The organism is Microbacterium sp. NPDC056736 (genome assembly GCF_042790415.1).
GTDB lineage: Bacteria > Actinomycetota > Actinomycetes > Actinomycetales > Microbacteriaceae > Microbacterium.
The window spans coordinates 142,906-200,576 of the sequence record NZ_JBHTZE010000001.1 but is presented as its reverse complement, the minus strand read 5'-3'; the positions used below and the strand labels follow the sequence as shown (position 1 = coordinate 200,576).

49 protein-coding genes (2 of these 49 only partly in view) are annotated in these 57,671 nt (G+C 71.3%); 38 read left to right on the top strand and 11 right to left on the bottom strand.

The window, feature by feature from the left end; translation table 11 throughout:
* From ACFRAL_RS00890 to ACFRAL_RS00835, 12 genes are all read left to right on the top strand, one after another.
* Positions 1 to 614: the 3' portion of an IclR family transcriptional regulator gene (locus ACFRAL_RS00890; protein WP_378878771.1), read on the top strand. The gene continues 145 nt to the left of window position 1, outside the view; 614 of the gene's 759 nt are visible here — the last part of the coding sequence; the start codon falls outside the window, past its left edge; its stop codon occupies positions 612 to 614.
* Positions 615 to 867: 253 nt separating this feature from the next.
* Complete coding sequence (pcaH, locus tag ACFRAL_RS00885) at positions 868 to 1,737, top strand: protocatechuate 3,4-dioxygenase subunit beta (protein ID WP_336394284.1); 870 nt, start codon at positions 868 to 870, stop codon at positions 1,735 to 1,737.
* On the top strand, positions 1,737 to 2,315 hold the full coding sequence (pcaG, locus tag ACFRAL_RS00880) for a protocatechuate 3,4-dioxygenase subunit alpha (RefSeq protein WP_378878768.1): 579 nt from the start codon (positions 1,737 to 1,739) through the stop codon (positions 2,313 to 2,315). Before pcaH ends, pcaG begins: the two co-directional genes overlap by 1 nt.
* Positions 2,305 to 3,696, top strand: a complete 1,392-nt coding sequence (locus tag ACFRAL_RS00875) for a lyase family protein (RefSeq protein ID WP_378878766.1) — start codon at positions 2,305 to 2,307, stop codon at positions 3,694 to 3,696. Before pcaG ends, ACFRAL_RS00875 begins: the two co-directional genes overlap by 11 nt.
* Positions 3,693 to 4,472, top strand: coding sequence for an alpha/beta fold hydrolase (locus ACFRAL_RS00870; RefSeq protein WP_378878764.1), 780 nt, complete (start codon positions 3,693 to 3,695; stop codon positions 4,470 to 4,472). Before ACFRAL_RS00875 ends, ACFRAL_RS00870 begins: the two co-directional genes overlap by 4 nt.
* On the top strand, positions 4,469 to 4,870 hold the full coding sequence (gene pcaC, locus ACFRAL_RS00865) for a 4-carboxymuconolactone decarboxylase (protein ID WP_336394288.1): 402 nt from the start codon (positions 4,469 to 4,471) through the stop codon (positions 4,868 to 4,870). Before ACFRAL_RS00870 ends, pcaC begins: the two co-directional genes overlap by 4 nt.
* 39 nt (positions 4,871 to 4,909) lie before the next feature.
* Positions 4,910 to 5,356 (top strand): MarR family transcriptional regulator, encoded by a 447-nt coding sequence (locus ACFRAL_RS00860; RefSeq protein WP_336394289.1) that lies wholly within the window; start codon positions 4,910 to 4,912, stop codon positions 5,354 to 5,356.
* Between the two features lie 80 nt (positions 5,357 to 5,436).
* The gene (locus ACFRAL_RS00855) at positions 5,437 to 6,807 is read left to right on the top strand and encodes an alpha/beta hydrolase family protein (RefSeq protein ID WP_378878762.1); all 1,371 of its coding nucleotides are present in this window, start codon (positions 5,437 to 5,439) and stop codon (positions 6,805 to 6,807) included.
* A 141-nt stretch (positions 6,808 to 6,948) separates the two neighbouring features.
* The gene (locus ACFRAL_RS00850; protein WP_378878760.1) at positions 6,949 to 7,710 is read left to right on the top strand and encodes a 3-oxoacid CoA-transferase subunit A; all 762 of its coding nucleotides are present in this window, start codon (positions 6,949 to 6,951) and stop codon (positions 7,708 to 7,710) included.
* Positions 7,707 to 8,399 (top strand): 3-oxoacid CoA-transferase subunit B, encoded by a 693-nt coding sequence (locus ACFRAL_RS00845; protein ID WP_378878758.1) that lies wholly within the window; start codon positions 7,707 to 7,709, stop codon positions 8,397 to 8,399. The genes ACFRAL_RS00850 and ACFRAL_RS00845 overlap by 4 nt, the downstream gene beginning before the upstream one ends.
* 1 nt (position 8,400) lies before the next feature.
* On the top strand, positions 8,401 to 9,573 hold the full coding sequence (locus ACFRAL_RS00840) for a thiolase family protein (RefSeq protein WP_378878756.1): 1,173 nt from the start codon (positions 8,401 to 8,403) through the stop codon (positions 9,571 to 9,573).
* Between the two features lie 30 nt (positions 9,574 to 9,603).
* Positions 9,604 to 10,395, top strand: coding sequence for an IclR family transcriptional regulator C-terminal domain-containing protein (locus ACFRAL_RS00835; RefSeq protein WP_336394294.1), 792 nt, complete (start codon positions 9,604 to 9,606; stop codon positions 10,393 to 10,395).
* Positions 10,396 to 10,427: 32 nt separating this feature from the next.
* Here ACFRAL_RS00835 and purU read toward each other — a convergent pair whose 3' ends face one another.
* Complete coding sequence (gene purU / locus ACFRAL_RS00830; RefSeq protein WP_378878754.1) at positions 10,428 to 11,306, bottom strand: formyltetrahydrofolate deformylase; 879 nt, start codon at positions 11,304 to 11,306, stop codon at positions 10,428 to 10,430.
* A 55-nt stretch (positions 11,307 to 11,361) separates the two neighbouring features.
* Positions 11,362 to 13,011 carry an ABC1 kinase family protein gene (locus ACFRAL_RS00825; RefSeq protein ID WP_378878752.1) on the bottom strand — a complete coding sequence of 550 codons (1,650 nt, stop codon included), beginning with the start codon at positions 13,009 to 13,011 and terminating at the stop codon, positions 11,362 to 11,364.
* 170 nt (positions 13,012 to 13,181) lie between these two features.
* On the opposite strand from ACFRAL_RS00825, the gene ACFRAL_RS00820 reads away from it, so the two are divergent.
* Genes ACFRAL_RS00820 through ACFRAL_RS00810 form a run of 3 tightly spaced genes read left to right on the top strand, consistent with a single transcriptional unit; the run spans position 13,182 to position 17,850 of the window.
* On the top strand, positions 13,182 to 14,204 hold the full coding sequence (locus ACFRAL_RS00820; protein WP_378878750.1) for a 3-oxoacyl-ACP synthase III: 1,023 nt from the start codon (positions 13,182 to 13,184) through the stop codon (positions 14,202 to 14,204).
* A complete protein-coding gene (locus tag ACFRAL_RS00815; RefSeq protein WP_378880200.1) occupies positions 14,198 to 16,891 on the top strand; it encodes an alpha/beta fold hydrolase in 2,694 nt (897 codons plus the stop codon). The genes ACFRAL_RS00820 and ACFRAL_RS00815 overlap by 7 nt, the downstream gene beginning before the upstream one ends.
* Positions 16,888 to 17,850 (top strand): NAD-dependent epimerase/dehydratase family protein, encoded by a 963-nt coding sequence (locus tag ACFRAL_RS00810; protein ID WP_378878748.1) that lies wholly within the window; start codon positions 16,888 to 16,890, stop codon positions 17,848 to 17,850. Before ACFRAL_RS00815 ends, ACFRAL_RS00810 begins: the two co-directional genes overlap by 4 nt.
* Before the next feature lie 51 nt (positions 17,851 to 17,901).
* On the opposite strand, the gene ACFRAL_RS00805 is transcribed toward ACFRAL_RS00810, so the two are convergent.
* Positions 17,902 to 18,858, bottom strand: a complete 957-nt coding sequence (locus ACFRAL_RS00805) for a LysR family transcriptional regulator (RefSeq protein ID WP_378878746.1) — start codon at positions 18,856 to 18,858, stop codon at positions 17,902 to 17,904.
* A 207-nt stretch (positions 18,859 to 19,065) separates the two neighbouring features.
* On the opposite strand from ACFRAL_RS00805, the gene ACFRAL_RS00800 reads away from it, so the two are divergent.
* The 4 genes from ACFRAL_RS00800 to ACFRAL_RS00785 are packed head-to-tail and all read left to right on the top strand — an operon-like array spanning position 19,066 to position 24,995.
* Entirely contained in the window at positions 19,066 to 20,370 is a 1,305-nt protein-coding gene (locus ACFRAL_RS00800) for a DUF6379 domain-containing protein (protein ID WP_378878744.1), read from the top strand.
* A gap of 14 nt (positions 20,371 to 20,384) precedes the next feature.
* Complete coding sequence (locus ACFRAL_RS00795; protein ID WP_378878742.1) at positions 20,385 to 21,866, top strand: DUF6379 domain-containing protein; 1,482 nt, start codon at positions 20,385 to 20,387, stop codon at positions 21,864 to 21,866.
* On the top strand, positions 21,859 to 23,520 hold the full coding sequence (locus tag ACFRAL_RS00790) for a DUF5597 domain-containing protein (protein WP_378878740.1): 1,662 nt from the start codon (positions 21,859 to 21,861) through the stop codon (positions 23,518 to 23,520). The genes ACFRAL_RS00795 and ACFRAL_RS00790 overlap by 8 nt, the downstream gene beginning before the upstream one ends.
* The gene (locus tag ACFRAL_RS00785; RefSeq protein WP_378878738.1) at positions 23,517 to 24,995 is read left to right on the top strand and encodes a family 43 glycosylhydrolase; all 1,479 of its coding nucleotides are present in this window, start codon (positions 23,517 to 23,519) and stop codon (positions 24,993 to 24,995) included. The genes ACFRAL_RS00790 and ACFRAL_RS00785 overlap by 4 nt, the downstream gene beginning before the upstream one ends.
* On the opposite strand, the gene ACFRAL_RS00780 is transcribed toward ACFRAL_RS00785, so the two are convergent.
* The 3 genes from ACFRAL_RS00780 to ACFRAL_RS00770 form a co-directional block, all read right to left on the bottom strand.
* A complete protein-coding gene (locus tag ACFRAL_RS00780; RefSeq protein WP_378878736.1) occupies positions 24,988 to 27,132 on the bottom strand; it encodes a glycoside hydrolase family 3 N-terminal domain-containing protein in 2,145 nt (714 codons plus the stop codon). The genes ACFRAL_RS00785 and ACFRAL_RS00780 overlap by 8 nt on opposite strands.
* Positions 27,133 to 27,234: 102 nt before the next feature.
* Positions 27,235 to 28,539, bottom strand: a complete 1,305-nt coding sequence (locus tag ACFRAL_RS00775; RefSeq protein WP_378878734.1) for an ABC transporter substrate-binding protein — start codon at positions 28,537 to 28,539, stop codon at positions 27,235 to 27,237.
* A gap of 149 nt (positions 28,540 to 28,688) precedes the next feature.
* On the bottom strand, positions 28,689 to 31,886 hold the full coding sequence (locus ACFRAL_RS00770; RefSeq protein ID WP_378878733.1) for a glycosyl hydrolase: 3,198 nt from the start codon (positions 31,884 to 31,886) through the stop codon (positions 28,689 to 28,691).
* A gap of 152 nt (positions 31,887 to 32,038) precedes the next feature.
* Here ACFRAL_RS00770 and ACFRAL_RS00765 point away from each other — a divergent pair, with 152 nt between their 5' ends.
* From ACFRAL_RS00765 to ACFRAL_RS00705, 13 genes are all read left to right on the top strand, one after another.
* On the top strand, positions 32,039 to 33,001 hold the full coding sequence (locus ACFRAL_RS00765) for a sugar ABC transporter permease (protein ID WP_336394307.1): 963 nt from the start codon (positions 32,039 to 32,041) through the stop codon (positions 32,999 to 33,001).
* A gap of 1 nt (position 33,002) precedes the next feature.
* On the top strand, positions 33,003 to 33,839 hold the full coding sequence (locus ACFRAL_RS00760) for a carbohydrate ABC transporter permease (protein WP_336394308.1): 837 nt from the start codon (positions 33,003 to 33,005) through the stop codon (positions 33,837 to 33,839).
* Positions 33,840 to 33,936: 97 nt separating this feature from the next.
* Positions 33,937 to 34,731: a TIM barrel protein gene (locus ACFRAL_RS00755; protein ID WP_378878730.1), complete on the top strand. Its 795-nt coding sequence runs from the start codon at positions 33,937 to 33,939 to the stop codon at positions 34,729 to 34,731.
* Positions 34,728 to 36,242, top strand: coding sequence for a GMC oxidoreductase (locus ACFRAL_RS00750; RefSeq protein ID WP_336394310.1), 1,515 nt, complete (start codon positions 34,728 to 34,730; stop codon positions 36,240 to 36,242). Before ACFRAL_RS00755 ends, ACFRAL_RS00750 begins: the two co-directional genes overlap by 4 nt.
* Positions 36,243 to 36,292: 50 nt before the next feature.
* Complete coding sequence (locus tag ACFRAL_RS00745) at positions 36,293 to 36,697, top strand: DUF6379 domain-containing protein (protein WP_336394311.1); 405 nt, start codon at positions 36,293 to 36,295, stop codon at positions 36,695 to 36,697.
* Positions 36,694 to 37,824, top strand: coding sequence for a sugar phosphate isomerase/epimerase (locus ACFRAL_RS00740; RefSeq protein ID WP_336394312.1), 1,131 nt, complete (start codon positions 36,694 to 36,696; stop codon positions 37,822 to 37,824). The genes ACFRAL_RS00745 and ACFRAL_RS00740 overlap by 4 nt, the downstream gene beginning before the upstream one ends.
* Positions 37,821 to 38,891 carry a sugar phosphate isomerase/epimerase family protein gene (locus ACFRAL_RS00735; RefSeq protein WP_378878727.1) on the top strand — a complete coding sequence of 357 codons (1,071 nt, stop codon included), beginning with the start codon at positions 37,821 to 37,823 and terminating at the stop codon, positions 38,889 to 38,891. Before ACFRAL_RS00740 ends, ACFRAL_RS00735 begins: the two co-directional genes overlap by 4 nt.
* Positions 38,884 to 39,669 carry a nuclear transport factor 2 family protein gene (locus ACFRAL_RS00730; protein WP_378878725.1) on the top strand — a complete coding sequence of 262 codons (786 nt, stop codon included), beginning with the start codon at positions 38,884 to 38,886 and terminating at the stop codon, positions 39,667 to 39,669. The genes ACFRAL_RS00735 and ACFRAL_RS00730 overlap by 8 nt, the downstream gene beginning before the upstream one ends.
* 9 nt (positions 39,670 to 39,678) lie before the next feature.
* Positions 39,679 to 40,095: a DUF6379 domain-containing protein gene (locus ACFRAL_RS00725; RefSeq protein ID WP_336394315.1), complete on the top strand. Its 417-nt coding sequence runs from the start codon at positions 39,679 to 39,681 to the stop codon at positions 40,093 to 40,095.
* Entirely contained in the window at positions 40,092 to 41,306 is a 1,215-nt protein-coding gene (locus tag ACFRAL_RS00720) for a Gfo/Idh/MocA family protein (RefSeq protein ID WP_378878723.1), read from the top strand. The genes ACFRAL_RS00725 and ACFRAL_RS00720 overlap by 4 nt, the downstream gene beginning before the upstream one ends.
* A 61-nt stretch (positions 41,307 to 41,367) precedes the next feature.
* The gene (locus ACFRAL_RS00715; RefSeq protein WP_378878721.1) at positions 41,368 to 42,375 is read left to right on the top strand and encodes a sugar phosphate isomerase/epimerase family protein; all 1,008 of its coding nucleotides are present in this window, start codon (positions 41,368 to 41,370) and stop codon (positions 42,373 to 42,375) included.
* A 68-nt stretch (positions 42,376 to 42,443) separates the two neighbouring features.
* Entirely contained in the window at positions 42,444 to 43,313 is an 870-nt protein-coding gene (locus tag ACFRAL_RS00710; RefSeq protein ID WP_378878719.1) for a ThuA domain-containing protein, read from the top strand.
* Positions 43,314 to 43,317: 4 nt separating this feature from the next.
* Positions 43,318 to 44,310: a Gfo/Idh/MocA family protein gene (locus ACFRAL_RS00705; protein WP_378878717.1), complete on the top strand. Its 993-nt coding sequence runs from the start codon at positions 43,318 to 43,320 to the stop codon at positions 44,308 to 44,310.
* A gap of 7 nt (positions 44,311 to 44,317) precedes the next feature.
* Here the strand turns inward: ACFRAL_RS00705 and ACFRAL_RS00700 are convergent, their stop codons facing one another.
* The 3 genes from ACFRAL_RS00700 to ACFRAL_RS00690 form a co-directional block, all read right to left on the bottom strand.
* Positions 44,318 to 45,457 carry an ROK family transcriptional regulator gene (locus ACFRAL_RS00700; RefSeq protein ID WP_378880198.1) on the bottom strand — a complete coding sequence of 380 codons (1,140 nt, stop codon included), beginning with the start codon at positions 45,455 to 45,457 and terminating at the stop codon, positions 44,318 to 44,320.
* Positions 45,458 to 45,593: 136 nt separating this feature from the next.
* Positions 45,594 to 46,658, bottom strand: a complete 1,065-nt coding sequence (locus tag ACFRAL_RS00695; RefSeq protein ID WP_336394320.1) for an ABC transporter permease — start codon at positions 46,656 to 46,658, stop codon at positions 45,594 to 45,596.
* Complete coding sequence (locus ACFRAL_RS00690) at positions 46,655 to 48,130, bottom strand: sugar ABC transporter ATP-binding protein (RefSeq protein ID WP_378880195.1); 1,476 nt, start codon at positions 48,128 to 48,130, stop codon at positions 46,655 to 46,657. The genes ACFRAL_RS00695 and ACFRAL_RS00690 overlap by 4 nt, the downstream gene beginning before the upstream one ends.
* 302 nt (positions 48,131 to 48,432) lie before the next feature.
* Between ACFRAL_RS00690 and ACFRAL_RS00685 the strand changes: the two genes are divergently transcribed.
* A complete protein-coding gene (locus ACFRAL_RS00685; RefSeq protein WP_378878714.1) occupies positions 48,433 to 49,479 on the top strand; it encodes a substrate-binding domain-containing protein in 1,047 nt (348 codons plus the stop codon).
* Between the two features lie 111 nt (positions 49,480 to 49,590).
* The gene (locus ACFRAL_RS00680; RefSeq protein WP_378880192.1) at positions 49,591 to 50,736 is read left to right on the top strand and encodes a Gfo/Idh/MocA family protein; all 1,146 of its coding nucleotides are present in this window, start codon (positions 49,591 to 49,593) and stop codon (positions 50,734 to 50,736) included.
* Between the two features lie 16 nt (positions 50,737 to 50,752).
* On the opposite strand, the gene ACFRAL_RS00675 is transcribed toward ACFRAL_RS00680, so the two are convergent.
* Both ACFRAL_RS00675 and ACFRAL_RS00670 read right to left on the bottom strand, forming a co-directional pair.
* Complete coding sequence (locus tag ACFRAL_RS00675; RefSeq protein ID WP_378878712.1) at positions 50,753 to 52,210, bottom strand: hypothetical protein; 1,458 nt, start codon at positions 52,208 to 52,210, stop codon at positions 50,753 to 50,755.
* A gap of 100 nt (positions 52,211 to 52,310) precedes the next feature.
* Positions 52,311 to 53,588, bottom strand: a complete 1,278-nt coding sequence (locus ACFRAL_RS00670) for an ROK family protein (RefSeq protein ID WP_378878710.1) — start codon at positions 53,586 to 53,588, stop codon at positions 52,311 to 52,313.
* A 104-nt stretch (positions 53,589 to 53,692) separates the two neighbouring features.
* On the opposite strand from ACFRAL_RS00670, the gene ACFRAL_RS00665 reads away from it, so the two are divergent.
* The 4 genes from ACFRAL_RS00665 to ACFRAL_RS00650 form a co-directional block, all read left to right on the top strand.
* Positions 53,693 to 54,724, top strand: a complete 1,032-nt coding sequence (locus tag ACFRAL_RS00665) for a Gfo/Idh/MocA family protein (RefSeq protein WP_378878708.1) — start codon at positions 53,693 to 53,695, stop codon at positions 54,722 to 54,724.
* The gene (locus tag ACFRAL_RS00660) at positions 54,721 to 55,503 is read left to right on the top strand and encodes a hypothetical protein (RefSeq protein WP_378878706.1); all 783 of its coding nucleotides are present in this window, start codon (positions 54,721 to 54,723) and stop codon (positions 55,501 to 55,503) included. The genes ACFRAL_RS00665 and ACFRAL_RS00660 overlap by 4 nt, the downstream gene beginning before the upstream one ends.
* A gap of 105 nt (positions 55,504 to 55,608) precedes the next feature.
* A complete protein-coding gene (locus tag ACFRAL_RS00655; protein ID WP_378878704.1) occupies positions 55,609 to 56,628 on the top strand; it encodes a VOC family protein in 1,020 nt (339 codons plus the stop codon).
* A 74-nt stretch (positions 56,629 to 56,702) separates the two neighbouring features.
* Positions 56,703 to 57,671 carry the 5' portion of a fumarylacetoacetate hydrolase family protein gene (locus tag ACFRAL_RS00650; RefSeq protein ID WP_378878702.1) on the top strand. 15 nt of this gene lie beyond the right edge of the window, so the window shows 969 of its 984 coding nt (coding positions 1-969); its start codon is at positions 56,703 to 56,705; the stop codon falls past the right edge of the window.

Sequence of the window (57,671 nt, the reverse complement as noted above, 5' to 3'; positions counted from 1 at the left end):
TGGCCGAGGGGCTGCTGACGCGGGGTCCGGGTCACACCTACGCCATCGGGCCGCGGCTGTGGGAGCTCGGCGAGCTGTCGCCGCTGTCGCTGCGGCTGCGCGAGACGGCGCTGCCGCACATGGTGCGGCTCTACGAGGCAACGGGCGAGAACGTGCACCTCGCCGTGCTCGACGGGGCCACGCCCGAGACGACGAGCGCGCTGTACGTCGGGCGCCTCACCGGCCGCCAGTCGATCCCGACCCTGAGCCGCATGGGCGGGCGGGGGCCGCTGCACACCACGGGGGTCGGCAAGGCGCTGCTCGCCACGCGGGACGAGGCCTGGCTGCAGCAGTACTTCCGCGCGCCGCTGGTGCGCGAGACGGTGAACTCCATCACCACAGAGGCGGGCCTGCGCGCCGACATCGCGCGCACCCGGGCCCTCGGCTACGCGACGACCCGCGAGGAGATGACCCTCGGCAACGTCTCGGTGGCCGCGGCCCTGCCGCGCGTGGAGGGCCTTCCTCCCATCGCGATCGGCCTCGTCGTTCATCTCGAGCGCGCCGACGCGCGGCGCCTCGGGCCCCTCGTCGTGCAGTCGGCCAAGGACCTCCACCACGACCTCCGCGGCGCGTGAGCCCGGCCCGGTCCCCCGGGTCTGGGGGGAGTCGCCCGGGTTTGGGGCGCATGCCGTCCCTTCGGGGCGCACGGCGCGCGCCCCGAACGAACGTACGGCGCCCCAAACCCGGAAGAAAGAGACCGAGAGAACCAAAGGGGGACGGATGCCTCGGCCCGCGGCATCCGTCGATCCCACTGAGTGGGAGTGCGAGCCCGCACGGCCCGGCGCCGGTGCGACGCTGGGACGACCCGAGTCGTCGAAGGAGACCTTGATGAGTGCGACGCAGCCCGATCCCCGGGGTGAAGAGGCGTTCTCGTCGTCGGTGGTTCTCGAGCAGACGGTGGCAGCGCCCGAGTCGCTGCTGGCCTCGCCCGACCAGCTGACGCAGAACGAGATCACGCAGGAGATCGTCGATTACCACGCCGCCGCCGCGCGACGCGAGGAGGCCGGCGAGAAGCTGAACATCAGCCTCCACGACTTCCCGCCCTACCGGTCGAGCCTGCTCCGGCATCCGACCAAGAACCCCAAGCTCGTCGACCCCGAGACCATCGAGCTGTGGTCGCCGGCCTTCGGCCAGCGCGACGTCGCGGCGATCGAGTCCGACCTCACGCTGCAGCACATTGGTGAGCCGCAGGGCGAGCGCATGACGGTCGAGGGCCGGCTCCTCGACTCGTGGGGGCGTCCGCTGGCGAACCAGCTGGTCGAGATCTGGCAGGCCAACGCGGCCGGCCGCTACATCCACCAGCGCGACCAGCACCCCGCGCCGCTGGACCCGAACTTCACCGGGGCCGGGCGCACGGTCACCGACGACAACGGGTTCTACAAGTTCACGACGATCAAGCCGGGCGCCTACCCGTGGAAGAACCACGTCAACGCGTGGCGCCCCGCCCACATCCACTTCTCGATCTTCGGCAGCGGCTTCACCCAGCGTCTGGTGACGCAGATGTACTTCCCGGGCGACCCGCTGTTCCCGCTGGACCCGATCTACAACACGATCTGGCGCCAGAAGGACCGCGACCGCCTCATCGGGCTGTACGACCACGACCTGTCGGTGCCCGAGTTCTCGATGGGGTACCGCTTCGACATCGTGGTCGACGGACCCGACGCCACCTGGTTCGAGCCCGAAGAAGGAGAGCACTGATGGCCGCTCGCACCCAGCGCGACCTGGGCCCCAAGACCCACGAGCCCACCGGCGGCCAGACCGTCGGCCCCTTCTTCGCCTTCGGCTTGGACTACCCCAAGAAGCACGAAGTCGTCTTCCCGCACAGCCCGGGTGCGATCGTGCTCGGCGGCACCGTGTTCGACGGCGCCGGCAACCCGATCCCCGACGCCGTCGTGGAGATCTGGAGCGCCGACGAGGACGGCAGCATCCCGCGCGCGCACGGCGCGTTCCGCCGCGACGACCACTCGTTCACCGGATTCGGGCGCGCCGCGACGACGGATGTCGGCCACTACGAGTTCTGGACCCGCAACCCCGGTGCGGTCGACGGGGGCGCGCCGTTCTTCTCGGTGATCGTGTTCGCCCGGGGGCTTCCCGACAAGCTCGTGACGCGCATCTACCTGCCCGAGCACGAGGATCTCCTCGCCGCCGACCCGCTGCTGTCCTCGCTCGACGAGGGCGAGCGCGCTACGCTCATCGCGACGCGCCGGCCCGACGGCAGCCTGCACCACGACATCCACCTGCAGGGCGAGAAGGAGACCGTGTTCCTTGCCTTCTGATCCGCACCCCCCTCTCGACGAGGGGCTGCTCTCGCCGGTGACCGTCGGTCACGACGAGACGGTGACGGATGCCGCGATCCTCGACGCGCTAGTGACGGCCGAGGTCGGCCTCGCCCGCGCCCTCCTGGAGGCGGGCCTCGCGCCGGCCGAGGCCGTCGACGAGATCGAGACGGAGTTCGGCTGGCAGGGCGCACTGCGCGGATGCCGCGATCACGGCGTCGACGGGAGAGCGCTGGCGGCGGCGGCCGTGGCCGGCGGCAACCCGGTGATCCCGCTCGTCGGCGTGCTCAGGGAGCGCGTCGGCACCGACGCGCGCCTGTGGATCCACCGCGGCGCCACCAGCCAGGACATCCTCGACACCGCGCTGATGCTCGTCGCGCGGGCGGCCACCAGCAAGGTCATCGCCGCGCTCGCACACGCCGAGGTCTCGCTGCGCTCGCTGGCCCGCTCGCGCCGCGACGAGGTCGCCGCGGCGCGCACGCTCACCCAGCACGCGGTGCCGACCACTGTCGGCCTGCGCGCGGCCGGCTGGCTGCGAGGCGTCGCCCACGCCAAGGGACGCCTCGAGCAGGCCGGGCACGCGCTCCCCGTGCAGCTCGGCGGCGCAGCCGGAACGCTCGCCTCGTTCGTCGAGATCGGCGGAGTCGAGACCGCGGCGGGGCTGCCGGCCGCCTACGCGCGCGAGCTCGGACTGGCCGCGCCCGAGGCGCCGTGGCACACCGCGCGCTGGCCGGTGACCGGGCTCGGCGACGCCCTCGTGCAGGCCGTCGACGCGGTCGGCAAGATCGCCGCCGACGTCGCCACCCTCAGCCGCAGCGAGATCGGCGAGCTCGCCGAGGGCACCGGCGGAGGATCGTCGGCGATGCCGCAGAAGCGCAATCCCGCGGCATCCGTCCTCATCCGCTCCGCCGCGCTGCGCGCGCCGCAGCTCGGCGCGACCCTGCACCTGGCGTCGGCGCTCGCCGTCGACGAGCGCCCCGACGGCGCCTGGCACGCGGAGTGGCCGACGCTGCGCGAACTGCTGCGTCTCGCGCTGGGCGCGACCGCCCACGCCGCGACCCTCGTCGCCGGCCTGCACGTCGACACCGACGCCGTGACCCGCAACCTCGACGCCGGCGGCGGGCTCATCCTCGCGGAGCGGCTCTCGCTCGTCCTCGGCCCCGCGCTCGGACCGGCCCGCGTGTCGCGGCTCGTCCTCGAGGCCGGCGCCGACGGCGACCTCGCCGCGGCGCTCGCGGCGCTCCCCGAAGTCGGCGCGCTCGCCGCCGACCGCGGCCGGAGCGCCGAGGCATTCGTCGCCGACCTGCTCGACCCCGCCCGGTACACGGGCCTCGCCGCACGCCTCGTCGACGAGGCCGTCACCCCACAGGAGACAGAGTGACCGTCCCCGCCATCTCGCTCACCGCACCCGTCGGCCCGATCGCCGCGCCGACCCTGATCCTCGGCCCGTCGCTCGGGACCTCGACCCTGCTGTGGGAGCGCGCGCTGCCCCCGCTCGCGCAGGAGTACCGGGTCATCGCCTGGGACCTCCCCGGTCACGGCGCCGCACCGGCCGCCGCCGCACCGTTCTCCATCGCCGACCTCGCCGACGCCGTGGCCGCGAGCATCGACGGAGAGTTCCTGTACGCCGGGGTGTCCCTCGGCGGCTGCGTGGGGCTCGAGCTGCTGCTGCGGCATCCGGATCGCGTCCGCGCAGCGGCGATCGTGTGCTCGGGCGCCGCGATCGGCGAGGCCGCAGCGTGGCACGAGCGTGCGGCCCAGGTGCGCGCGCAGAGCACCTCGAGCCTCATCATCGGCTCGGCGCAGCGGTGGTTCGCGCCGGGATCCATCGAGCGCGACCCCGACATCACCGGCCGGCTGCTGCACGCGCTGCAGGACGCCGACGACGAGAGCTACGCGCTGTGCTGCGAGGCGCTCGCGGGCTTCGACGTGCGCGATCGGCTGGGCGAGATCGCCACCCCGGTGCTGGCCGTGTGGGGCGATCACGACGGCGTCACGCCGGAGGCATCCGCTCGCGAGATCGCCGACGGCGTGCAGCGCGGCGAGGCGATCGGGATCGCGGATGCCGCGCACCTGCCGCCCGCCGACGCGCCGGCCGCGACGGCCGACGCCCTCCTCGGCTTCTTCGACGCCCACGCGGCGGAGCGCGCCGCATGACCCGCCCGGACGGCGAGGGCCTCACCGATCAGCAGCGCTACGACCAGGGCATGACGGTGCGTCGCGAGGTGCTCTCGGACGCGCACGTGGACCGTGCGATCGCCGGCACCGACGAGCTGACGGCCGACTTCCAGGACTTCATCACCCGCGTCGCGTGGGGCGACATCTGGTCGCGGCCAGGGCTCGACCGCCGCTCGCGCTCGGTGGCGGTGCTCACGGCGCTCATCGCGCTCGGTCACCACGAGGAGCTCGCGATGCACCTGCGCGCGGCGCGGCGCAACGGCCTCACCGTCGACGAGATCCGGGAGGTGATCCTGCAGGCGGGGCTGTACTGTGGCGTCCCGGCCGCGAACACCGCGTTCCGCATCGCGAAGGACGTGTTCGCCGACGAGTCCTGACGCCCGTATGCTTCATCGCATGACGGGCTCGGGGAGCGCATGACGGCCGAACACGCACCCCGGATCCTCTACCAGGTCAAGCAGGTCGAGCTCGCCGTCCGCGGGCGCCTCGACGACGTGGTGCGGCCGCACGGCATCACCGTGACGCAGTACACCGCGCTGACGGTGCTCGAGCAGCACCCCGGGATGAGCTCGTCACAGTTGGCGCGGCACGCCTTCGTGACGGCGCAGGCGATGGAGGGAATCGTGCGCGCCCTGGTGGACGCGGGGCTGATCGACCGCGTCCGCGACCCCGAGAACCGGCGCCGCATGGCGATCTCGCTGACTCCGGCCGGCGTGGCGCTGCTGTCCGCGTGCCGCGACGACGTCGACCGCATCGAGGCCGTGGCGTTCGGCGGGCGGTCCGGATCGGAGCGCGCGGCGCTCGGACGCTGGCTCCAGGAGGCCCGGCGCGCCCTCGAGCAATCCACGGAACCGGTTGACTGACGTTCAGGAAACTTGATAATTGGTCCTAGCTCCGTCGCCGACGACGGCGCCCTGTCGACGATGACACGGAAGGACCCCACATGTCCCAGCTCCGCACCCGAACCGTCGGATTGGCCGCGGTCGCCGCCGCCGCCCTGTCTGTCGGCCTTGTCGCGCCACCCGCCCTCGCGGACACCGGCGGCGAGTACGCCGGCTCGCTCTCCAACGGCACGACCTGGCTCGCCTCGGTCCCCGCCGACTGGAACGGCACCGTGCTGCTGTACAGCCACGGCTACCGGCCCTCGTTCATCCCCGGCAACCCGGCCTCCGTCGCCCCGGACGGCGCGACCAAGGCACTGCTGCTCGAGCGCGGCTACGCGCTCGTCGGGTCGTCGTACGCGTCCAGCGGCTGGGCGGTGCCGACCGCGGTCGACGACCAGCTGCAGTCCCTCGACGCCATGCTCGATGAGACCGGACTCGACCCCGAGCACATCCTCGCCTACGGCACCTCGATGGGCGGTCTCGTCACCGGCCGCATCGCCGAGAGCGCCGCCGACCTCATCGACGGGGCGATGCCGACGTGCGGGCTGATGGAGGGCGCCGTCGATCTGAACAACTACCAGCTCGACGGAGCGCACGCCATCGACCAGCTGCTCGCGCCGGCCCAGGACATCGACATCGAGGGCTACGCGACGCTCGGCGACGCCTTCGCCGCCTCCGGCGCGCTGAGCGCGGCGGTGCAGGCCGGTCAGCAGACACCGGAGGGGAAGGCGCGCATCGCGCTGGCCGCGGCGCTGTTCCACATCTCCGACGGCGCGGCCGCGGCCGACGCGCCGACGGACCCGGCGGTGCTGCAGCAGGGGCTGTACGAGCAGCTGCTCGACACGATCGGCTTCGTCACCCCCGGCCGCTTCGACATCGAGTCGACGGCGGGCGGCAACGCGACCTGGAATGCGGGAGTGGACTACCACAAGCTCTTCGCGCAGTCCGAGGACCGCGGGCTGGTGCAGGAGCTGTACCGCGAGGCCGGCCTGGACCTCAAGGCGGACCTCGCGACCCTGACCGCGACCGCGGACGTCGTCGCCGACCCCGGCTCGGTCGAGACGCTGCGCGCCTCGTCGGGGCTCACGGGCGACCTGCAGATGCCGGTCATCGCGCTGCACACGCTCGACGACATCCTGGCGCCGATCCAGGTCGAGGAGGAGTACGCCGAGGACGTCCGCACGGCCGGAGACACCAGCCTGCTGCGCCAGTTCCAGGTCGACCGGGTCGGGCACTGCAGCTTCACGCCTGCCGAGATCGCGGCGGGGATCGAGGCGCTCCTGGACCGCGTCGAGACGGGCAACTGGGGCGCGATCGGGCAGTCCGCGCAACGCATGAACCAGCTGGCCGCGTCGCTCCATGACAGCGGGTCGGCGTTCGTCCCCACCCAGCCGGGCGAGTTCCTCGGCGACCGCGAGGGACGCCGCTGACGGCGCCGAGCTGAACCGAGGGCGGCATCCGTGACGGGTGCCGCCCTCGGCGTCTCGCCCTGGCGGGGAGAGACGCGCTGCGGTATTGTGTGTCCGTTAGACGGACAGGTGTTCGCAGGACGAACACGAGGAGGCGCAACGATGATCGACAAGACCGTGGCGTCCGTCGAGGAGGCCGTCGCCGGCATCCGCGACGGGGCGACCATCATGATCGGCGGCTTCGGCCGCGCCGGTCAGCCCGTCGAGCTGATCGATGCGCTCATCGCCCAGGGCGCGAGCGATCTCACGATCATCAACAACAACGCCGGCAACGGTGATACGGGCCTTGCCGCGCTCCTCGCGAAGAAGCGGGTGCGCAGGATCCTGTGCTCGTTTCCGCGCCAGCACGACTCGTGGGTGTTCGACGGCCTGTACCGGGCGGGCGAGATCGAGCTGGAGCTGGTGCCGCAGGGCAACCTCGCCGAGCGCATCCGCGCGGCCGGCGCCGGGATCGGCGCGTTCTTCTCGCCGACGGGCGTGGGCACCGAACTCGCCGAGGGCAAGGAGATCCGCGAGATCGACGGCCGTCTGTACGCGCTGGAGTACCCGATCAAAGCCGACGTGGCGCTCGTGAGCGCGTACCGCGGAGACCGGTGGGGCAACCTCGTGTATCGCGAGACCGCGCGCAACTTCGGGCCCATCATGGCCGCCGCCGCGACGACGACGATCGTGCAGGTCGACGAGCTCGTGCCGCTCGGCACGCTGGACCCCGAGGCCGTCGTGACGCCGGGCATCTTCGTCGACCGCGTCGTCGCGGTGGGCGAGCGGGCGTGGCTCGAGGGCGGCGCCTTCGTCGGAGGCGTGGACATCGAAGGGCGTCCGCTCGCAGCGGACGCGGCATCCGGAATCGAGGTCGACCAGTGAGCGTCAGCGAACCGAGGACGCAGGGCACGCGCATCACGCGCCAGCAGCTCGCGGCCCGCATCGCCCGGGACATCCCCGAGGGCTCGTACGTCAACCTCGGCATCGGGGCGCCGACCCTCGTCGCCGACTACCTGCCGCAGGACCAGGAGATCATCCTGCACACCGAGAACGGGATGCTCGGGATGGGGCCGTCGCCCGCCGCCGGCGAGATCGATCCCGACCTCATCAACGCCGGCAAGCAACCCGTCACCGCGCTCGCCGGCGCCGCCTACTTCCACCACGCCGACTCGTTCGGCATGATGCGCGGCGGCCACCTCGACGTGTGCGTCCTCGGTGCGTTCCAGGTGTCGCAGGGCGGCGACCTCGCCAACTGGTCGACGGGCGCCCCCGGTGCCATCCCCGCCGTCGGCGGCGCGATGGACCTCGCGATCGGCGCGAAGAACGTCTACGTCATGACCGACCTCCTCACCAAATCGGGGGAGTCCAAGCTCGTCGAAGCGTGCACCTACCCGCTCACCGGCGTCGGCTGCGTCACCCGCGTCTACACCGACCACGCCGTCTTCGACGTGACGCCCGAGGGATTCGCGGTGCGCGAGGCGTTCGGCGACAACACCGTCCAGCTCCTCGCCGCGCTCACGGGCCTGGAATTGACGGATGCCTCGACCCCCGGCATCCGGGAAGGTGAATGACATGGTGACCTGGATCTACGACGCCGTCCGCACGCCGTTCGGACGCGCCGGCGGCGCCCTCTCGGCCGTGCGCCCCGACGACCTCGCCGCCGTCGTCATGAGGGCGACGATCGAGCGCACGGGCCTGGATCCCGCGCGCATCGACGACGTGATCTTCGGCGACGCCAACCAGGCGGGGGAGGACAACCGCAACGTCGCGCGCATGGCCGCGCTGCTGGCGGGCCTGCCGACGACCGTCACCGGCGTCACGGTGAACCGGCTGTGCGCGTCGTCGGTCGAGGCCGTCGTCCAGGGGTCCCGTGCCATCGATGCCGGAGACGCCGACGTCGTGCTCGCGGGAGGCGTGGAGTCGATGAGCCGCGCGCCGTTCGTCGTCGAGAAGTCACCGAGGCCGTGGCCGAGCGTCGGCAACCAGACGCTGTGGAACACGTCGATCGGCTGGCGCATGACCAACCCGCAGCTGCCGAAGCACTGGACGATCTCCAACGGCGAGTCGGCCGAGAAGATCGCCCGGGAGCAGGGCATCTCGCGCCAGGCCCAGGACGAGTTCGCCGTGCGCTCGCACCGCCTGGCGGCCCAGGCCTGGGCCGACGGCCTCTACGCCGGTGAGATCGTGCAGGTCCCGGGCGCCGAGCTCGCGCGCGACGAGGGCATCCGCGACGACACGTCCGTCGAGAAGCTGGCAGGTCTCAAGGCGCTGTTCGCCGCCGACGGACAGGGCAGCGTGACCGCCGGCAACTCCTCGCCCATCAACGACGGCGCTTCGGCGGTGCTGCTCGCCCGCGAAGGGGCGCTGGACGGCGAGCCCCTCGCCCGCATCACGGCGCGCGCCGCGCACGGCGTCGACCCCGACCAGTTCCCGCTGGCGCCGATCGAGGCGGCGAACAAGGCGCTCGCCCGCGCGGGCCGCACCTGGGCCGACGTCGACCTCGTCGAGCTCAACGAGGCGTTCGCGTCGCAGTCGCTCGCCGACATCCAGGGCTGGCCCGAGCTCGACCCGGAGCGCGTCAACATCCACGGCGGCGCGCTGGCGATCGGGCATCCACTCGGCGCGTCGGGTGGCCGCATCATCGGCCACGCGGCGCACGAGCTGCGCCGTCGCGGCGGGGGCGTCGCGGTCGCCGCCATCTGCATCGGCGTCGGGCAGGGCCTCGCCGTCGTGCTCGAGCGCTGAGCCGCGGAGCCGTACGGGTAGGGTGAGCCGGTGACCGAAGCCGCGGGCCGCACCCACGACACCGTGCAGTCGCTCGCCCGGGGGCTCGCCGTCATCCGGGCCTTCGACGCCGAGCACCCCGAGCTCACGCTCAGCGAGGTGGCACGCCGGGCCGGCATCACCCGCGCGGCGGCGGGCCGGTTCCTGCGCACACTCGAGCAGCTCGGATACGTCCGCGGCTCCGGCGCGACGAGCGTCGGACGCAGCTACGGCCTCACGCCGCGGGTGCTCGAGCTCGGCTTCAGCTACCTGTCCGCGCTGTCGATCCCCGAGGTCGTCCAGCCGCACCTCGAGCGGCTCTCGCGCGAGGTCGACGAGAGCGTGTCGGCGGCCGTCCTCGACGGGAGCGACATCGTCTACATCGCGCGCGTCCCCACGCGCCGCATCATGAGCGTCCGCATCACCATCGGCACGCGGTTCCCCGCGTTCGCGACGTCGATGGGGCGCGTGCTGCTGGCGGGGATGCCGGATGCCGCGCGCGAGGCCGCGCTCGCGGCATCCGCCCTCCCCGCCCTCACCGACCGCACCCTGACGTCGGCGGGAGCCCTCCGCGAGGAGCTCGTGCGGGTGGGGGAGCAGGGGTGGGCGCTCGTGGACGGGGAGCTCGAGCCCGGCCTGCGCTCGGTCGCCGTGCCGCTGCACGACCGCCGCGGCGGCGTGGTCGCCGCGGTGAACGTCTCGACGAGCGCGACGCGCGACACCGTCGAGCACGTGCTCGATGAGTACCTGCCCCCGCTGCAGCGCACCGCCGCCGCGATCGACGCCGAGCTGCGCCTGGTGTGAGGGAACGGATGCCGCGGCCCGCGGCATCCGGTTCAGAACACGATGGTGTGGTTGCCGTGGCGGATCACGCGGTCCTGGGCGTGCCACAGCACGGCGCGCGAGAGCACCTGGCGCTCGACGTCGGCGCCGCGGCGGGCGAGCTCGGCCGCCGAGTCGGCGTGCGTGACGCGCACGGTGTCCTGCTCGATGATCGGTCCCTCGTCGAGGTCGTCGGTGACGTAGTGCGACGTCGCGCCGATGAGCTTGACGCCGCGCTCCTTCGCCTTCTTGTACGGCTCGGCGCCGATGAAGGCGGGCAGGAACGAGTGGTGGATGTTGATCACCGGCACGCCGACCTGCGCGAGGAAGTCGCCCGAGAGGATCTGCATGTACCGCGCCAGCACGACGAAGTCGACGTTGCCCCTGAGCAGCTCGACGATCTTGGCCTCGGATGCCGACTTGTCGGGTCCCGCGACGGAGGGGACGTGGAAGAAGGGCACGCCGAACGAGCGCACGTCTTCGGCCGAGGTGGTGTGGTTCGAGATCACCATCGGGATCGTCACCGGCAGGTCGCCGCGGCGGTGACGCCACAGCAGGTCGAGCAGGCAGTGGTCCTGCTTCGACGCGAGGATCGCCATGCGCTTGGGGACGGACTGGTCGGTCAGCGACCACTCGAGCTCGAATCCGCCGAGCGTCCGCGCGAGCTCGTCCTCGATGCGGGGACGGTCGGCGGCGAAGCCGGGGCGGTGGAACACGACCCGCTGGAAGTACGCACCGCCCTCGGGGTTGTCGGAGTACTGGTCGAAGGCGACGATGTTGCCGCCGATGCGGGTGATCATCGCCGAGACCGCCGCCACGATCCCCGGCTGGTCGCTGCCGTGGACGATGAGGCAGGCGTGGTCGGGGTTGAGGTGCATCGCGGGCGAGGTCATCCCTCGATTCTGCCGTGTGATGACGCGACGGATTCCGCCGCTCGGCGCCCACCGATCACCGACGGCGTCGCCGGGCCGTCCAGAGCAGGTATCCGCCCAACGTGGACGCGGCAGTCATGCCCGCGCCGACGAGGGCGCTCCGCCACGATCGCCACCGCTCGTCACCCGCGACGAAGCGGCCGACGGCGTTGATCAGGGCGGCGGTGATCATCCCGGCCACCAGGCGGTTGCCGATGCGCTCGGTCCGGGCGACCAGCGGGTCGAGCTCCGCCGCACGGAGGTGGACCTCGACGCCGTTGCCGTCCATGGTGTCGAGGATCCTGCGCAGGCGCGTGGGAAGCTCCAGCAGCAGGGCGCCGGCGTCGGTGGAGGCGCGACCCATCCGCTTGGCGAGCGCCGCGGGGGAGAGCCGGTCACGGACCAGCCGCTGCGCGTAGGGAGTCAACACGGCGGCGAGGTCGAACTCGGGATCCAGCTGCACTCCGATGCCCTCGATCACCATGAGCACCTTGAAGATGAGTGCGACCTCGCGCGGAAGCTGCAGCCGCTGCTCGCGGAGCACGCGGAGCAGTTCGGTGGCCATCCGGCCGAACCCCACCTCTCCCAGCGACCTGTCGGCGGCCAGCCCGATGAAGGACGCCATGGCCTGACGGAACTCATCCCGATCGACGTTGCCCTTGGTCACCGACACGCGCACGAGCGCGTCGGCCAGCGCGTCGGGGTTCTGCAGGGCGTAGGCGATGAGGAAGTCGGCGAACCGGTCGCGGAGGTCCTCGCTGATCTGGCCGACCATGCCGAAGTCGATGAGCGCGATGCTGCCGTCCGGCTGGACGAAGAGGTTGCCCGGGTGGGGATCGGCGTGAAAGAAGCGGTGCTCGAAGATCATCTGGAGCATGACGTCGGCGCCCGTCTTCGCCAGCGCGCCGCGGTCGATTCCCGCCTCGTCCAGCGCCTCGAGGTCGTTGATCTTGATACCGGTGACGCGCTCGAGAGTCAGCACACGCGAGGTGCTCCGCGTCCAGACGACCCCAGGGATCAGCACGTCGGGGCGGTCGGCGAACAGCGCGCCGAACCGGTCGGCGTTCTCCGCTTCGCGGACGTAGTCGAGTTCGGCGCGGAGCGTCCGCGAGAACTCCTGGACGATTCCCCGCACGTCGTATGTGCGCGCGGCTTCCCACGCCCGCGCCGCGCGGTCGGCGAGATCGTTGAGGATGTCGAGGTCCTCCTGCACCTGCCGAACCGCATCGCGGCGGCGGACCTTCACCACGACGGGTGTGCCGTCCCGCAGCTCTGCGGCGTGGACCTGGCCGATGGATGCCGATGCCAGCGGGGCCGGATCGAACGACGCGAAGGACTGCTCCGGCTCCGCGCCCAGCTCCCGGCAGATCGTCTCCCGGATCTCGTCGATGGACACGGGGGGAGCGGCATCCAGCAGCTTGGAAAGCTCCGCGATGTAGGCCGGCGGAAGGAGGTCGGGGCGCGTGGAGAGAAGCTGGCCCAGCTTGATGAAGGTGGGCCCCAGCTCCTCGAGAGCGAGCCGGAGGCGAGCGGCCCTCGTCAGGGCGGGGTCGGCCGGCCGGTGCTGCGGGTGGCGACGGCCGGCGGGGATCCACCGGCCGAGTCCCGTCGCACCGACGAGGAAGCTCAGTCCGTGACGCGCCAGCGTGTCTGCGATCTCCTGGTACCTGCTGAGATTCGCTCTCACCGCCGCGATCGCCGTTCCGCCATCGGCTCATTGTCGCCGACCTCCCCAGCGGGGACAAGAGACCTAGAGCAAGCCGTCGCGGTGCGCAACCGTCATGCCGGCACGACGGTGAGCGCGTACATTTGGTCCTCTTGAATCGCCCGGCCGATGGGAGGGGCAAGGGAGGTCCCATGGCGGCGAACGCGACAACCCGTTTCGACAATGTGTCACTGCTCTCGGTGGTGAGCACTCTGCCTGGGCGGGTGACGACGTCCGAGGAGATCGAGCACCGCCTGTCGGGCTCGCTTCGTCGATTGAGACTGCCCGGGCGGCTCCTGCAACGCGTCGCGGGCGTCCTCGAACGCCGCAACTGGGCGGCGGACGAGTCCTCGGACGAGGCGACGGTGTCGGCCGGTCGGCGCGCGCTGGCCGAGGTGTCGGTGGCACCGTCCGACGTCGGACTCCTCATCAACACGTCGGTCTCGCGCAAGCACCTCGAGCCGTCGGTGGCGGTCCGTCTACACCACGGGCTCGGTCTGTCGAGCTCCGCCGTCAACTTCGACGTCGCCAACGCGTGCCTCGGGTTCGTCAGCGGCATGAGTCTCGCGGCGAACATGATCCAGTCCGGTCAGATCCGCTATGCCGTCATCGTCAACGGCGAGGACGCCGATGAGATCCAGGACAACACCATCCGCCGCCTCCTGCGCGACGACGTCGACAGGGACGGCTTCATGAGCGAGTTCGCGTCGCTCACGCTCGGGTCGGGCGCCGCCGCAGCGGTGCTCGGCCGCGCCGACGAGCACCCGGAGGGCCACCGGATCCTCGGTGGTGTGACCCGGGCCGCGACGCAGTTCCACGAGCTGTGCGTCGGCAGCGTGGACGGCATGTTCACCGACGCGAGAGCGCTCCTGAAGGGCGGGCTGGACCTGGTCCTCTCCGCCTGGCGGGACGCGCGGCCGGAGTGGGATTGGTCGGACATGAACCGGTACATCACCCACCAGGTCTCGGCCGTGCACACCGATGCCATCATCAAGACGGCCCACCTCGACCGCACGCGCGTCCCGGTGACGTTCCCGAGGTACGGAAACGTCGGTCCTGCCTCGATCCCCATCACCCTCGCGGAGGAGCAGGCGACGCTGCGCGCGGGCGACCGCGTCCTCCTCATGGGGGTCGGGTCCGGGCTCAACACCGCCATGATGGAGCTCGCCTGGTGACCCGGCGCGCGGTGCCGCCTCCCGCGGGACTCCCCGGGCTCGACCCGGGCTGGAGCCGCATCGTCGCCGTGCCGGGCGTCGGCCCCGATGCTGGCGTCACCCGCGGTTGGCACGTCCTCGACACCGGGCCCGAGCTGGTGCGACGAGGGGTCGACGCGGTCGGCACGATCCTCGCCGTGCACGGAAATCCGACGTGGTCGTACCTGTGGCGCCGGCTTGCGGCGCGGTCGCTGGACGCCGCGGCGCATGGCGAGCCGGCATGGCGTCTCGTCGCCGTCGACCAGCTCGACATGGGCTTCTCCGAGCGCACCGGTGCCGACCGTCCGCTGGCGCAGCGCGTCGCCGACCTCGGCGCGCTGACGGATGCCCTGTCGCTGAGCGCGCCGGTCGTCACGCTGGGTCATGACTGGGGCGGCGTCATCTCGCTCGGCTGGGCGCTGGAGCATCCGTCGTCCCTCGCCGGGATCGCGCTCGTCAACACGGCCGTACACCACCCGCCGGGGGTTCCGATCCCGGCTCCGCTCCGGCTGGCGCGGGCACCGGGGGTTCTCGCGGGCGCCACGTCGGCCACCACGGCGTTCCTCGACACGACGCTGGCGCTGGCGCGACCGGCCCTGACCGATGAGGCGGGAGCCGCCTATCGCGCGCCGTACCTCTCCGCGGCCCGGCGGGCCGGCATTCGCGGCTTCGTCGCCGACATCCCCGTCGGGCCTCACCATCGCAGCTTCTCCGAGCTGGAGAGGATCGCGGACGGCGTCTGTGGGCTCGACGTTCCCGCGCTGCTGATGTGGGGCCCGGAAGATCCGATCTTCGGCGACCGGTATCTCGATGATCTCGTGGACCGGCTTCCCCATGCCGACGTCCACCGGTTCGAAGGCGCGGGTCACCTGCTCGCCGAGGAAGAACGCTGCGGGGACGGCCTCTTGGCATGGCTGCACGACGACGTCGTCCCGCTCCGGGCCCGCGTGCCCGCGACTTCACGTGGCCCGGCCGCCCAGGTGCCGCCGAGCGCGTGGTCCGACTCCTCCGGCACCCCCATCTGGCACGCCCTCGATCAGCGCAGCGATGACGACGGGACCGCGATCGTGCAGATGACGTCCGGCGGGCGCGCGCCGCGGCGGGTGAGCTGGCATCAGCTCCACGACAGGGTCCGACGACTCGCGGCGGGGCTGCATCGCGTGGGCGTGCGAAGGGGCGACCGGGTGTCGCTTCTGGTTCCCCCGGGGCCCACACTGTCGGCCGTCGTCTACGCCTGCCTCCGGATCGGCGCGGTCGTCGTCGTCGCCGATGCCGGCCTCGGAGTGCGCGGGCTGACGCGCGCCGTTCGGGGATCGTGGCCGGACGTGATCATCGGGGAGACGCGAGGTCTGACGGCCGCGCGGGTGCTCGGGTGGCCCGGCATGCGCATCTCGGTCGCTCGACTGCCGAAGACCGCCGCCGCGGCGCTCGGCATCTCCCACACTCTCGGTGAGCTCGCGCGGGAAGGGTATGACGCCGCCGCGCCGGCCGACCCGCCCGGGCCGGATGACCCTGCCGCGATCCTGTTCACCTCCGGCTCCACCGGGGCGGCCAAAGGGGTCGCCTACACGCACCGGCAGCTCTCCGCGCTGCGCGATCTGCTCGCCTCGCACTTCGGCGTCACCGGCGAGACCGGCCTCGTGACAGGCTTCGCGCCGTTCGCCCTTCTCGGTCCGGCTCTGGGCACCCGGTCCGTGACACCCGACATGGACGTCTCCTCACCGAGGACGCTCACGGCGCCGGCCGTCGCCGCAGCGGTGCAGGCGTCGGGTGCGGAGATGGTCTTCCTTTCGCCGGCGGCGATCCTCAACGTCGTCGATACCGCGGACGCGCTGACGGCAGAGGGCCGTGGTGCGCTCGCAGGGGTGCAGACGTTCCTCTCCACCGGAGCCCCCATCAGCCAGGGGCTGCTGGAGTCGGCTGCGGCGCTCATGCCGAACGCCACGGCTCACACCCCGTACGGCATGACGGAGTGCCTGCTGGTGACCGACATCACGCTGGCCGGTGTCCGCGACGCGGCCGGCAGCCGTGACGCGGGCGTCTGCGTCGGAGTCCCGATCGGCGCGAACCGCGTTCTGGTCAGCCCGGTCGACTGCGACGGTCGCGCGACCGGCCGTGCGACGGACGCGCCCGGAGTGCTCGGCGAGGTCATCGTGTCGGCATCCCACGTGAAAGACCACTACGACCGGCTCTGGCTCACCGACCGGGAGGCGGTCCGCGACACGGCCGGTCTCGACTCGCCCGGAGAGACCCGTCGCTGGCACCGCACGGGCGATGTGGGTCACCTCGACGCGCACGGGCGGCTGTGGATCGAGGGACGGATGCCGCACCTCATCGTGACCGCCCACGGCCCGCTGGCGCCGGTGGGCACGGAGCAGCGGGTGGAGCGGGTCGAGGGGGTGCGCCGCGCGGCCGTGGTGGGGGTGGGCCCGCACGGGCTGCGCCAGGCGGTCGCGATCGTCGAGACCACGCCCGCAGCGAGGCGGGCGGGCCTTGCGGACCCGCTCCTCACCAGCGCCGTGCGGAACGCTGCCGGCACGCCGCTCGCCGCGGTGCTCGCCGTCCCGGGGCTGCCCACCGACATCCGGCACAACTCCAAGATCGACCGATCCCGACTCTCGGTGTGGGCTGAGCGCGTGCTCGCGGGAGAGCGCCCCGGCGCACCATGATCGTCCTCGTCACCGGTGCGTCCGGCTTCCTCGGCTCGGCCGTCGCGACCACGCTCGTCGCGGCAGGCCACGACGTGCGCACACTGCAGCGACGGCCGTCCGCCGTGGCAGGAGCGGCTGACTTCTGCGGGTCGATCACGAACCGGGCCGACATCGACATCGCCGTCCAGGGCGCCGAGGCTGTCGTCCACCTCGCAGCCCGGGTATCGCTGACCGGCAGGCGAGACGAGTTCCGTGCGGTCAACGTCGAGGGGACCCGGATCCTGCTCGATGCCGCGGAACGCGCCGGGGTGACGCGCTTCGTGCACGTCTCGTCGCCGTCCGTCGCGCACGCCGGTTCTGCGCTCGTCGGTGTCGGTGCGGGGCCCGCCGATCCGGAACGTGCCCGCGGCGACTACGCGCGCACCAAGGCGGAGGCCGAGCTCCTCGCACTGGAGCGCGACTCGACGGCGATGAGCGTGGTTGCCGTCCGCCCTCACCTGGTGTGGGGGCCCGGAGACACCCAGTTGGTCGCCCGGATCGTGGAGCGAGCCCGGAGAGGGCGGCTGCCCCTCCTGAACGGCGGAACCGCTCTGATCGACAGCACCTACATCGACAACGCCGCCTCAGGCATCGCGGCGGCGCTCGAGCGGGCGGACGACGCGCACGGCCGCGCACTCGTCCTCACCAACGGCGAGCCGCGGCCGGTGGGCGACCTCCTCTCGGGCATCTGCCTCGCGGCCGGTGTCGCGCCCCCGCGCTGGAGCATCCCCGCCTGGCTCGGCCGCGCGACGGGGACCGCGGTCGAGGCCGTGTGGCGGATCGTGCCGGCGCGTGACGAGCCGCCGATGACGCGGTTCCTGGCCGAGCAGCTGTCGACCGCCCACTGGTTCGATCAGCGCGAGACCCGGCGCATCCTCGCGTGGTCCCCCGCGGTGTCGATCGACGAAGGACTGGCCCGCCTGGCTGCTCGTTCCTGAACCCGTCCTGGTCGAGGTGGTGGACGCCGCGGCCGGGCGCGCTTCGCCTCGTCAGGCCGGCTGATGCGCCGCGATGGTCGAGGGCCGGGCCGACACGCCGGCTGCCGCCTGCTCGAAGATGCCCCGCATCCACGCGTGCTCGGGGTCGCGACCGTGGACCGGATGCCACCACAGGGCGTTGACGACGGGCGTGGCGTCGAAGGGAGCGGCGAGTGTGCGGACTCCTGCGACGGACTCGGCGACGTGCGCGAGGCCTGCCTGGATCAGGCCGAGCCGGTTCGTGCCGGCGATGAAGTGCGGCAGGGCGAGGAAGCTCTCGACGACCGCCTCGACGTGCGGCTCGATGCCGAGCTGCTGCAGCTGCCGCGCCGCCGAGGTGAATGCGGTGCGCGACTGATACGTGAAGACCCACGGCAGGGCGCCCAGCACCTCCATCGTGAGCTCGTCGCCGACCATCTCGTTCGAATCGGAGGCGACGACCACCCAGCTGTCGCGCCACAGGTCGGTGTAGGGGAGATCGACGAGGTAGCCGTGCGGGATGACCATTCCGTCGGCGGCGCGCAGCCGGTTGAGCGCGTCATCGACGATGGACGGATTGTGCAGCATGAACCGGAAGCGCACGCCGGGCGCCGACTCGGCGGCCAGGCGCGAGACCTCGCTGCCGATCGTGGCGAAGCCGTAGTCCGACCCGTAGATCGAGAACTCGCGGATCGACTCGCGGGGGCTCCACGTCGCCTGGCTTTCGAACACCCGCCGTGCCGCCTCGAGCGCCGTCGTGGTGTGCTCGGTCAGCCGCAGGGCGAGGGGGGTGAGCTCATAGGTGTTGCCGCGGCGGGCGAGGATCGGGTCGTTGAAGTGCGTGCGCAGCCGTGCGAGCGAAGCGCTCAGCGCGGGCTGGCTCAGATGGAGTCGCTCGGCGGCGCGCGTCACACTCCGCTCGGTCAGCAGCGCGTCGAGGGCGACGAGCAGGTTCAGATCGAGACGGGAAAGGAGTGGTTGATCGGACACTGATCCTCCGGGTGCGGGAGCCTCGGTTCAGTGTATCGGCGCAGTCTATGCAGGCGGGAGGCGGTATCGCCCGCAACGATGAACACCTCCCCCCGCAGTTATGTGCGCATCACTCTTACTTATGTCAAAATCCAGCGTAACGCTGATAGGCTCGATGCGACTCACGGCCTGCGGTCAACGCGGTCCCGACCCAGAGAGCGAGCATCGATGCTTCTCGAAAGAGACCTCATCCAGTCCGTCGGATTCCGCAACATCCGCGAGGGGGGTGAGGTCACCGGCTTCCAGCTCCGGCTCCGCATGCCGTCGTACCGCGGCATGGCGGCATCCCTCATCGACGGTGTCGCCGTGCGCGTCGGCGACCTCGTCGACGTCGCGCCGGACGTGCCGCTGTGGACGTTCGCCGGCCGCACGTACTCGCTGCAGGAGCTGTGGGACGCGGACGGCGTGCGCTGGCCGCTCGAGGAGGCGGCCGTCGTCACGGTGCCGCACCCCGGCGGGCTGCCGGAGGGCACGCACGAGGTCTCGGTGCAGCTGCGGCTGCGGATGTCGTACATCCCCGAGGAGCACCAGCCCTCGACCTACGACGTGTCGCGGCACATCACCCTCACATCGGCAGAGGAGGGCGGTCCGTTCCGGTACGGCGTGAGCCTGTACAGCTTCATGACCGACTTCGGCACGGTCATGGACCTCGAGACCGCGCTCGCCGCGGTGGCGGACGTCGGCGCCACCGGCGTCGAGATCCTCGGCGAGGGCCACATCGAGCGGTACCCCGAGCCGACCGTCGAGTGGATCGACCGCTGGTTCGCCCTGCTGGAGAAGTACTCGCTCGAGCCCACGAACTACGGGTCGTGGATCGACACCCGCCTGCACTCGAGCGGCGTCCACGCGCGGGATCTCACGGCGGCCGAGGGCGCCGGGATGCTGCAGCGCGATCTGCGCCTGGCGAAGCGCCTGGGCTTCCGCTTCGTGCGCCCCAAGATCGGCGTGGTCTCGAGCGACCTCATCCCGCACCCGATCTGGACCGAGTCCGTCGAGCGCTCGCTGGATCTCGCGGCCGAGCTCGACGTCGTGATCTGCCCCGAGATCCATGCCCCCACCCCCATCAAGCATGAGGTCGTCGACGACTACATCGACCTCATCGAGCGCACCGGCACCAAGCACTTCGGGCTGCTGCTGGACACCGGCATCTTCCAGGACCGTCCGATCCCGCTGAAGCCGGGCGAGCTGCCCGGACGCCGTCCGGCCTTCATGGACGGCATCGCCGTCGACCCGGCCGACATCGCCGACATCGCGAAGTACGTCGTGTTCATCCAGGCGAAGTTCCACGACATCGACGAGAACCTCGAAGACCAGCAGATCCCGTGGGAGCCGGTGCTGCGCGCGCTCAAGGACGCCGGCTACACCGGGTACCTCTCGAGCGAGTACGAGGGCGAGCGCATCCCGTGGCGCTCCATCGAGCAGGTGCGCCGCCAGCACTCCCTCATGCGCTCCATCGCCTCGCGCCTTCCCTGAAACCGGAGACCCCCATGCCCAACGGACTCATCGCCGAAGACAGCCTGCGCCCGCATCCCGAGGGGCTCGCGCTCACGCTCACGATCCCCTGGTACCGGAGCCTGTGGCTCTCGTCGGTCACGACGCTGCGCCTCACGGTCGACGGCGCCGACATCCCCGCCGACGACCTCGCCTTCGAGCTCGACGGCACGCGGTACACCGTCGCGGAGCTGCCCGACCGGAGCGAGACGCTGTGGTTCCTGCAGCAGCATCCGCTCCTCATCGCCCGGCTCGACCGGCCGGTGGAGCTCGGCGAGCAGCACGACGTCGAGATCTTCGGCGAGCTGCGCCTGCCGTACATGCAGATCGCGCCCGGCCAGGGCGGCGGGCCCGGCATGTACGTGCCGAACATCGTGCGCCAGTCGTCGACGCTGACGGTGACCGACCGCGACGCGACGCCGGCGGTGACGGTGACGGATGTCGCACCCCCGCCGCCCGCCGCGGAGGAGGACCCGTTCCGCCTCGGCCTCACGCTCTACTCGGCCAGCGCCGAGTTCCGCGCCGGCTGGTACGACTTCGACGGGCTGCTGGACCGGGTCGCCGCGCTCGGCATCGGGCCGGGGATCGAGATCGTGGCGTCGCAGGTGCTGCCCACGTATCCGGTCGTGTCGGACGAGTTCGTCGCGCAGTGGCGGGCCGCGTTCGACCGCCACGGCTTCGACGAGAGCTCGTTCGGCGCGAACCTCGACATGGGCCGTCGCCGCGACCGCGACATGACGCCCGACGAGGAGTTCGAGTTCAGCGAGCTGCTGTTCCAGGGAGCCAAGAAGCTCGGATTCCCGCTGGTGCGGATCCAGAGCGCCAAGCCGGAGCTCCTGCGCCGACTGCTGCCGGTCGCCGAGAGCCTCGACCTCCGGCTCGCCTACGAGATCCACGCCCCGATGGGGCCCAACTCGCCCGAGATCATGAAGGTCCGCGACGTGTACGCCGACCTCGACTCGCCGCTCCTGGGCTTCGTCGCCGACTTCTCCTCGACGATGCACGCGATGTCGCCCACCCTCCTGCGTGCGGTGCGCCGAGCGGGGCTCGACGACGAAGCCGTCGAGCGTCTGCAGCAGATCTGGGGGACGGATGCCTCGATGCGCGAGCGGCAGCAGGAGTTCATCTCGTATCTCCAGAGCCGCGACTTCGATCCGGGACGACTCGGCTCGTTCGCGCACCTCGCGTTCAACATGCACGGCCATGTCGATCCGCGGGAGTGGGCCGACATCATGCCGCAGATCCTGCACGTGCACGCGAAGTTCTACGACATCGACGAGGACGAGCAGGAGCCCGCGATCGACTACCCCGAGCTCGTGCGCGTGTTCGTCGAGGGCGGCTACCGCGGCTACTGGTCGAGCGAGTGGGAGGGGCACGCGTTCGCCGAGCTGGGCGAGGTCGACCCGCTCCTCCTCGTCCGCAAGCAGCACGACCTCATCCGCCACTCGATGCACGCCGTGGAGGCCCCGCGTGTCTGACACCGACATGAGCGGCGCGTCCCGCGGCTCCGCGTGGTCGTTCGGCGAGGATCTCCGGCTGCGCGAGAACGGCGAGCTGCGTCTGCTGCTCGGCGGGCAGGTGCACAACTCGTCGAGCTCGTCGACGGCCTCCATCCGCCGGTCCTTCGCGCACGCCCGGGACCTGAATGCGAACACCGTGCTGGCACCGGTGAGCTGGGCGCTGACCGAGCCGCAGGAGGGCGCGTTCGACTTCGCGCTCGTCGACGCGATGATCGAAGAGGCCCGGGGTCTCGGGCTTCGCCTCGTGCTCCTCTGGTTCGGCGCCTTCAAGAACGCCGCCTCGACGTACGCGCCGCGGTGGGTGAGATCCGACCAGAGCAGGTTCCCCCGAGCCGTCGTCCACCCCAAGACCCGGGGGAGCGCCTTCCACTATTCCGGGGTGATGCCCACCCCGGTGCTTTCGGTCTTCAGCGAGAACCTTCTCGACGCGGATGCGGCGGCGTTCGAGGCGTTCGTCGCGCACGTCGCCGACGTCGACCCCGGCGATGTCGTCGCGATGATCCAGGTCGAGAACGAGTCGGGACTCCTCCGCGACAGCCGCGACCGTAGCGACCTCGCCGAGGCGGCCTGGCGTCGCGACGTGCCGTCCGCGCTCATCGCCGCCGCGCGCCGGTCGGACCCCTCGTCCCTGCTGCGTGAGCGGTGGGACGCCGGTGGCCGGCGCGAGGCCGGGTCATGGCGCGAGGTGTTCGGGGACGACTCGGGCGCCGACGAGATCTTCATGGCCTGGTCGATCGCCTCGTACGTGCAGCATCTCGCCGAGCGCGGGCGGGCCCGCAAGCGCATCCCGATGTACGCCAACGCGTGGCTGGGCCCCCAGCCCGGGCAGGACGAGCCGGGACAGTGGCCGAGCGGCGGACCGTCCAGCCGCGTGATCGACGTGTGGCGAGCGGCCGCGCCGGCCCTGTCGCTGGTCGGCCCCGACATCTACGTCGACGACGCCGACTCCGCGATGCGTGCCTACGCGACGGGAGACCAGCCGCTCTTCGTGCCCGAGAGCAGGCTGCGCGCGGGAGAGCTCGTGCGCGCCGTCGGCGGCTACGGAGCAGTCGGCTGGTCGGCCTTCGGCATCGACGGGGCGAACCCCGAAGGTCAGGTCGCGGCGGTGCTCGCGTACCTGAGCGCCTTCGAGACGACGATCGCCGAGGCCCAGCGACGGCAGCGCATCGGCGCCGTGGTGGTGGAGCCCGGGGCCCCGCCGGCCGAGGCATCCGTCGGCGATCTCACCGTGAGCGCGCGCGGGCTGAACGACATCGTGCGCGACTTCCTGCTCGACGTGGGTGTGCAGCTGCCCGCGGGGCCGCTTCCGGTCCCGGACGAGACGCTGCCGGGTGAACCGGTGCCGACGCCCGGCGAACGACGCCCGTTCGCGCTGGTCTTCGCCGAGTCCGACGATGACATCGTCGTGGTCGGACAGGGCGTGAAGCTCGACTTCGCCGCGGCGCACGGATCGGTCGAGGTCGACGCGGTCGTCGAGCTGCTCATGGACGCCGGCGCCGTCGTCGCCGGCCGCGTGCTCAACGGCGACGAGCGGCTCCAGGTCGTGCCGGTGGATCGCGTCGGCGCCGCGCGGATCACTCTGCTGCGTATCGAGGCGGGGCCCCGAGCGTGAGGGATGACGCGGCGACCTTCCGCAACCCCGTCCTGGGTGGAGACCGGCCGGATCCCGCCGTCATCAAGATCGGCGACGAATACTGGATGACCTACTCGTCGTTCGAGTCCGCCCCGGGCCTGCTGCTCTACCGATCGCGCGACCTGGTGAACTGGACGTACGAGTGTGCCGCGCTGCCCGAGCCGCTGGGCAGCACGTTCGCGGTCGACATCGCCGTTCACGACGGGCGCTTCTTCATCTACATCCCGTTCATCCCCGCGCCGTGGTCGACGCTCACAGCCCCATCGATCTTCGTGATCCACGCCGACTCGATGGAGGGGCCGTGGTCGGAGCCGATCGATCTCGGAGTCCGGTGGGCGATCGATCCCGGGCACGTCGTCGGCGAGGACGGCACGCGGTACCTCTTCGTGAACGGCATCCGTCGCATCGCGCTCACCGATGACGGGCTCGCGACCGTCGGCGAGCTCGAGCAGGTGTACGACGGCTGGCGCTACCCCGACGAATGGATCACCGAGGCGTACGCGCTCGAGGGACCGAAGCTGTTCCGGCGCGGCGAGTGGTTCTACCTGGTCAGCGCTGTCGGCGGCACCGGTGGCCCGCCGACGGGGCATATGGTCATCGTCGCGCGGTCGCGGTCGGTCCACGGACCGTGGGAGAACAGCCCGCACAATCCCGTGGCGAGGACGACGGATGCCGCGCAGGCCTGGTGGTCGCGCGGGCACGCGACGATCCTGCCCGGCCCCGCGAGCGAGGACTGGTGGATGGTCTCGCACGGCTACGAGAACGGGTACCGCACGCTCGGACGGCAGATCCTGCTCGAGCCGATCGCCTGGACTGCGGACGGCTGGCCCGTCGGCGTGCTCGAAGACATCGGCGGAGACCTCACCGCACCGGCCGGCGCCGCGGCACAGCGCGCCCCGGTCGCGTTCGCAGACGACTTCTCGACACTGCGGCTCGGCGAGCGCTGGGCGTTTCATGCACCGTCGCCCGGCGAGGCGTCCCGGCTCACTGTCGACGACGGCCTCGTGCTCGCCGGAAGGGGCACGAACCCCGGTGACACGTCACCGCTCGCCGTCCTCACCGGCGACCACTCCTACGAAGTCGAGGTCGAGGTGGAACTCATCGGCGGCGACGTCGAGGGCGGCATCCTCCTCTACTTCAACGACCGGCTCTTCTGCGGCATGGGCATCGACGGCGAGCGCATGCGCAGCTACGCCGGCGGGCACGTCACGCACTGGCGGGAGCCCGCGCCGGCCGTACGCCGCCTGCAGCTGAGGCTCCGCAACGACGCGCACATCGTCACCGGCTGGTACCGCGAGCCCGGCGGGGACTGGACGCGCCACGCGATCCGGTACGAGACGTCCGGCTACCACGCGAACACCATGGCCGACCTCCTGAGCCTCCGGCCGGCGCTCTACGCGGCCGGGGAAGGATCGGTCCGGTTCCGCGACTTCCGGTACCGCCCGCTCAGCTGACGCGCAGCTCGACGGCCTGCGTCGACGCCAGCGTCGCGCCGACGTGGAGCCGGAAGAGGCCGGGCTCGACGACGAAGGCCGGGGTCGCGGCATCCGTCGTCCAGAAGCCGAGCTGCTCGCGGCCGATCTCGAACCTGGAGACGACCGTCTCACCGGCGCCGACGGTGCGGCGCTCGAACGCGACGAGCCGGCGGACGGGCGGGGCGACGCTTGCCACGACGTCTTCGACGTAGACCTGCACCACCTCGTCGCCCGGCCTGTCGGAGGTGTTCGTCACGTCGAGCTCCAGCACGACCGGCTCGTCGATCGCGCTCCCGGGCACTTCGGTCCGTGACAGGCGCGGGGTGCCGTGCGCGAAGGTCGCGTAGCCCGAGCCGTGACCGAACGAGAACTGCGGCCCGAGCTCGAGGTCGAGGTACTTCGAGGTGAACTTGTCCTCGACGTTGTCGGGTCCATGGAGGCCGACATCGGTCTCCTCCGCCGTGAGCCTGCCGCCGGTCGAGGCGGGACGCCCCGTGTGCTCGTGCGCGTAGTGGATCGGGATCTGGCCGACCGAGCGCGGCCACGACATCGGGAGGCGCCCCGCGGGATCCTCGTTCCCGAGGAGCACGTCCACGATCGCGGCGGGGGCCTCCGTGCCTCCGTGCCACGCCACCAGCACACTCGGTGCGAGATCGATCCAGTCGCTCACGACGAGCGGGCGGCCGGCTTCGAGGACCACGATGAACGGGATGCCGCAGCCGGCGACCGCGCGGATCAGGTCCTCCTGACGTCCGGGGAGTCGGATGTCGCTCCGGGAGGCCGCCTCGCCCGAGAGCGCGCTGGGCTCGCCGACGCAGAGGATCACCAGGTCGGCCCGCGACGCCGCGTCGACCACGGAGGAGATGCCGGAGTCGGTGCCCGCGAGGAACTCGACCCCGGGCACGACCTCGAGCTCGACCTCGGTCCGACGCGTGCCGAGCTCGTCTGCGATGCTTCCCGCGCGGGCGCCGAAGTACTGCGTCCACGCGCCGAGGTGGTCGGTCGACTCGGCGTACGGGCCGGCGAGCAGCACGCGTCGCGGCGATCGAAGCGGGAGGGTGCCGTCGTTCTTCAGCAGCACCGACGCGCGGGCGGCCGCGCGTCGGACGAGAGCGCGCGACGCCTCGGTGGGCTCGGTGATCTCGGCATCTTCGTCGACGTAGGGCTTCTCGAAGAGCCCGAGCCGCTCCTTCAGGGTCAGCACACGGGTCACCGCGTCGTCGAGCCGCGCGGGGTCGAGCGCCGACAGCGCGCTCGGGTCGAGATCGGCGGGCGCGCCGCCCATCTCGATGTCGAGGCCCGCGTGGAAGGCGAGGACCACGGCCTCTTCGACCGTTTCGGCGACCCGATGAGCGACGAGGTTTCGCACGCCCTCGGCGTCACCGACGACCACGCCCGGGAAGTCCCATTCATCCTTCAGCACACCCGTCAGCAGGCGCCGGTTCGCGTGCATCGGGATGCCGGCCACCGTGTTGAAGGCAGCCATCACGGTCGCGACACCCTCGCCGACGGCAGCGCGGAAGGGCTCGAGCCAGACGTTGCGCAGCTGGTGGTACGAGGCGTCCACGCCCGCATAGTCGCGACCACCCTCGGGGGCGCCATAGGCCACGAAGTGCTTGGCCGTCGCCGCGATCGCGGTCGGGGACGAGAGGTCGTCGCCCTGGTAGCCGCGCACCATGGCGCGCGTCATCGTCACGGCGAGGTGCACGTCCTCGCCGAAGCCCTCGACGACCCGTCCCCACCGCGGGTCCCGCGAGATGTCGGCCATCGGCGAGAACGTCCAGGTCACTCCGCCCGACCGGGCCTCCGCGGCCGCGAGGGCCGCGAGGTCCCGAACCAGCGCGGGGTCGAAGCTCGCCGCTTGCGCGAGGGGCACCGGCGCGATGGTGCGCTGCCCGTGGATGACGTCGAGCCCGACGAGAAGCGGGATTCCGAGGCGGGTCTCCTCCACGGCCACGCGCTGCAGCGCGTTCGTCGCCGCCGCCGACGGCGGCCAGAAGACGGAGCCGAGGCCTTCGCGCACGAGCTGCGCGGCATCTTCGTGCTTCGGGCGGAAGACGATCTGCAGCTGGCCGAGCTTCTCGGCGTCGGTCATCTCGGCGAGCAGGCTGCTCACGCGTGCGCTTCGTTCCATCGCGGCCTCCCAGCCGGTTCTCGAGAAAGGCATGCCGCCCGGGGCCGAGGCCCCGGGCGGCATGTCCGGTTCAGTGGTGCGGACTCAGCTGTCCCAGGCCGCGTCCATCTCCTCGAGCACCTGGTCGACCGTCTTCTGGCCGGTCAGGAGGCCCTGCACGCCGGTGCCGAGGGTGTCGTAGACGGTCGGGTTGGGCCAGGTCGCGTTGGGCAGGCCCGCGAAGGAGCCGGACTCCAGCAGGTCGCCGATGGGCTCGTAGACCGGGTTCACGTTGCCCGCGTTCGCACCCGAGATCGGCACGAAGCCCGACAGGTCGGCGAACTCCTCGAGCTGGGCGGGCTCAGCGAGCCAGTCCAGGAACGACTGCGCGGACGCCTTGACGTCGTCCTCAGCGGCCGCGTTGACGGCCCAGGCGTAGTTCGCAGAGGCGAGCGTGTACGCGTCCTGGCCGTCGGCCGGCGGGAACGCCTGCACCGTGAGGTCGAGGCCCGTTCCGGCGCCGATCGAGATCGCCGCGGAGCCGGGGACGGCCGCCGTGAGGGACGTCTGGCCGCCGATGCCCTGCGTGATGCTGTCGAACGTGCCGCCCGCGACGCCGTCCTGGAAGCAGCCGCTGTCGTTGAGCGTGACGACGTCGTTGAGCACGTCCTCCCAGCCGCTGCCGACGAACGTCACGTCGCCTGCGGCGCGCTGCTCGTTCCAATCGGGGTCGGCCGCGTAGACGCGCGTCGCCGAGACGAGCATCGAGAACAGGCCGGTGTTGAAGGGCACGCCGCCGGCGAGCACGGTGAACGTCTTGCCGCCCTCGCGCGCGGTGGCGCAGGCATCGAGCAGCTCGTCGAAGGTCTCGGGGTAGGCCTCGATGCCGACCTCTTCGCCACCCGCGCCGTTGTAGATGAGCCCGACGGGCGCAAGGGCCGTCGGCTGACCGTAGATCTCACCGTCGACCTCGTAGAGCGACTGCGTCCCCTCGGGGATGACCCCGGCCGAGGTGTCGTTGAGCGGCTCGAGGAAGCCCGCCTCGGCGAGCGTGACGACCGAGATCGCCTGCCCCGTGCCGGGGGCGAGCACCATCATGTCGGCGGCGTTGCCGGCCTGCAGCTGCGTGGTGACCTGCGTGTTGTACGCGTCGGAGGGGTAGGGGATCATCTCGATCTCGACCCCGGTCTCCTCGGTGTACTTCTCCGCCATCTTCGCGTAGTAGTCGTCCTGATCGTTGGCCTGGGCGACCATGAGCGAGAAGCCGACGTCGGTGGCATCGCCTCCGCCGTCGTTGCTGTCGCCGCCGTCGTCGGCGCCGCTGCCGGCGCAGCCGGCGAGGATGAGGACTCCCGCGATCGGGGCCGCGAGGAGCGGCCAGCGGAGCCGGGAAGCTGTGTGCTGTGGCATTTCGACCCTTTCGTGACTTCGTTGTCGCCAGCTCGGGCTGCTGGCTCGGCACCTGGCCGCGCCCTCACTCTGACACACATTGGCCAGTTTTCGACATTAGTATTGCTTATGCGGTGCAATAGCCCCGCTGATCCGCACATTCGCGCCGGTCAGGCCGGATTCTCGGTCACCAGGCGGACGGGACCTTCCAGCCCCGCGGGAAGCGGCTCGGCCGTGGGCTCGAACACGGCCGTCATCGGGGCGAAGATCTGGGCGGAGGGCCGGCGGGCTTCGGCGATGAGACGGTTGCGCCACGGGGTCGCCACCTCGACCTCGATCGTGTTCGCGCCCTCGCGCACCGCCGGTGTGGCGTCGACCCGGAAGGGCGCCGTCCATGCGACCCCGCAGTCGACGCCGTTGACGACCACCCGCGCGATGTCGTGGACGCGGCCGAGGTCGATCCAGACGCGGGCCCCTGCGTGCGGCTCGGCCACCTCGAACTCGGCACGGTAGACCGCCGTGCCTGAGAAGGCGCGCGCGTCGGCGTCGAGCTGCGTCCACAGCGCCGGTCCCGCCGGCAGGACGATCTCCGGCCGGCCGGGGAACGTGAGCGACCACGGTGCGCCCCCGAGCGGGACGCTGTGGACGGATGCCGCGCCCTCGGCCGCCGCGCCGGGCACCACGAACACCGACCCGAACGCCGGCAGGGCGATCTCGGCCACCGTGCGGTCGTCGGTGCGCACGCCGTGCAGCGGATCCGCCCGCAGCTGGACCGGATCCCAGATGCTGAGCGCGCCGACCTGCTCGGGCACGGAGATCCGGACCCGGACGTCCTCCGCCGTCGGGTTGGCCAGGAACGTGACCCGCCGACCGTCGACGATGCGCGCGATGGTGCGCACCGGGGGACCGGCCATCTCGAAGGCGGAGCGCAGGCCGAGCAGCGCAAGCGCCCGGGCGAGGTCCGACGTGGCGACCACCCGCCCGGTGTCACGGTCGGGTGCCCAGATCCCCTCGCGGAGGCGCCGGAACGCGACGTCGTCGTCGCCGAGCGAGGGCGAGGACTCCGGGGGAAGGCCCACGATCGTCGCGCCGGCGTCGAGGAGGCGCTCCAGGCGACGCAGCGTCGCCACGGTGAGTCGCCGGCTGGAGCCGCCCAGGAACAGCAGCCGATACCGCGCGCCCCGCGAGCGCAGGCCGCCGTCGGGGTCCACCCGCAGGAGCGCCAGGCCGTCCGGGCCGACGTAGTCGAAGTCGAACCCGTCCGGCACGGCGGTGTCGACCCCGTCGTCGAACAGGGCGGTGACCGGGGCCTCCTCGCCGACGAACACGGCGACGTCCACCGCGGGCTCGCCGGCCGAGAGCATAGCCGAGCAGCGCGCCAGGTAGTCGACCCAGGGCCGCGCCATGCCGGCCCACGTCTCGGTCGCGGTGAAGGCCTGCCCGAGGAACGGGGCCAGCGCGACGCCCGGCGGCGGAGCGGCGAGCGGCTGGTGCGGCGAGGTGTGGATGCAGAACCGGGTGACGCCCAGCGCGAGCTGGAGGTCGGCGACGTGCTTGAGGCTGCGGGGCGACGACGCCCACGGCCGGTCGAAGCTGGTGAACGCCTCGGCACCGGTCCAGCTCCTGCCGTGGACATGGGCGACGGATGCCGCGCCCTTGAGATCGGCCACGTAGGTCGGCCGCGGCCCGGACCCGGGATCGAACGTCCACATGGCGCCCATCGGCACATCGGCGTGCGAGCGCATGGCGAGGTCGTCCCCGAGCTGGGGGCGGCCGTCCTCGAGCGCCTCGGCGTAGTGGGTCATGCCCCGGCGGCCGGCTTCCGATGCGAGCGTGCCGTAGTACTCGGTGGCGAGGAGCTCGGCGAGCGTGCGGCGATAGTCGTACAGGAAGCGATCGGATGCCCCCGCCCCGCCCACCAGATAACCCGCGAGCGTCGGCAGCCACGGGGTCGGATCGTAGCCCCGCAGCTCGCGGAACCGCTCCGCGATGCCGTCCGTCCAGTTCTGGCTGCCGGCCTCGATGCTGTCGCTCAACAGGGCGTCGAACCCCTCCGCCTCGAACTCGGCGAGGTGGCGCTGCAGATAGGCCGCGACCCGCGCGCCGTCGAGCTTGTCGACCTCGAGCCCCGTCGCATCCGGCAGCGCCGGCCCGTTGGTCTGGCCGGTGAGGGAGGCGCCCAGCCGGAGGATGCGCCACCGCCCGGGCGGAGCATCCCACTCCAGCCGCCCACCGTCGACGAGCCCGGTGAGGTCGTGCACGTCCGCGACGCGCACCGCGGCGGCGTCCGCCCGTGCGTCCGTGTCGACGGCGTAGTAGTCCGGCACGACGGCGAAGCCCGCCTTCGCCTCGGCGTGGTGGATGCGGCCACCGGCGCGCAGCGCGAACTCGGACACGAGGAACGCGTCGCTGCGGCGCAGCACCGGCGGGACCCGCACCCCGTCCGCGACGGGCGGGAGGGCCTCGGCCGCGCTCGCGCCGGAGAGGACGAGCCGGAACCGCCGCGCTGTCACGGGCGCGAACGCCGCCGTGCGGGCAGGCGACGTGGTCGCCGCCAGCGTGGCGACCGGCCGGAAGCCCGTGCCGTCGTCGCCGGCCTCGAGCACCGCCTCCGGCGGCGGCGCCGCGCCGAAGCCGCGGGGGCCCGGCAGGCCGACGGTCACCGAGCGCACGGTCACCGGGTCGTCGAACTCCAGCTCGAGCCAGGCGGACGACCAGGCGTCCGGGTCGCGGGGGAGGGCGAGCGCCGTCTCGAACGATCCGTCGGTGAGGCAGGCGACGTCCTCCGCCGAGGCCGACGCGCGGACGCGGTCCGGACGCAGCACATCGTGGGCGGCCTCGGCCGGGAACGCGAGCACGCGCCAGTCGGTCGCCCAGGGCTCCCGCCGAGCGGCCCCCCAGCGGGGGGCGTCCTGGAAGAGCCCAGCCGCGTCGGGAAGCGGCGGCAGCACGACGGTGCGCCGGCCACCGCCGTCGACGACCGCCTCCGACCACACCGGCTTCTTCATGGCATCCGCCGGATCCACCCACGGACCGCCGCTCGCGCTCCAGCCCGCCGAGGTCGCCACGGCGAGCTCGAGCCCGAGCTCCGCCGACGTGCGCACCGCGGTGTCGATCGCCTCGTGCCACGCGGCCGACCCCGGGCGGACCGGCTCCGGCACGACCAGCGGAACCCCCATGCCGCCGTCGAACAGCTGGACGCCGCGCACGCCGACGGCGTGGAGCCACGTGAGATCGCGGACGATGCCGTCCGGGTCGACGTTGCCGTCCATCCAGTGCCACCATGCCCGCGGCCGTGCCGCATCGGGCGGGTCGACGAAGTCCCGCCACAGGTCCGAGGGAGTCGGCATCGACGGCGTCGCGGGCATGCCCTCATCCTCTCCGCCGCCCGCTGCGCGGAGCCGCCTGCGCCACTTATATCCGATATCGCTAAAACTAATGTGTACTTTCGACGCAAGTGTGTGAGGGTGGCATCAGCGCCGCCGAAGTCGCGGCGCGTGACGACGAGGTCAGAGAGCAGATGACAGTGACGATTGAGCGCGATGCCACTCGCACCCTCACGGTGCCTCCCGATGCACGCCGCACCCCTCGCCCGCGCGGCCGCAAGCCGCTGATCAGCTACGGGCACTGGTGGTGGGCGCTGCCCGCGATCATCCTCGTCATCGCGGTGCACTACGTCGCCACCCTCACCGGCGGCTTCTTCGCCTTCACGAACTGGACGGGCCTGGGCGACTGGGAGTTCATCGGCCTCGACAACTTCGTGCGCATCTTCAACGACCCGCTGATGGTCGGCGCCGTGCTCAACACGCTGTTCCTGGCGTTCGGCTCGGTCATCCTGACGAACATCCTCGGGCTCGGGTTCGCCCTCGCGATCAACCGCACCCTCAAGACGCGGTACGTCCTGCGGACGCTCCTCTTCCTCCCGGTGGTGCTCAGCCCGCTGGCGGTGGCCTACATCTGGAAGTTCATCTTCCAGTTCAACGGACCGCTCAACGGCTTCCTGGCGGCGATCGGCCTGGAGTCGTGGCAGAAGGTGTGGCTGGCAGACCCCACCTGGTCCATCTGGGCGATCCTGCTGACCGTCGTGTGGCAGCAGACCGGCTTCGTCATGGTCATCTACCTCGCCGGCCTCGCCTCGGTGCCGGTCGAGATCGAGGAGGCGGCCGCCCTCGACGGGGCCAACATCTGGCAGCGGTTCCGGCACGTCACGGTGCCCGCGATCCGCCCGTCCATCGCCATCGCCACCACGCTCGGCATCATCCAGGGCCTGCGCATCTTCGACCAGATCTTCGCCCTCACCGGCGGCGGCCCGGCCGGCGCCACCGAGACGCTCGCGACGCAGGTCTACAAGCAGGCCTTCTCGCTCGGCCAGTTCGGCTTCGGCTCGGCGCTCGCCCTCGTGCTGACGCTCATCATCCTCGTCTTCGCCATCCTCCAGCAGTACGCCACCCGCGACCGCGACGCCGTCGGAAGGGCCGCCTGACATGTTCCGCTACACCAAGCTCACCGCGGCCCGCGAGGTCGCCATCTGGGTCGTCACCCTCCTCGGGCTGCTGCCCTTCTACTTCCTGATCGCCACCGCGTTCAAGACCGACGAGGAGGCGCTCACGACGAGCGCGATGGCGCCGCCGTCGTCGCTGGACTTCAGTGCCTTCGTCGAGGTGCTCACCACGGGGGGCCGCAACAGCATCCCGATGAGCATGCTCAACAGCGTCATCATCACCGGCGGGGCCATCGCGGGGCTCGTCCTGTTCGGGTCGGTCGCCGCGTACGTCATCACGCGCCGGACGCGCGCATGGACGAACCTCACGTTCTACCTCGTCCTCATCGCCATCATCCTGCCCGCGCAGCTGGGCACCGTGCCGCTGTACATCGGGGCGCGGTCGGTCGGCCTCACGGGCAACGCGATCGGCATGATCCTGCTGTGGATCGGCATCCTGCTGCCGCTGTCGGTCTTCCTCTACGCGAGCTTCTTCCGCGGGCTCACCACCGAGTACGAGGAGGCGGCCGTCATCGACGGCGCGTCCCCGACGCAGGCGTTCTTCCGCGTCGTGCTGCCGCTCATGGCGCCGGCCACCGGCACGGTGGCGATCCTGGCAGGGCTGATCGTCTGGAACGACTTCTTCAACTCGCTGATCTTCCTCGGCGGATCGACCACGCAGACGCTGCCCGTCGCGATGTACACCTACGTCGGCGGACTCGTCTCGGCGTGGAACAAGATCTTCGCCGTCGTGCTCATCTCGATGATCCCGATCCTGCTGTTCTACATGTTCGCGCAGAAGAAGTTCATCCAGGGCTTCGCCGGCGGCCTGAAGGGCTGACGTCGCGGCACCGATTCGGGGGCGGCCGGATCGTCGAGCGGACGGCCGAGAGGCCCCGCACGTCGCCCACTCATCCGAAACACCGACCGGAGACGTCATGTATCGACTCGCACCCAACATCGAGCTGCTCTTCACCGAAGCCGGCGACTACCACGACCGCGTGTGCGCCGCCGCCGCGGCGGGCTTCACCGCCGTCGAGATGTGGGGACCGACCGGCGCCGATGCGCCATCGCAGCCCAAGGACCTCCCCGCGCTGAAGGCCGCCCTCGAAGAGACCGGCACGCAGCTCACCGCACAGCTCTCGGAGCCGCGCACGCAGTTCATGATCCCGCCGTGGGACCACTCGGAGTTCTACCGCAAGCTCGACGAGGGCGTCGCCATCGCCCAGGATCTCGGGTGCCCGCGGATCGTCGTCGGCAGCGGAACCGGCTTCGGCGGCTGGAAGCGCCAGGTGCAGCTCGACAAGCTCATCGAGATCTACCAGAAGGCGATCGCACAGATCGACGGATCGGGGATCACGCTCGTGCTCGAGCCGGTCAACGTCCGCGTCGACCATCCCGGCTCGCTCCTGGACCGCACGGCCGAGGCCGTGTATGTGGCACGCGGCGTGGACTCGCCCTTCTTCGGCGTGCTCTACGACATCTACCACTCCGCCGTCGAGGGCGAGGACATGGCGGCCGAGCTCGCCAACGCGGGCGAGCTCATCAGATACGTCCAGCTCGCCGACGCGCCGGGTCGCGGCGAGCCCGGCTCCGGGGAGCTGGACTGGGCGCAGCGCCTCGGGCTGCTGCGCTCGTCGGGCTACGACGGTCCGATCGGCCTGGAGTACTACCCGACGCAGGAGTCGGAGGCATCCGTCGCCCTCATCCGCGAGCTGGCGGCGTCGGCATGACCCGATACCCCCAAGACGTCGACGTCGTCATCGTCGGGTCGGGTCCGACGGGAGCCGCCTACGCGCGCATCCTCAGTGAGCAGGCGCCGGGAACGACGATCGCCATGTTCGAGGTCGGTCCCACGATCTCGGACCCGCCGGGCGCGCATGTCAAGAACATCGCCGACCCCGAGGCGCGTGCTCGTGCGCAGGCCGCTTCCGAAGGCCCGGGGGAGCGCGGTGCGAAGGTCGCGAACCCCGGTGCCGCCAAGGCCGGCGTGCGCGCGGCGCGTCCTGGGACGTTCCTCCTCGAGGACGGATACCAGTTCCCCGGCGAGGACGGGCTTCCGGTGGTGGCCATGTCGAGCAATGTGGGAGGCATGTCCGCCCACTGGACGGGGGCCTGTCCGCGTCCGGGCGGCAGCGAGCGGATCGAGTTCCTCCCCGATTTCGACGAGCTCCTCGCGGAGGGCGAGCGCCTGCTGGGCGTCACCACCAACGCGTTCGACGCGGCGCCTTTCGGCGAGATCGTCCGCGAGCGTCTCGCGAGGGCCGTTGACGAGGGGCGAGCGGACGAGACGAAGGTGCAGCGGATGCCGCTGGCAGCGCACCGGCGCGAGGACGGCCGCCTGGTCTGGTCGGGGTCGGATGTCGTGCTGGGCGACGTCACGCGCAGGAACCCGGGCTTCACGCTCTTCGACGAATCGCTCGTCACCGCCGTGCTCGTACGCGACGGCCACGCGGCAGGCGTGCGGGTGCGCGCCCTCCGCTCGGACGAGACGCACGAGGTGGCCGCCCGGTTCGTGGTCGTCGCCGCTGACGCGCTGCGCACCCCGCAGCTGCTGTGGGCCTCGGGCATCCGTCCCGCCGCTCTCGGGCGCTATCTCAACGACCAGGCACAGGTCGTGTTCGCCGCCCGCCTGCGCGACGTCCAGACCCTCGGCGCTGATGCTCCGACGACGGGTCTGGCCGAGTACAGCGGGGTGAGCTGGGTGCCGTTCACCGACGATGTCCCGTTCCACGGACAGGTCATGCAGCTGGATGCCTCGCCCATCCCTCTCGCCGAAGACGACCCGGTCGTCCCCGGTTCGATCGTCGGACTGGGACTCTTCTGCGCGAAGGATCTGCAGGCCGACGACCGGATCGAGTTCGACGACGTCGCGCGGGATTCCTACGGGCTGCCAGCGCCTCGAATCCACTACACGCTGACCGACCGCGACCACGAGGTCATCGAGCGAGCGCGCGCAGAGATCGTGCGACTGGGCGAGGCGATCGGCGACCCGCTGGACTCCCGGCCCTTCACGCTTCCGCTCGGGTCGTCGCTGCACTACCAGGGGACCACGCGGATGGGCGAGGCGGACGACGGCACGACCGTATGCGATATCGACAGCGAGGTGTGGGACGTTTCCGGCCTCTTCGTCGCCGGCAACGGCGTCATCCCGACGGCCACAGCGTGCAACCCCACCCTCACCTCGGTCGCCCTCGCCGTGCGCGGCGCGCGCAAGATCGTCGACGATCTTGCTTCTGTCTAATTCAGACATTAGAGTGTAGAAACATAGACAAAGTAGTCAGGAGCTATCTCGTGATCCCCGATCGCATCATCGAGCAGGGCACGCTCACGACCGACGGCACGCGTGCCGCGGTCGAGGTGCGGCTCCCTTGGTACCGCGCGTTGCCCGCTTCGTGCATCGCCGGCGCGAAGCTGTCCGTCGACGGCGTCGAGGCGCCCGCCGAGTCGCTGCGCTGGGAGATGAACGGCCGCACGTTCACCTTCGCCGAGCTCGCACCGAACACCGAGGAGTGGTGGTTCCCCACCGACTCGGCCGTGCTCTCGGGCGACCTCGCAGTGGACGAGGACGGGGAGCACACCGTCGCCGTCGAGCTCGTGCTGTACATCCCGTACATCGTCATCGGCGCGGACGAAGTGCTCCACATCGAGGAGAAGGACATCAAGACGATGTCCGCACGGAAGGCGGTGGCGGCATGACCCTTCGACAGGCTGAGGCAAAGCCGGAACTGGGAACCCCGATCCAGGGCGTGACGCTCTACAGCTTCACGCGCGCCTTCCACGGCCGCGAGTACGACCTCGAGGGCCTCGTGCGCAAGGTCGCCGCCGACGGCTACGGCCCGGGCCTGGAGATCATCGGCTTCTCCAGCTTCCGCGGATTCCCCGAGATCGACGACCGGTTCGCCGGCTGGTTCCGCGACCTCGTCGACGAGACCGGCCTCGTCACCACTTCGCTGGCCGTCAACGCCGACATCGGCATCCACCGCGACCGCCTGCTCACGCAGGACGAGCTGCTGGAGTACATGCGCAGGCAGATCGCGGCGGCGGCGAAGCTCGGCTTCCCGATCGCCCGCGTGCAGATCTCCATCACGCCCGACTCGATGGAGGCGCTCGCCCCCATCGCCGAGGAGTACGGCGTGACGCTCGCGCTCGAGGTCCACGCCGACCAGTACGCCTCGCACCCGCGCATCCTCGCGCTGCGCGACCGCTACGAGAAGGTCGGGTCGCCCTTCCTCGGCTTCACGATGGACTGGGGCGCCACCGTCTCGGGCTTCGCCCCCTCGCTCATCGAGGCCTACCGCCGGCGCGGCGCGTCGGAGGAGCTGCTGGCAGAGGTCACCGGGCTGTGGGACGAGTTCTACCGGCAGGGTCCGCCCGCCGACCAGGCCGAGCACGGTCAGCGCTTCGGCCGCTTCATCGGCCTCGCCGCGCAGCACGGTCGCCCCGACCTGGGAATCGACATGGGCATCAACGCGACCGGCTTGTTCGGCCCCGCCCGCGTGGACGACTGGCTCGAGATCTTCCCGTGGATCAAGCACGTCCACGGCAAGTTCTTCGGCATCGACGACCAGCACGAGGAGCCGTCGGTCCCGGTGCGCGACCTCATCCGCCTGCTCGTGGAGAACGGCTACAACGGCGCGATCTCCAGCGAGTACGAGGGCTGGCATTGGAACCACTGGCAGAGCCCGTTCGACATCATCCGCGACGAGCAGGCGGTGCAGCGCTCCGCCGCCGCCGACGCCGGATCGCGCATGACCACCGATCTCGTCGAGGCGCGCGCTCAGCTCGCCGCCTGGCTTCCCACCACGCAAGGAGCATCCGCATGACCCTTCGACAGGCTCAGGGCGGCGCCGACGGCATCGCCGGCACCGGCATCAAGCTCGGAACCACCCTCTACTCGATGACGAGTGAGTTCGCCGCGGGCCTGTACACGCCCGAGACGCTCATCGCCGCCGTCGCCGAGGAGGGGATCGGCCCGGGCGTCGAGTTCAACATCGCACAGCTGCTGCGCACGTACCCCGACGTCGACCAGGAGTTCGTGAAGCTCTGGTTCGACTCCCTCGAGAAGTACGGGCTCGAGGCGAGCGCCGTGGGCACGAACCTCGACATGGGCCGCCGCAAGGACCGCGACATGACGCCGGACGAGGAGCACGACTTCCTCGCCCGGCAGCTGAAGACGGCGAACACGCTGGGCTTCAAGAGGGTCGTCATCCGCTCGCACGGCAAGGAGCTGCTGCGCAGCCTCCTTCCGCTCGCCGAGAAGTACGACCAGTACCTCGGCTACGAGATCCACGCGCCGTCGGGGCCGAACAATCCCCAGGTGCTGCAGATGCGCGAGATGTACGACGAGCTGCAGTCCGAGCGCCTCGGCTTCACCGCCGACTTCTCCTCGACGATGCACAGCCTTTCGCCGACGCTGCTCGCGCAGCTGGGGAAGATGGGCATGGACGAGAAGCACTTCGCGGTCATGGACGAGATCTGGCACGAGCCGACTCCCATGCACGTGCGCAACCAGAAGTTCGAGGACTACCTCGTCAGCCAGGGCGTCGACCCGCTGACCTTCGGCCCGTTCACGCGCCTCGCCTTCAACATGCACGGCCTCGTGCCGCCGGAGGAGTGGCTGGACATCATGCCGCAGATCTTCCACGTGCACGCGAAGTTCTATGACATCGGTGCCGACGGTGAAGAGCCGGCGATGGACATCCCGCGCATCGTCAAGCAGTTCGTCGTGGGCGGGTACCAGGGGTATCTCTCCAGCGAGTGGGAGGGTCACGCTTTCCAGGATCTCGGCGAGGCCGATCCGATCGACCTCGTGAAGAAGCAGCACGCGCTCATGCGCAAGGCGATCGAAGACACCGTCGCCGAGCAGTCGAAGGAGACCGCGAATGTCTGACACCGCCATCGCCCCCGCATCCCTCACCGAGCTGCAGGCCGAGCTCGCCGCCCTCCGCGAGGAGGTCTTCGCCGCCCGCGCCCTCGCGCAGCGCGCCGAGGACCGCGGCCAGGTCGAGAACCTGTTCAACCGCTACATGTACCTGCACAACGCCTTCGAGGACGAGCAGATCATCCCGCTGTGGGTCAAGGAGGGCACCGAGGGCATCCGCGCCCGGTACACCAACGCGGGGCAGTACACGACGTGGAAGAGCGTCACCGACTACCACCGCGGCCGGCCGCACCCCGAGGGCAAGCTCATCCTCCACGCCACGACGACGCCCGTGATCGAGGTCGCCGCCGACGGACAGACCGCGAAGGGCGTGTGGATGATGGCCGGTACCGAGTCCGGGCTCACCGACCCGAAGGTCGCAGAGGCGTTCCCCGACATGTACTCCCCCCAGGAGGTGCTCGGCAAGAAGGTCTGGGCGCACTGGGTGTGGTGCAAGTACGCGATCGACTTCCTCAAGCAGGACGGCGAGTGGAAGTTCTGGAAGTTCCGCTGCTACGAGCTCGCCCGCGCTCCCTTCGAGGAGAACTGGGTGAGCTTCGGCCTGAAGAACCAGGGCGCGTTCGACCTCGACCTGATGTACTTCGGCGACGACGGCAAGCCCGTGTTCATGCCGCCGGCCGACGAGCCCGTGCCCTCGACCAACCACCCTTACAGCCCCGAGACGGTGCAGAAGCTCGAGCCCGCCCCGCCGGTGCCGCACGCCACCTTCACCGACACCTACGCCTGAGGAACGACCATGGCAACGCACGATTCCCTCTTCGCCGACAAGGACGTCACGCGCACCGAGAGCGGCGTCGCCGTCTCGCTGCAGCTGCCCTGGTACCGCAGCCTCTGGCTCTCGGCGGTCGACGGCGTCGCGGCATCCGTCGATGGTGTCGAGATCCCCACCGACAAGCTGCGCTTCTCGCTCAACGGGCGCGAGTACCGCATCGAGGAGCTGCCCGAGCAGTCCGAGACCCTGTGGTTCGTCGCCGACAGGCCCGAGGTCCTCATCGACCTGGGTCGCGCCCCCGAGCCCGGTGAGAAGCTGACCGTCGAGGTCGTCCTCACGATGCGCCTGCTCTACATGCAGATCGCGCCCGGGGTCGACGGTGGCCCCGGCCGCTACGTCACCAACCGCGTCCCTGTCGAGCGCGAGGTCGTGCTCGCATGACCCTTCGACAGGCTCAGGACGGCGCCCTGCGCGTCGCGATGATCGGGTACGGCTTCATGGGCGCCGCCCACTCGGTCGGGTGGCGGCAGGCACCGCGGGTGTTCTCGCTGCCCCAGGCCGTCGAGATGGCCGTCGTCGTCGGGCGCAACGCCGAGGCGGTGGCGGATGCCGCGACCCGCTGGGGCTGGCAGGAGTCGGCGACAAACTGGCGCGAGGTCATCGCCCGTGACGACATCGACATCGTCGACATCGTCACCCCTGGTGACTCGCACGCCGAGATCGCCATCGCGGCGCTCGAGGCGGGCAAGCACGTGCTGTGCGAGAAGCCGCTGGCGAACACCGTTGCCGAGGCGGAGGCGATGGCCGATGCCGCAGCTCGCGCCGCCGCGCGCGGCATCCGTTCGATGGTCGGGTTCACGTACCGCCGCGTGCCGGCGGTGACCCTCCTGCGCGACCTCATCGCGCAGGGCGCCGTCGGCAGGATCGCGCAGGTCCGCGCCGCCTACCGCCAGGACTGGCTCGTCGACCCGGCGATGCCCCTCGCGTGGCGCCTGCAGAAGGAGCACGCCGGCTCCGGCGCGCTCGGCGACATCGGCGCGCACATCATCGACATGACGCAGTTCGTGACGGGCGTGGAGGTCACCTCCGTCTCGGGCGTCCTCGACACGATCGTGAAGCAGCGGCCGCTGCAGGGCTCGGGCTCGGGACTGTCCGGCACCGCCGCGGCGGGCGTCGGCGACGTGACCGTCGACGACGTCGCGATCTTCACCGGGCGCCTGTCCACCGGCGCGCTCGTCTCGTTCGAGGCGACGCGGTTCGCCACGGGTCGCAAGAACGACCTGTCGATCGAGGTGTCGGGAGACAAGGGCGCCCTGCGGTTCGACCTCGAGGACCTCAACACGCTGTGGTTCTACGACCGCACGGCCCCCGAGGCCACGCAGGGCTTCACGCGGATCCTCGTCACCGAGCCGCAGCATCCGTACGTCGCCGCGTGGTGGCCTGCCGGGCACATGCTCGGCTACGAGCACGGGTTCAGCCACCAGGTCGTCGACCTGGTGACCGCCATCGCCGAGGGCTCCGACCCGCACCCGTCGTTCGCCGAGGGGCTCTCGGTGCAGCGCGTGCTGGCCGCCGTGGAGGAGAGCTCGGACAACGGCTCGGGCTGGGTACGGGTCGAGGCGCCGGTCGCGGCCGGGACGACCGCGGATTGACCCGTTGCCACGGGCGGATCGCCGGATAGGTTTGTAGAAACAACAAAGCAAAGGAGCTTCGATGCCTCGTCCGATCACCCTCTTCACGGGCCAGTGGGCCGATCTGCCGTTCGAGGAGGTCGCACGACTCGCCGGCGAGTGGGGCTTCGACGGCCTCGAGATCGCCTGCTGGGGCGACCACATCGACGTGTCCCGGTGGGACGACGCCGAGTACGTGCAGTCCCGCAAGGACATCCTCGAGCGCAACGGCTTGAAGGTCTGGGCGATCTCGAACCACCTCACCGGCCAGGCCGTGTGCGACGACCCGATCGACGCGCGGCACAAGGACATCCTCCCCGCCCGGGTGTGGGGTGACGGCGAGCCGGAAGGCGTGCGACAGCGGGCCGCGGAGGACATGAAGAACACGGCCCGGTTCGCCGCGAAGCTCGGCGTGAAGACGGTCAACGGCTTCACGGGCTCGTCGATCTGGAAGGCGGTCGCGATGTTCCCGCCGGCCTCGGACGAGTGGATCGCCGCCGGATACCAGGACTTCGCCGACCGGTGGAACCCGATCCTCGACGTGTTCGAGGAGGTCGGGGTGCGCTTCGGCCTCGAGGTGCACCCGAGCGAGATCGCGTACGACTACTGGACGGCCAAGGCCACGCTGGAGGCCATCGGCCACCGCGAGAGCTTCGGCCTCAACTTCGACCCGTCGCACTTCATGTGGCAGCAGCTGGACCCGATCGCGTTCGTGCTGGACTTCGCCGACCACATCTTCCACGTGCACGTCAAGGAGTCGATCACCAACCTCGACGGCCGCAACGGCGTGCTCGGGTCGCACCTGCCGTGGGCGAACCCGCGTCGCGGCTGGACGTTCGTGTCGACCGGGCACGGCGCGGTGCCGTGGGAGCCGTTGTTCCGCGCGCTCAACGCCATCGGCTACGACGGGCCCACCTCGATCGAGTGGGAGGACGCCGGCATGGACCGCCTGCACGGCGCCCCCGAGGCGATCGAGTTCGTGCGCAAGCTCAACGCGATCACGCCGCCCGCCGCAGCCTTCGACGCCGCCTTCTCGACCAAGACCGACTAGCCGCCGCACGCCCGGCACCGGCCCGCCGGGGCCGGTGCGCGGCGTGCCCGGACGCAAGGAGCGCCCCGATGTCCGACGTGCTGAACCTGCTCATCCTCTCGGGTCACATGACCCGCGAGCACGACAACGAGTTCCGCAGCTTCCGGCTGCACAACCAGTGGCTCACGACGCTGCTGGAGGACACCGGCCGCTTCCGGGTGCGCGTCGTGGAGGACCCGCGCGGCCTGGGCGCGGAGGTGATCGACAAGTACGACGTCGTCATCGTCGTGTTCGAGGGGCGCGACGGCTACTTCGACAAGGCGGTCGGATTCGGATCGGAGACGGATGCCGCGCTCCTGAAGTTCGTCCACGACGACGGCAAGGGCATCGTCTGGTTCCACGGCTCGGCCGCTCAGGAGGACGACTGGGGCTACCCCGCCGAATACGACGTCATGCGCGGCTCACGGCTCACCGTCGCGGGCGGCCTGCGACCGCGGCCGTGGGGCGAGGCGCAGCTCGACACCGTCGAGCCGCGGCATCCGATCACCGAGGGCATCAGCGCCCGCTGGACCGTGACCGGCGACGACATCCTCACCGGCGTCGAGATCCTCGACGGCGCCCGGGTGCTGCTGACGACCTACGACGACCTCGAGTCGTACGAGAAGGCGCCGATGTGGCCGATGTCGCACTATCCCGTCGCGATCCCCGAGGCGGGGCTCGCGGCGCTGCCCGGCATGAACACCCACCAGCCGATCGCCTGGATCAACGAGTACGGCGCGGGGCGCTCCTTCACGATCACGATCGGCCACGACATCGACACGTTCCGCCGGATCGAGTTCATCCGCATGTTCCCGCGGGGCGTCGAATGGGCCGCGACCGGCGAGGTCACGCTCGAGGGACCCGACCGTCGCGGAGATCGCCGGTTCCTGCCCTGGCCGTACTACAACCACGAGGGATGAGATCATGTCGTCGGAGCTGCGGATCGGCATCCTGGGTGCCGGTGGGATCGCGGAGCGGGCGATGGTGGAACCCGGCCGCGATGTGGGGGGTGTTCGCGTCGTCGCGATCGGCGCGCGAGACCCGGAGCGCGCCCGAGCCTTCGCCGAGCGGTGCGATCTGCCGAAGCACGGCGACTACGAGACGATCCTCGGCGATCCCGACATCGACCTCGTCTACCTCGCGCTCCCGCCGATCACGCACGCCCAGTGGGCGACCCGTGCGCTGCAGGCGGGGAAGCACGTGCTCTGCGAGAAGCCGCTGTCGGTGAACGGCACGACGGCATCGGCCATCGCCGACGCCGCGACCGCGACGGGCCGGCGTGCCTTCGTCGGCTTCCACTACCGACTGCACGGCTTCACACGGCGTCTTCTCGAGGTGATCGCGTCCGGTGTCCTCGGCGACATCGAGCGCGTGGACGTCGACTTCAGCATCCCGCACTTCGTCGTGAAGCCGGGCAACATCCGCCTCGACGGCGACCTCGGCGGCGGGGCGGTCATGGACGTCGGATGCTATGCGGTCGACCTCATCCGCGCTGCCTGGGGCGAGCCCGTCGTCGAGTCAGCCCTGGCGGTGCTCTACGACGACGACCCGCGGATCGATCTGCAGACCGACGCCCTCCTGGGGCTTCCGTCAGGTGCCCCCGCGCGCGTGCGGGCGTCTTTCATCGGCGACGACCGGGGCGCGATGTCGCTGCGGCTCGAGGGATCGGAGGCTCGCCTGGAGGCCACGAGCGTCATCGTGCCGCAGTGGGGAGCGGCGCTGCGGGTCACCGCCGGCGACGAGCTGCTTCTGGAGGAGAAGGCCGCCGAGGGTGAGAACAGCTACGCGCGCCAACTCGAGCATCTTGCCGCAGTGCTCCAAGACGGCTCTCCCAGCATCCTCGACGCCGAGCGAGGTGTCGGCACGATGCGCGTCGTCGACGACATCTACCGCGCCGCCGGTCTCGAACCCCGCTGACGCCGCGTCAGCCGGCGAGCGAGTGGAAGGCCTCGGGCGAGAGCGCGTGCTCGATCGCCAGCATCCCGGCACCGATGACGGCCGCGTTCTCGGCGGCCGCGGACGGCACGATGGCGAGGTGCTCGGTCGCCAGCGGCATGGACCGCGTGTACACGACCTCGCGCACGCCGGCGATCAGGTGCTCCCCGACGCGTGACATCGAGCCGCCGATCGCGATGACCGACGGGTTCATGAGGCTGACGCACGCCGTCAGCACCTCGCCGATGTCGCGTCCGGCCTGGCGCACCGCCTGGATCGCATCAAGGTTGCCCCGCTGCACCAGCGCCACGACGTCGTCGCCGCTCTCGGCGGGCACGCCCTGGGCGCGGAGGGCGCGGGCGATGGCGGGCCCCGACGCGATGGCCTCGAGGCATCCCTGATTCCCGCAGTGGCACGGCACCGACGACCCCCGCGCGACGCGCACGTGGCCGATGTCGCCGGCGACGCCCTGCGCGCCCCGCTGGAGCTCGCCGCCCGAGATGACGCCTGCGCCGATGCCCGTGGCGACCTTGACGAACATGAGGTGAGCCGTGGCCGGCCACGCCGTCGCCCGTTCGCCGAGCGCCATGATGTTCACGTCGTTGTCGACGAGCACCGGCACCTGCAGGTGCTGCTGGACCCAGCCGGGCACGTCGAACCGATTCCAGCCCGGCATGATCGGCGGGTTGACCGGCTGACCGGTCGAGTGCTCGACCGGGCCGGGCACGCCGATGCCGATCGCGACGAGCGAGCGGATGTCGCGCCCCGCCTCCTCGAGGAGCCCGGCGGCGGCGTCCACCACCCACGTGAGCACGGGCTCGGGCCCCTCGGCGACCGCCCGGGACTCCGTGCGGGTCGCCAGGATCGCGCCCGTGAGGTCCATCACCGCGACGGTGGTGTGCGACGCGCCGATGTCGGCGGCGAGCACGACGCGGGCGCTGGGGTTGAGCGCGAACTGCGAGGGCGGCCGGCCACCGGTGGACGCGGCATCCGCCACCGGCATGATGAGCCCCATCCGCATGAGCTCCTCGACCCGCGCCGCGATCGTCGACCGGGCCAGGCCGGTGGATTTCGCGAGCTGCGCGCGGGTGCGGGGCACACCGTCGCGCAGCAGCTGGAACAGCTCCATCGCGCCGGTGCCCGCCGCAGCCGATTCTGGAGAGAGAGTGACCACGACGGAAGTCAATCAGGACGCGGACCACGCCGCCGTCGGGCGGCCGCGCCGGGGATCGACGGATGCCGCGCCCCCGCGACGGCCGGAGCCCTCACGTCGCGCGCCCGGTGGGCCGGGCGAAACGCTGCTGCAGGAGCACCGCCACCACGATGATGATGCCCTTCACGACGGCCTGCACCGACGAGTTCAGGTTGTTCTGCACGAACACGTTGCTGAGCGTGGCGAAGATGAGCACGCCGAACACGGTTCCGGTGATGGTGCCGCGGCCGCCGATGAGGAGTGTGCCGCCGACGACCACGGAGGCGATCGCGTCGAGCTCGAGGAGCGTGCCGTGCGTCGACGTGCCGGCCGTGGTGCGGCCGAGGTACATGATCGCGGCGATCCCGGCGCACAGCCCCGAGATCGAGTACAGCCACATGGTGTGGCGCTTGACGTTGATGCCGGCCAGGCGCGCCGCCTCGCGGTTGCCGCCGATGGCGACCGTCCGACGGCCGAACGTCGTGCGGTTGAGCACCACCCAGCCGATCGCCGCGACGATCGCGAAGATCCAGATGAGGATGTCGACGCCGATGATGTCGAGGTTCATGAACTCGATGAAGTCGCGATTGCCGACCTGGAGGGTGCGGCGCTCGGCGAGGATCTCGGCGAGGCCGCGTGCGCCGACGAGCATCGCCAGGGTCGCCATGAAGGCGACCACCTTGCCGTATGCGATGACGATGCCGTTGATGAGGCCGGCGCCGAAGCCGACGAGCAGCGCGAGCAGGATCATGACGAACCAGTGGAGCTGGTCGGCGAGATCCTGGACCGCGGCGAGCGTCGCGACGACGGAGGCGAGCCCGATCAGCGACCCGACCGACAGGTCGATGCCGCCCGCGATGATGACCAGCGTCATGCCGATGCTGACCACGCCGATGATCGACGCCTGACGGAGGATCGTGAGGACGTTGCTGACGCTGGTGAAGGTGTCGGGGGCGGTGACGGCGCCGACGATGATCAGCACCACCAGCGCGGCGACGAGGCCGAGGTTGCGGCCGACGGAGCCCGACATGACGCGCTGGAGGCCCGACCTGCCGGAGGGTCCGGGGGCGCCGGCGGGGGGCGGCGCCTCGCCGGCAGTGGGGACGCCTGCCGTCCCCTGGGTGGTCTGCTCGCTCACGCGGCGGTTCCTTTCATGACGAGGTCGAGCACGCCGTGCTCGTCGATCTGGGAGGCGGGAAGGGTCTTCAGCACGCGGCCGTCGGCGACGACGAGGACGGTGTCGGCGAGGCCGAGCACCTCCTCGATCTCGCTCGAGACGATCACGATCGCGTTGCCGGCGGCGGCGAGCCGGCGGATCAGGGCGTAGATCTCGGCGCGTGCGCCCACGTCGACGCCGCGCGTCGGCTCGTCCAGCAGCAGCACGCGGGTGCCGTGGACGAGCCAGCGGGCGAGGAGGATCTTCTGCTGATTGCCGCCGGACAGCGTCATCGCGGGGCGGTCGGGATCGGCAGGGCGCAGCTCGAGCGCATCGATCTGCTCGCGCGCGATCTTCCGCTCGGACCGCTCGTCGAGGAAGCCCGCCTTGGCGAAGCGCGACATCGACGACAGGGTCACGTTGACGAAGATCGGCTCGTCGAGCACGAGCCCCTGGCTCTTGCGCTCCTCGGGGGACAGCCCGATCCCCGCGCGCACCGCGTGGACCACCGAGCCGCGGCGGAGGGGCTTCCCCCCGACCTTCACCGAGCCGGCGGTCGCCTTGCGCGCGCCGTACACGGTCTCGAGGATCTCGGAGCGCCCCGATCCCACGAGCCCGGCGAGCCCGACGATCTCGCCGGCGCGCACCGAGAACGAGACGTCGGCGAAGAGCCCGCCCAGCGCCAGATCCTCGACCTCGAGCACGAGCGGCGCGTCGGCGGGGATCGGCGCGGCGGGCGGGAAGACGTTCTCGACCTCGCGGCCCGTCATGAGCCGGATGAGCTCGGAGGTCGGGGTGTCTGCGACGGGGATGCCGCTGGCCATCGAGCGGCCGTCCTTGAGCACCGTGATGCGGTCGCCGATCTGGCGGATCTCCTCGAGGCGGTGGGTGATGTACACCACCGCGATGCCGGCCGCCGTGAGCTCCCGGACGACGTGGAAGAGGTTCTTCACCTCCTCGGTGTCGAGCACCGCGGAGGGCTCGTCCATGATGATGAGCTTGATGTCGTGCGAGAGCGCTCGCGCCATGCTCACGATCTGCTTGTTCGCCGCGCTGAGCATGCCGACCTCGGTGTGCGGCGACAGCTTGTCATGGCCGAGCCGGCGCAGGAGCTCCCGCGTCTGCCTGGCCGCCTCGGATCGCTTGGTGAAGCCGCCGCGCGACAGCTCGTGGCCGAGGAAGATGTTCTCGGCGATCGTCAGGCCGTCGACGACGTCGAGCTCCTGGTACATCGTCGCGATGCCGAGTTCGATCGCCGCTTCGGGGTCGGGGATGACGACCTGCTCGCCGAGCCACGTGATGACGCCCTCGTCGGGGCGGTGCACCCCGGCGAGCGTCTTGATGAGCGTCGACTTGCCCGCACCGTTCTGACCGAGGACGCAGTGCACCTCGCCGGGACGCACGTCCAGGTCGACTCCTCGGAGCGCCTTGACTCCGGCGAACGACTTCGTCACGCCCCGGACGACGAGTAACGCCGATTCATGGTCGTCTTTGATCACGGCATGAACATAACATGCGCGCTTCCGCGCGTCGATGCTCGCGAATGGCGGCGCTTCTCGACTCCCCGCGCGTCCCTTCCGCTCTCGAGAACGGAAGTTTCGGGAAAACGCTTTTGCCGCAACTAATGCAAAAGCTGTCGGATCGGCAGTGCGCCTGCTACCGTGATGCCGTCAGCGTGGACGGCCGGCCCGTGCGCCGTTTGCTCCGAGCTCGCCCCGTGCGCTGCCGCCCTGCATCACATTTCAAGGAGGAAAGAATGCGCTCACACCTGAAGGTGCGCACACGGCTGCTGCTGACCGGAACCGCCGTCGTCGCCGCCGTCGGCCTGCTCGCCGGCTGCACCGGCACCGGAGCCGACGAGGACGACGTCGTCGACCAGGGCACGTCGTCGGAGGAGAACGCCGAGTCCGGCGACACGGTCGTCATCGGCTTCTCCGGGCCCGCCGCCGACCACGGCTGGCTCGGCGCCATCAACTCCGGCGCCCAGGCGGCCGCCGACAGCTTCGACGACGTCGAGCTCCGCGTCGCCGAGGGCACCAACGACCCGATCGCGCAGATCGCGGCCGTCGAGACCTTCGTCAACGACGGGGTCGACGCGATCGTGCTGCTGCCGACCGACGGCGCGGCTCTCACCGAGGCGGCCATCGCGGCGATGGAGGCAGGCATCCCGGTCATCAACGTCGACCGCGAGTTCTCGAGCCCCTTCGCCGCGCGCACCACGATCCTCGGCGACAACTACGGCATGGGCGTCAGCGCCGGCACGTACATCTGCGAACAGCTCGGCGACAACCCCGACGCGATCGTCGCCGAGATCGCCGGCATCGACTCGCTGCCGCTGACGCAGGACCGGTCCGACGGCTTCGCCGACGCGCTCGGCGACTGCGGTCTCGAGGTCTCGGCCCGAGTGGCCGCGGACTTCACGGTCGCCGGCGGCGAGGCGGCGGCATCCCAGCTGCTCTCGGCCAACCCGCAGATCGACGCCATCTGGAACCACGACGACGACCAGGGGATCGGCGTGCTCGCCGCGATCGAGTCGGCCGGCCGCGACGAGTTCTTCATGATGGGCGGGGCGGGCAGCCGCAGCGCCATGGAGGCGATCGAGGCCGACGACACGGTGCTCAAGGCCACGGTCATCTACCCGTCGACGCAGGCGGCCGACGGCGTCGCGCTCGCGCGCCTCATCGCGCAGAGCAAGACCATGGGCGACCTCATCACGCCGAGCATCCCCAACCGGGTCGTGCTCGACGCGCCCGTCGTCACGAAGGACAACGTCGACCAGTTCATCGACCTGTCGTTCGAATGATCCATCCTCGCGGGCGCCCGTCTTCGACGCGGGCGCCCGCGACCTGCTCCCGAGGGGGAACTCGCGTTGACCACCGACCACACCGCCGCCACCCGTCCGCTGCGCGTCGCCATGATCGGCTACGGCTTCATGGGCGCCGCGCACTCGCAAGGCTGGCGCGTCGCGCCGCGCTTCTTCGACCTGCCCCTGGCACCGTCGATGGACGTCGTCGTCGGGCGTGACGCCACCGCCGTGGCGGCCGCGGCCGACAAGTGGGGGTGGCGCGAGAGCGCGACCGACTGGCGCGAGGTCATCAGCCGTGACGACATCGACCTGGTCGACATCGTCACGCCCGGCGACACGCACGCCGAGATCGCGATCGCCGCCCTGGACGCCGGCAAGCACGTGCTCTGCGAGAAGCCGCTGGCCAACACCGTCGCCGAGGCGGAGGCCATGACCGAGGCCGCCGCCCGCGCCGCGGCCCGCGGCGTCCGCTCGATGGTCGGCTTCACCTACCGCCGGGTGCCGGCGGCGACGTTCGCGCGCGACCTCGTCGCGGCCGGCCGCATCGGCGAGGTCCGCCAGGTGCGCGCCGAGTACCTGCAGGACTGGCTGATGGACGCCGAGGCGCCGCTGACGTGGCGCATGCAGAAGGATCGCGCGGGCTCCGGCGCGCTGGGCGACATCGGCGCCCACGCGGTCGACCTGACCGAGTACATCACCGGGCAGCGCGTCGAGACGGTCTCGGGCATCCTCGAGACGATCGTGACCGAGCGGCCCCTGCTCGGCGAGGGCGTCGGGCTCTCCGGGACGGCCCGGCAGGAGCGCGGGGCGGTGACCGTCGACGACCTCGCGCTGTTCACCGGCCGCCTCTCGTCCGGCGCGCTGGCCTCGTTCGAGGCGACGCGCTTCCGCACCGGGCGCAAGAACGCGCTGCGCATCGAGGTCGCCGGGTCTCTCGGCGCGATCTCGTTCGACCTCGAGAGCATGAACGAGCTCGGCTTCTACGACGCGACGCTTCCCGCGACGGAGCAGGGCTTCCGCCGGATCCTCGTCACCGAGCACGACCACCCCTATCTGGCGCCGTGGTGGCCGACCGGGCACATGCTGGGCTACGAGCACGGCTTCAGCCACCAGGTCGTCGACCTCGTGGCGGCGATCGCCGCCGGCACGCAGCCCGAGCCCTCGTTCGAGGCCGGGCTCCACATCCAGCGCGTCCTCGATGCGGTCGAGCGCAGCTCGAACGACGGCAGCGCCTGGACGCCGACCGGCAGCTGAGCCGGACCGGTCCCCGTCAGACGGCGGGGACGGATGCCTCGGCCAGCGCGCGCCGGGCGAGGTCCAGGTGCGCGCGGGTCATCGTCGTGGAGTCCTCGTCGAGCCACTCGTGCCCGCCCCACTCGCTGGTCAGCGACCCGGAGAAGCCCGTGCGGCGCAGCGCGCCGCCGATGTCGGCGATCGGGCGCGACACGCGGCCGTCGGTGTCGTCGAGGTCCCAGAACTTCAGGTGCACGCCGGCGGTGAGCGGAAGGAGCGCCTCGAGGTCGGAGACCTCGGAACGGCCGAAGCGCACCAGCAGGTTCATGAAGAGGGTGTGCACGACGGGCGGCACGCGTCCGCCGCGCAACGCGGCGAGCACGGCCTCGTGCGTCTCGGGCGCCCGCCACTCGCGCTCCAGCCGGACCACGAGCTCCTCCTCGACCCCGCCGCGGCGGAGCTCGTCCACGTAGGTGGGCGGCAGTGACGGCATCAGCATGCTGATGTCGATGAGCACGCGGACGCGCGGATCGGCGAGCTCCTCGAGGAGCTCCAGGTTCGCCAGGGTCCCGGGTTCGTCCAGGGTCTGCCGGCCTTGGATCTCCTCGAACAGCACGATGTCGAGCTCCTCCAGCACGGGCTGGACGAGGCGCAGCAGCTCGGGTCCCGCCTGCCCGAACGGCACGCGAACACCGCGCGCACCGAGCCGGGCCGCGGCACGCAGCTGCGGCTCGAGGAATCCCCGTCGCTCGGCCTCGCTGCGGCGGCGGGCGGGCAGCGCCCAGTCGTCCAGGCTCGCCCCGACGATCGTCACCGCCCCTCCGGCGGTGGTGAGCCGCTCGCGCAGGCGGTCGACCTCGGCATCGGAGGGCTGCGGGAAGGTGCGCCACACCTGTCCGGCCTCGATCTCCAGGGTCGGGCTGACGCCGTCGGTCACGACCGCGACGGCGACGTCCTCGGCCGTGCGCTCGGCGCGGATGACCTCCGGCGTCCAGTTGAACGCGCTCGCCGACAGCGTCCACCCGGCCGGCAGCGGGGTCGGCCGAGCGGGTGTCGGCGGTGCGGCAGCCGTCGTGGACGGTGACCCGGCATCGTCGGCCACGGCGTCGACGACGGATGCCGCGACCCCCGCGTCGAGCACGCGCTCCGCCCGGAACGGCAGCGTGAGAGGGCCCGAAGGACCGGCCTGAAGGTACGGGACGGCGAGGACGAACGAGAGGGCGACGGCGTGGGCACCGGGCGACGGCACGCGGTCGCCCCGCAGTTCCAGGCGGTCCTGGATGAACCACCAGCCGACTTCGCGGGACAGCTCGGGGAGTGGGACGCTCCGCCCGTCGACCACGGCGTCGACGACGACCGGCTCGCCGTCGATCGACACCTGGAGGTCGGTGACCGCGGCGAGCGGCATCGAGCGGATCCACGGCAGGCTCACCCGGAGGGCGAAGCCGGTGTCCGTCGCGATCAGCGCGTCCTCCAGCAGCATCGGCAACGTCATCGGGCCCGCTTCCTCGTCCGGCACCGGCAGACCCGGCTTGAGGTAGAAACCTACACCCTTACGTAGGTTTCTGGAAGAAGTAAGCTCCGGAGGTCGCGAGTCAGGCCACGGCCTCCAGCGCGCCCGCGATCGCCGCGATCGTGGGGCGGCCGATGCCGAACCACCGCGGGAAGGTGACGTCGAAGAGCTGCTCGCGCACCATCTCGAAGCCGCCGCGGAGCGGCTCGCGCACGTCGTTGACGGATTGCGCGATCGTCAGGTCGCGCGTCGCGAGGGGCAGGGACAGTTCGTAGACCCGCTGCCGCACCTCCGCCAGGAGCAGTTCGCCCGCTCCTGCGACCGCACCGCCGACGACGATGACCGAGGGATTGAACATGTTGACGAGGGCCGCGATCGACTCGCCGACCACCCGCGCGCAGCGCTGGATGAGCCGGATGGCCAGCGCGTCGCCGTCCTCCGCGGCGATCGAGATCCGCTCGGGTGTCAGCTCCGCGCCCTCGCGCACCGCGGAGGCGAGCGCGCCCGTCGCACCGGCCTCGATCTCGGCGGCGGCGTCGCGCACGAGCGCCCAGCCGCCGGCGACCGCTTCGAGGCAGCCGACCTTGCCGCACCGGCACGCCAGATCGGAGTCGTGCACCCGCACGTGGCCGATGTCGCCCGCGGCGCCGTTCGCGCCGCGGTGGATGCGGCCGTGCGAGAGCAGGCCGGCGCCGATGCCCGTGCCGATCTTGCAGTAGATGAGGTCGAGGGTCTCGTCGCCGCGCCTGGCCCGCTCGCCGAAGGTGAGCAGGTTGACGTCGTTGTCGACCCAGACCGGCGCGTCGTAGCGCTGCTCGAAGCGCCGGCGCACGTCGAAGCCGTTCCAGCCAGGCATGATCGGGGGCGCCACCGGTCGCCCGGACTCGAAGTCCACCGGGCCGGGCACGCCGACGGCGATTCCCCACACCGGGAGATCGCCGGTCCGCGAGAGCACCTCGTCGATCATGCTGAGCGCCTTGTCGAGGGTCTCGGCGGGTCCGCGGGCGATGTCCCACGCGGAGTGCGCCTGCTCGATGACGTCGCCGTCCAGGTGGGCCACGCCGACGTGGATGTGCAGCGCGCCGAGGGCGCACACGACGATGCGGCCGGCGTCCCCGCGGAACCGCAGGGTGCGAGGAGCGCGGCCGCCGGACGAGGGGCCGAAGTCGCCGTCGGCGAGGTAGCCCATCTCGATCGCGTGGTCGACCCGCTGCGTCACGACGCCGCGCCCGAGGCCCGTGACGCGGCCGATCTCGGGACGGGTCGCCGCCTCGCCCGTGCGAACCATGTTGACGATCCGCAGCAGGCTCGTCATCTCGTCAGTCTGCGCGCCGAAACGCAAGGTGGACTCCCTGGCCATGGTCGATTCTTGCATAACGGCATGCGGTTGAACCCGATTTTCGACCATCTATAGTCAAACGGCTCCGAACTTAGGTAAAGTTCACGCAAAAGTAGGAGGCGACGATGACCCATCGCGTCGGTGTGATCGGGGCCGGCCCCGGCGTCGCCGCACTGCACCTGCCGACGCTGGCGCGCCTGAGTGATCTGTTCGCGGTGACGCACGTCGCCGACGCCGGGAGCGGCCGTGCCGCCGCGCTCGCCGCCCGCACGGGCGCCCGCGCGTCGGCCGGCGCCGAGCAGCTGCTGGCCGACCCGGACATCGACGTGGTCGCGATCTGCAGTCCGCCCGACGAGCACGCCGGTCACATCCTCGCGGCGGTCGCCGCCGGCAAGCGGGCCATCCTGTGCGAGAAGCCCGTGGCCACCAATGTCGCCGACGCCGAGAAGGCCGTCGACGCCTGCCGCGAGGCGGGGGTCGCGCTGGTCGTCGGGACCAACCACTACTACGACCCGGCCTGGGGACGCGCGCGCCACCACCTCTCGGCCTCGGGCGGCCCCGTCGTCTCGATCTCGGTGACCCTCGCCCTCCCGCCGAACGGTCGCTACCACGACGTGGTGACCGAGGTGGCGGCCCCGTTCGCGGCGCGCCCGGCGCCCGATCTCTCACGCCCGGAGGTCGCCGCCGGCGTCGTCCGGGCGCTGGTCACGGGGCTCGCCATCCACGACCTCCCTCTTGTCCGCGATCTCGCACCACGGTTCGAGCGCGTCGCCTTCGCGCGCGCCCTCGCGCCGATCGGATTCGCCGTGGGCTTCGTCGCGAGCGGCATCCCGGTCCAGTTCACGACCGTCATGCTGCCCGGCGGTGCCGACGCGCTGTGGCGGGTCACCGCCACCACGACCCGCGACCGGCTGGACGTGACGTTCCCGCCCGCCTTCGTGCACGCGGGCAGCGCCGGCGTCCGCGTACTCACCGCGGACGGCCGCGACACGACGTACGACCGCGATCCGGGCGACGGCTACCTCGCCGAATGGCGCGCGCTCGCGGAGCTCATCGACAGCGGCATGCCCGTGGAGTACGACGAGCTCCTCGACGACGTGCGCTACGCCTCGACGCTCGCCGACCAGGCCGCCGCCCTCGCGGGGGTGCCGGCGTGACCGTCGCGGTGTCCACGACGCTGCAGCCCTATCGCGTCGCCGCGGCGGAGCTGCCGCAGAGCGTCCGCCTCGCCGGCGACCCGTCCGGCGCGGTGGTCGCGATCGGCGGGGAGCGATGGACGGATGCCGCCGAGCGCGCGATCCGCGCCGGCGCTGCCGCCGTCGTGGTGAGGCGCCCGGGGGCGGCGCCCCTCGACGACCTCGCGCGGCTCGCTGAGCTCGCGATCCCGATCGTGCTCGATCGCCCGCTGCTCCGGGCCGATGCCGTCGTGGCCGCCCGCGCGGCGCTGGACGGCGCCGGTCCGTTCGCGACGGCGACCGTGGAGTGCCACGCACCGTCCCGCGCGCTGCGCGACGCGCTCCGTGACGCGGTGGGCTGGACGCGGGTCCTGCTCGGCGCCGACCCCCGGGTGTCGTCCTCGAGCTTCGACGGCTCGGCGTCGGGCGGCCGCGGGCTCGCCCTGCTCGAGGCGCCCGGCGGCGTCCCGGCGTCCGTCATCGCAGCCGCGACGCCCGGCGCCCCTCCGTTCGGACGCGTGCGCGCCATGCGCCTCGGTGAGACGCTCGTCGAGTTCGACGGCGACGAGCACCAGCAGCGGATCGAGGTCGCCGATGCCGCCGGCCGACGCGTCCTCCCGCGGCTGTTCGAGTCGCCCGAGCGGGTGGCGCTGCGCCGCGCCGTCGCGGCGGTCCTGGCCGGCCAGGCGACGCGCGACGTGGCGGAGTTCGCGCACGACGACGGGCTGGCGGCGGTGCTCGGCGACGCCGTGACTGCATAAACGGCGTCGATCCGAGGGATAGCCGATATGGCATTCCCGGATATGCCCGACTCCGACGAAAGTGGGATGCGGGATCACCCGCCAGCTCTTCCGAAAGGGTCGATGATGATCAAGCTCCTGTCCCACCTCTCCTATGTGGAGATCACGTCGCCGGATGTCGAGGCATCTGTCGACTTCTACGTCAACCAGGTCGGCCTGACCGTCGTCGACCGCGTCGACGGCGCCGTCTACCTCCGCTGCTGGGGCGACTACTACGCCTACAGCGTGGTCGTCGTGCCGGGCGACGAGCCCTCGCTCGTGACCGCCGCGTGGCGCACCTCCAGCGAGGAGGCGCTCGAGGAGGCCGCCAAGCGCGTCGAGGCCGCCGGTGTCCAGGGCGAGTGGGTCGACGTGCACAAGATCGGCCGCGCCTACCGCTTCACCGGCCCGTGGGGCCACACCCTCACGCTGCACTGGGACGTCACCCGCCACCACGACACCGAGGGCGACGCCGCGTCGATCTACCCCGACCGCCCGTCGCGTCGCAGCAAGGTCGCGGGCGCCCCGCGTCAGCTCGACCACGTCACGATCGCCACGAGCGACGTGGACGGCTTCGTCCAGTGGTACGTCGACGTGCTCGGCTTCCGCTTCATGGCGCGCACGGTGCTCGACGAGGCGCCCATCTCGGTCTTCTCGGTCCTCACCACGAACGAGAAGTCGCACGACCTCGGCGTCGTCCTCGACGGCTCCAGCCGCGCCGGCCGCGTGAACCACTACGCCTTCTGGGTCGACACGCGCGAGGAGCTGCTCATCGCGGCGGACGTCCTCGGCGAGAACGGCTACCCCATCGAGTACGGCCCGTCGATCCACGGCATCGGCGAGCAGAACTTCCTCTACTACCGCGAGCCGTCGTCGCTGCGCATCGAGCTCAACACCGGCGGGTACCGCAACTACGTGCCGGACTGGGAGGCGAACACCTGGAAGCCGTCCCAGGGGTCGAACAACTTCTACCGCAACAGCGTCATGCCGATGTCGATGACGGAGTCCTTCCCGCCCGCCGACGGACCGTCGGCGACCGAGGAGGGCGTGCCGGACGAGATCAAGGCGGCGCTCTTCAACCCCTACGCCAAGCACGGCCAGGGCTGACAGGCTCGGGGGTGGGGGTGCCGACGGCGCCCCCGCCCTCGCACCACGTTCCGAACCACGGACATGGAGACACGATGACGACGACGTCGACAGCAGGACTCACCGCCCCCTTCGCCCTCGCGCGCTACCGCGACGGCGATTCCGTGCGTCTGGGCCTCGTCGCCGGCGACCGCATCCGCGCGGTCTCGGCCGACGAGCTCGGCGCCGCCGACCTCAACGCCTTCCTCGCACAGCCCGACTGGGACCGCCTGCGCCTGCTCGCCGACGCGGAGAGCGAGGGATGGATGCCGCTGACAGACGTCGTGCTCACGGCTCCGGTCGAGCCGCGGCAGGTGCTGCAGGCGGGCGCCAACTACCGCACGCACGTCGTGCAGCTGATCATGGCCGGTCTCACCAAGGGTGGCGACGCGCGGCTGTCGCCGGACGAGGTGCGGGCCAAGGCGGAGAGCATCATGGACGCCCGTGCCGCGAGCGGGCGCCCTTTCATCTTCCTGGGACTGCCCCAGTGCGTCGTCGGCGACGACGTGCCGCTCGTGCTGCCGGACTACAGCGAGACCCATGACTGGGAGCTCGAGCTGGCCGTCGTGATCGGCCGCGAGGCCTTCCGCGTCGACCCCGAGCACGCACTGGACCATGTCGCCGGCTACACCATCGTCAACGACATCACGACCCGTGATCGCGTCTTCCCGCCCGATGTGGGCGACATCGGCGCCGACTGGTACCGCTCCAAGAACGCTCCGGGTTTCCTCCCCGCCGGGCCCTTCCTCGTGCCGTCGACCTTCGTCGACCCGAGCGACCTGTCGGTGAAGCTGGAGCTCAACGGCGATGTGATGCAGGATGCCACGACCGCCGAGCTGGTCTTCGATGTCAAGACGCTCGTCGCGGCGGCATCCCAGACCCTTCCGCTCCTGCCGGGCGACCTCCTGCTCACGGGAAGCCCCGCAGGCAACGGCCAGCACTGGAAGCGGTTCCTGCGGGACGGCGACGTCATGACGGGCTCCATCGCGGGCCTCGGCACGCAGGTGGTCCGCTGCCTCGCAGAG

Coding starts and splice junctions, on each gene's coding strand:
- pcaH (WP_336394284.1), top strand. CDS start 868: ATGAGTGCGACGCAGCCCGATCCCCGGGGTGAAGAGGCGTTCTCGTCG.
- pcaG (WP_378878768.1), top strand. CDS start 1,737: ATGGCCGCTCGCACCCAGCGCGACCTGGGCCCCAAGACCCACGAGCCC.
- pcaC (WP_336394288.1), top strand. CDS start 4,469: ATGACCCGCCCGGACGGCGAGGGCCTCACCGATCAGCAGCGCTACGAC.
- ACFRAL_RS00860 (WP_336394289.1), top strand. CDS start 4,910: ATGACGGCCGAACACGCACCCCGGATCCTCTACCAGGTCAAGCAGGTC.
- ACFRAL_RS00855 (WP_378878762.1), top strand. CDS start 5,437: ATGTCCCAGCTCCGCACCCGAACCGTCGGATTGGCCGCGGTCGCCGCC.
- ACFRAL_RS00850 (WP_378878760.1), top strand. CDS start 6,949: ATGATCGACAAGACCGTGGCGTCCGTCGAGGAGGCCGTCGCCGGCATC.
- ACFRAL_RS00840 (WP_378878756.1), top strand. CDS start 8,401: ATGGTGACCTGGATCTACGACGCCGTCCGCACGCCGTTCGGACGCGCC.
- purU (WP_378878754.1), bottom strand. CDS start 11,306: ATGACCTCGCCCGCGATGCACCTCAACCCCGACCACGCCTGCCTCATC.
- ACFRAL_RS00820 (WP_378878750.1), top strand. CDS start 13,182: ATGGCGGCGAACGCGACAACCCGTTTCGACAATGTGTCACTGCTCTCG.
- ACFRAL_RS00810 (WP_378878748.1), top strand. CDS start 16,888: ATGATCGTCCTCGTCACCGGTGCGTCCGGCTTCCTCGGCTCGGCCGTC.
- ACFRAL_RS00800 (WP_378878744.1), top strand. CDS start 19,066: ATGCTTCTCGAAAGAGACCTCATCCAGTCCGTCGGATTCCGCAACATC.
- ACFRAL_RS00795 (WP_378878742.1), top strand. CDS start 20,385: ATGCCCAACGGACTCATCGCCGAAGACAGCCTGCGCCCGCATCCCGAG.
- ACFRAL_RS00775 (WP_378878734.1), bottom strand. CDS start 28,539: ATGCCACAGCACACAGCTTCCCGGCTCCGCTGGCCGCTCCTCGCGGCC.
- ACFRAL_RS00770 (WP_378878733.1), bottom strand. CDS start 31,886: ATGCCCGCGACGCCGTCGATGCCGACTCCCTCGGACCTGTGGCGGGAC.
- ACFRAL_RS00765 (WP_336394307.1), top strand. CDS start 32,039: ATGACAGTGACGATTGAGCGCGATGCCACTCGCACCCTCACGGTGCCT.
- ACFRAL_RS00760 (WP_336394308.1), top strand. CDS start 33,003: ATGTTCCGCTACACCAAGCTCACCGCGGCCCGCGAGGTCGCCATCTGG.
- ACFRAL_RS00755 (WP_378878730.1), top strand. CDS start 33,937: ATGTATCGACTCGCACCCAACATCGAGCTGCTCTTCACCGAAGCCGGC.
- ACFRAL_RS00750 (WP_336394310.1), top strand. CDS start 34,728: ATGACCCGATACCCCCAAGACGTCGACGTCGTCATCGTCGGGTCGGGT.
- ACFRAL_RS00740 (WP_336394312.1), top strand. CDS start 36,694: ATGACCCTTCGACAGGCTGAGGCAAAGCCGGAACTGGGAACCCCGATC.
- ACFRAL_RS00735 (WP_378878727.1), top strand. CDS start 37,821: ATGACCCTTCGACAGGCTCAGGGCGGCGCCGACGGCATCGCCGGCACC.
- ACFRAL_RS00730 (WP_378878725.1), top strand. CDS start 38,884: ATGTCTGACACCGCCATCGCCCCCGCATCCCTCACCGAGCTGCAGGCC.
- ACFRAL_RS00725 (WP_336394315.1), top strand. CDS start 39,679: ATGGCAACGCACGATTCCCTCTTCGCCGACAAGGACGTCACGCGCACC.
- ACFRAL_RS00720 (WP_378878723.1), top strand. CDS start 40,092: ATGACCCTTCGACAGGCTCAGGACGGCGCCCTGCGCGTCGCGATGATC.
- ACFRAL_RS00715 (WP_378878721.1), top strand. CDS start 41,368: ATGCCTCGTCCGATCACCCTCTTCACGGGCCAGTGGGCCGATCTGCCG.
- ACFRAL_RS00710 (WP_378878719.1), top strand. CDS start 42,444: ATGTCCGACGTGCTGAACCTGCTCATCCTCTCGGGTCACATGACCCGC.
- ACFRAL_RS00705 (WP_378878717.1), top strand. CDS start 43,318: ATGTCGTCGGAGCTGCGGATCGGCATCCTGGGTGCCGGTGGGATCGCG.
- ACFRAL_RS00700 (WP_378880198.1), bottom strand. CDS start 45,457: ATGGAGCTGTTCCAGCTGCTGCGCGACGGTGTGCCCCGCACCCGCGCG.
- ACFRAL_RS00685 (WP_378878714.1), top strand. CDS start 48,433: ATGCGCTCACACCTGAAGGTGCGCACACGGCTGCTGCTGACCGGAACC.
- ACFRAL_RS00680 (WP_378880192.1), top strand. CDS start 49,591: ATGATCGGCTACGGCTTCATGGGCGCCGCGCACTCGCAAGGCTGGCGC.
- ACFRAL_RS00675 (WP_378878712.1), bottom strand. CDS start 52,210: ATGACGTTGCCGATGCTGCTGGAGGACGCGCTGATCGCGACGGACACC.
- ACFRAL_RS00670 (WP_378878710.1), bottom strand. CDS start 53,588: ATGGCCAGGGAGTCCACCTTGCGTTTCGGCGCGCAGACTGACGAGATG.
- ACFRAL_RS00665 (WP_378878708.1), top strand. CDS start 53,693: ATGACCCATCGCGTCGGTGTGATCGGGGCCGGCCCCGGCGTCGCCGCA.
- ACFRAL_RS00655 (WP_378878704.1), top strand. CDS start 55,609: ATGATCAAGCTCCTGTCCCACCTCTCCTATGTGGAGATCACGTCGCCG.